Source organism: Pseudomonas sp. GW822-FHT03F04, from assembly GCF_058801405.1.
Genome location: NZ_JBXANF010000007.1, coordinates 57,672 through 115,342 on the forward strand (window position 1 = coordinate 57,672; position 57,671 = coordinate 115,342).

46 protein-coding genes, 1 other RNA gene and 5 pseudogenes (2 of these 52 cut by a window edge) are annotated in these 57,671 nt (G+C 56.6%); 21 read left to right on the plus strand and 31 right to left on the minus strand.

The window, feature by feature from the left end; genetic code table 11:
- Together AC1RMX_RS17520 and AC1RMX_RS17525 are read left to right on the plus strand one after the other, a co-directional pair.
- Positions 1 to 618, plus strand: partial view of a DUF1329 domain-containing protein gene (locus AC1RMX_RS17520; RefSeq protein ID WP_493072620.1) — the end only. 756 nt of this gene lie to the left of the window's left edge; only the last 618 of its 1,374 coding nucleotides appear in the window; its start codon lies off the left edge, out of view; its stop codon occupies positions 616 to 618.
- A gap of 103 nt (positions 619 to 721) precedes the next feature.
- Positions 722 to 934, plus strand: coding sequence for a FitA-like ribbon-helix-helix domain-containing protein (locus AC1RMX_RS17525; RefSeq protein ID WP_096818767.1), 213 nt, complete (start codon positions 722 to 724; stop codon positions 932 to 934).
- A 169-nt stretch (positions 935 to 1,103) separates the two neighbouring features.
- Here AC1RMX_RS17525 and AC1RMX_RS17530 read toward each other — a convergent pair whose 3' ends face one another.
- Both AC1RMX_RS17530 and AC1RMX_RS17535 read right to left on the minus strand, forming a co-directional pair.
- A complete protein-coding gene (locus AC1RMX_RS17530) occupies positions 1,104 to 1,967 on the minus strand; it encodes a methyl-accepting chemotaxis protein (RefSeq protein WP_371858302.1) in 864 nt (287 codons plus the stop codon).
- Positions 1,962 to 3,023: pseudogene (locus AC1RMX_RS17535) on the minus strand (methyl-accepting chemotaxis protein); the annotation flags it as partial. The pseudogene AC1RMX_RS17535 and the gene AC1RMX_RS17530, both read right to left, overlap by 6 nt.
- A gap of 253 nt (positions 3,024 to 3,276) precedes the next feature.
- Here AC1RMX_RS17535 and pmrG point away from each other — a divergent pair.
- Complete coding sequence (pmrG, locus tag AC1RMX_RS17540) at positions 3,277 to 3,948, plus strand: lipopolysaccharide core heptose(II)-phosphate phosphatase PmrG (protein ID WP_096818773.1); 672 nt, start codon at positions 3,277 to 3,279, stop codon at positions 3,946 to 3,948.
- Entirely contained in the window at positions 3,945 to 4,766 is an 822-nt protein-coding gene (locus AC1RMX_RS17545; protein WP_493072621.1) for a phosphatase PAP2 family protein, read from the plus strand. The genes pmrG and AC1RMX_RS17545 overlap by 4 nt, the downstream gene beginning before the upstream one ends.
- Before the next feature lie 64 nt (positions 4,767 to 4,830).
- On the opposite strand, the gene AC1RMX_RS17550 is transcribed toward AC1RMX_RS17545, so the two are convergent.
- A complete protein-coding gene (locus tag AC1RMX_RS17550) occupies positions 4,831 to 6,306 on the minus strand; it encodes an ArnT family glycosyltransferase (protein WP_493072622.1) in 1,476 nt (491 codons plus the stop codon).
- A 30-nt stretch (positions 6,307 to 6,336) separates the two neighbouring features.
- On the minus strand, positions 6,337 to 6,924 hold the full coding sequence (rimJ, locus tag AC1RMX_RS17555; RefSeq protein ID WP_493072623.1) for a ribosomal protein S5-alanine N-acetyltransferase: 588 nt from the start codon (positions 6,922 to 6,924) through the stop codon (positions 6,337 to 6,339).
- Between the two features lie 156 nt (positions 6,925 to 7,080).
- On the opposite strand from rimJ, the gene AC1RMX_RS17560 reads away from it, so the two are divergent.
- A complete protein-coding gene (locus AC1RMX_RS17560; protein WP_493072624.1) occupies positions 7,081 to 7,659 on the plus strand; it encodes a GNAT family N-acetyltransferase in 579 nt (192 codons plus the stop codon).
- Between the two features lie 138 nt (positions 7,660 to 7,797).
- Here the strand turns inward: AC1RMX_RS17560 and AC1RMX_RS17565 are convergent, their stop codons facing one another.
- Positions 7,798 to 8,154 (minus strand): DUF6124 family protein, encoded by a 357-nt coding sequence (locus AC1RMX_RS17565; protein WP_493072625.1) that lies wholly within the window; start codon positions 8,152 to 8,154, stop codon positions 7,798 to 7,800.
- Positions 8,155 to 8,405: 251 nt separating this feature from the next.
- On the opposite strand from AC1RMX_RS17565, the gene AC1RMX_RS17570 reads away from it, so the two are divergent.
- On the plus strand, positions 8,406 to 10,268 hold the full coding sequence (locus AC1RMX_RS17570; RefSeq protein ID WP_493072626.1) for a hypothetical protein: 1,863 nt from the start codon (positions 8,406 to 8,408) through the stop codon (positions 10,266 to 10,268).
- A 73-nt stretch (positions 10,269 to 10,341) separates the two neighbouring features.
- On the opposite strand, the pseudogene AC1RMX_RS17575 reads toward AC1RMX_RS17570, so the two are convergent.
- The 3 genes and pseudogenes from AC1RMX_RS17575 to AC1RMX_RS17585 all read right to left on the minus strand — a co-directional run.
- Positions 10,342 to 10,734: pseudogene (locus tag AC1RMX_RS17575) on the minus strand (isochorismatase family protein); the annotation flags it as partial.
- A 211-nt stretch (positions 10,735 to 10,945) separates the two neighbouring features.
- Positions 10,946 to 11,518 carry a poly(ADP-ribose) polymerase family protein gene (locus AC1RMX_RS17580; RefSeq protein ID WP_141401758.1) on the minus strand — a complete coding sequence of 191 codons (573 nt, stop codon included), beginning with the start codon at positions 11,516 to 11,518 and terminating at the stop codon, positions 10,946 to 10,948.
- An 874-nt stretch (positions 11,519 to 12,392) separates the two neighbouring features.
- A complete protein-coding gene (locus AC1RMX_RS17585) occupies positions 12,393 to 12,875 on the minus strand; it encodes an isochorismatase family protein (protein WP_493072627.1) in 483 nt (160 codons plus the stop codon).
- A 678-nt stretch (positions 12,876 to 13,553) separates the two neighbouring features.
- Here AC1RMX_RS17585 and AC1RMX_RS17590 point away from each other — a divergent pair.
- The 5 genes from AC1RMX_RS17590 (at position 13,554) to AC1RMX_RS17610 (ending at position 23,133) form a co-directional block, all read left to right on the plus strand.
- Complete coding sequence (locus AC1RMX_RS17590) at positions 13,554 to 15,473, plus strand: type I restriction-modification system subunit M (RefSeq protein WP_493072628.1); 1,920 nt, start codon at positions 13,554 to 13,556, stop codon at positions 15,471 to 15,473.
- Entirely contained in the window at positions 15,470 to 16,804 is a 1,335-nt protein-coding gene (locus AC1RMX_RS17595; RefSeq protein ID WP_493072629.1) for a restriction endonuclease subunit S, read from the plus strand. Before AC1RMX_RS17590 ends, AC1RMX_RS17595 begins: the two co-directional genes overlap by 4 nt.
- Positions 16,801 to 17,751, plus strand: coding sequence for a GIY-YIG nuclease family protein (locus AC1RMX_RS17600; RefSeq protein ID WP_493072630.1), 951 nt, complete (start codon positions 16,801 to 16,803; stop codon positions 17,749 to 17,751). The genes AC1RMX_RS17595 and AC1RMX_RS17600 overlap by 4 nt, the downstream gene beginning before the upstream one ends.
- Before the next feature lie 277 nt (positions 17,752 to 18,028).
- Positions 18,029 to 21,211: a type I restriction endonuclease subunit R gene (locus tag AC1RMX_RS17605; RefSeq protein WP_493072631.1), complete on the plus strand. Its 3,183-nt coding sequence runs from the start codon at positions 18,029 to 18,031 to the stop codon at positions 21,209 to 21,211.
- Between the two features lie 86 nt (positions 21,212 to 21,297).
- Complete coding sequence (locus AC1RMX_RS17610) at positions 21,298 to 23,133, plus strand: DUF262 domain-containing protein (protein WP_493072632.1); 1,836 nt, start codon at positions 21,298 to 21,300, stop codon at positions 23,131 to 23,133.
- A gap of 189 nt (positions 23,134 to 23,322) precedes the next feature.
- Here AC1RMX_RS17610 and AC1RMX_RS17615 read toward each other — a convergent pair whose 3' ends face one another.
- The 8 genes and pseudogenes from AC1RMX_RS17615 to AC1RMX_RS17650 all read right to left on the minus strand — a co-directional run bounded on the left by AC1RMX_RS17615 (position 23,323) and on the right by AC1RMX_RS17650 (position 30,692).
- Positions 23,323 to 24,507, minus strand: a complete 1,185-nt coding sequence (locus tag AC1RMX_RS17615) for a hypothetical protein (RefSeq protein WP_493072633.1) — start codon at positions 24,505 to 24,507, stop codon at positions 23,323 to 23,325.
- Positions 24,495 to 24,881: a hypothetical protein gene (locus AC1RMX_RS17620; RefSeq protein WP_493072634.1), complete on the minus strand. Its 387-nt coding sequence runs from the start codon at positions 24,879 to 24,881 to the stop codon at positions 24,495 to 24,497. Before AC1RMX_RS17620 ends, AC1RMX_RS17615 begins: the two co-directional genes overlap by 13 nt.
- 162 nt (positions 24,882 to 25,043) lie before the next feature.
- Positions 25,044 to 25,418 (minus strand): hypothetical protein, encoded by a 375-nt coding sequence (locus AC1RMX_RS17625; protein WP_493072635.1) that lies wholly within the window; start codon positions 25,416 to 25,418, stop codon positions 25,044 to 25,046.
- 440 nt (positions 25,419 to 25,858) lie between these two features.
- Positions 25,859 to 26,296 carry a hypothetical protein gene (locus AC1RMX_RS17630; protein ID WP_493072636.1) on the minus strand — a complete coding sequence of 146 codons (438 nt, stop codon included), beginning with the start codon at positions 26,294 to 26,296 and terminating at the stop codon, positions 25,859 to 25,861.
- A gap of 465 nt (positions 26,297 to 26,761) precedes the next feature.
- Positions 26,762 to 27,322, minus strand: coding sequence for a DUF2857 domain-containing protein (locus AC1RMX_RS17635; RefSeq protein ID WP_493072637.1), 561 nt, complete (start codon positions 27,320 to 27,322; stop codon positions 26,762 to 26,764).
- 147 nt (positions 27,323 to 27,469) lie between these two features.
- Entirely contained in the window at positions 27,470 to 27,688 is a 219-nt protein-coding gene (locus AC1RMX_RS17640; protein WP_493072638.1) for an AlpA family transcriptional regulator, read from the minus strand.
- Between the two features lie 328 nt (positions 27,689 to 28,016).
- Positions 28,017 to 28,880, minus strand: a complete 864-nt coding sequence (locus tag AC1RMX_RS17645) for an integrase domain-containing protein (RefSeq protein WP_493072639.1) — start codon at positions 28,878 to 28,880, stop codon at positions 28,017 to 28,019.
- Between the two features lie 810 nt (positions 28,881 to 29,690).
- Positions 29,691 to 30,692 (minus strand): annotated as a pseudogene (locus AC1RMX_RS17650) (IS110 family RNA-guided transposase).
- A gap of 608 nt (positions 30,693 to 31,300) precedes the next feature.
- Here AC1RMX_RS17650 and AC1RMX_RS17655 point away from each other — a divergent pair.
- On the plus strand, positions 31,301 to 31,618 hold the full coding sequence (locus tag AC1RMX_RS17655; protein WP_493072640.1) for a type II toxin-antitoxin system RelE/ParE family toxin: 318 nt from the start codon (positions 31,301 to 31,303) through the stop codon (positions 31,616 to 31,618).
- Position 31,619: 1 nt separating this feature from the next.
- Positions 31,620 to 32,021 (plus strand): annotated as a pseudogene (locus tag AC1RMX_RS17660) (addiction module antidote protein); the annotation flags it as partial.
- Positions 32,022 to 32,496: 475 nt separating this feature from the next.
- Here AC1RMX_RS17660 and AC1RMX_RS17665 read toward each other — a convergent pair.
- From AC1RMX_RS17665 to AC1RMX_RS17720, 12 genes and pseudogenes are all read right to left on the minus strand, one after another.
- Positions 32,497 to 32,655: pseudogene (locus AC1RMX_RS17665) on the minus strand (DUF4113 domain-containing protein); the annotation flags it as partial.
- Positions 32,656 to 33,367: 712 nt separating this feature from the next.
- A complete protein-coding gene (locus AC1RMX_RS17670) occupies positions 33,368 to 34,339 on the minus strand; it encodes a hypothetical protein (RefSeq protein WP_493072641.1) in 972 nt (323 codons plus the stop codon).
- A gap of 589 nt (positions 34,340 to 34,928) precedes the next feature.
- Positions 34,929 to 35,297, minus strand: a complete 369-nt coding sequence (locus AC1RMX_RS17675; RefSeq protein WP_493072642.1) for a hypothetical protein — start codon at positions 35,295 to 35,297, stop codon at positions 34,929 to 34,931.
- A 195-nt stretch (positions 35,298 to 35,492) separates the two neighbouring features.
- Positions 35,493 to 36,635 (minus strand): STY4528 family pathogenicity island replication protein, encoded by a 1,143-nt coding sequence (locus AC1RMX_RS17680; protein ID WP_493072643.1) that lies wholly within the window; start codon positions 36,633 to 36,635, stop codon positions 35,493 to 35,495.
- Positions 36,636 to 36,850: 215 nt separating this feature from the next.
- The gene (locus AC1RMX_RS17685) at positions 36,851 to 38,107 is read right to left on the minus strand and encodes an integrase domain-containing protein (RefSeq protein WP_493072644.1); all 1,257 of its coding nucleotides are present in this window, start codon (positions 38,105 to 38,107) and stop codon (positions 36,851 to 36,853) included.
- A gap of 183 nt (positions 38,108 to 38,290) precedes the next feature.
- Positions 38,291 to 38,680, minus strand: a transfer-messenger RNA (tmRNA) gene (gene ssrA / locus AC1RMX_RS17690).
- A 96-nt stretch (positions 38,681 to 38,776) separates the two neighbouring features.
- Complete coding sequence (locus tag AC1RMX_RS17695) at positions 38,777 to 39,055, minus strand: PA2433 domain-containing protein (protein ID WP_102619387.1); 279 nt, start codon at positions 39,053 to 39,055, stop codon at positions 38,777 to 38,779.
- A 129-nt stretch (positions 39,056 to 39,184) separates the two neighbouring features.
- Positions 39,185 to 42,007 (minus strand): FAD-binding and (Fe-S)-binding domain-containing protein, encoded by a 2,823-nt coding sequence (locus tag AC1RMX_RS17700; protein WP_493072645.1) that lies wholly within the window; start codon positions 42,005 to 42,007, stop codon positions 39,185 to 39,187.
- Entirely contained in the window at positions 42,004 to 42,675 is a 672-nt protein-coding gene (locus tag AC1RMX_RS17705) for a LutC/YkgG family protein (RefSeq protein ID WP_493072646.1), read from the minus strand. Before AC1RMX_RS17705 ends, AC1RMX_RS17700 begins: the two co-directional genes overlap by 4 nt.
- Positions 42,675 to 44,129 carry a LutB/LldF family L-lactate oxidation iron-sulfur protein gene (locus AC1RMX_RS17710; RefSeq protein WP_493072647.1) on the minus strand — a complete coding sequence of 485 codons (1,455 nt, stop codon included), beginning with the start codon at positions 44,127 to 44,129 and terminating at the stop codon, positions 42,675 to 42,677. The genes AC1RMX_RS17705 and AC1RMX_RS17710 overlap by 1 nt, the downstream gene beginning before the upstream one ends.
- On the minus strand, positions 44,126 to 44,950 hold the full coding sequence (locus AC1RMX_RS17715; protein ID WP_192559746.1) for a (Fe-S)-binding protein: 825 nt from the start codon (positions 44,948 to 44,950) through the stop codon (positions 44,126 to 44,128). Before AC1RMX_RS17715 ends, AC1RMX_RS17710 begins: the two co-directional genes overlap by 4 nt.
- A gap of 150 nt (positions 44,951 to 45,100) precedes the next feature.
- Positions 45,101 to 46,795 carry a lactate permease LctP family transporter gene (locus tag AC1RMX_RS17720; RefSeq protein WP_493072648.1) on the minus strand — a complete coding sequence of 565 codons (1,695 nt, stop codon included), beginning with the start codon at positions 46,793 to 46,795 and terminating at the stop codon, positions 45,101 to 45,103.
- 261 nt (positions 46,796 to 47,056) lie between these two features.
- Between AC1RMX_RS17720 and AC1RMX_RS17725 the strand changes: the two genes are divergently transcribed.
- Positions 47,057 to 47,824, plus strand: coding sequence for an FCD domain-containing protein (locus tag AC1RMX_RS17725; protein WP_096818803.1), 768 nt, complete (start codon positions 47,057 to 47,059; stop codon positions 47,822 to 47,824).
- 56 nt (positions 47,825 to 47,880) lie between these two features.
- Here AC1RMX_RS17725 and smpB read toward each other — a convergent pair whose 3' ends face one another.
- On the minus strand, positions 47,881 to 48,363 hold the full coding sequence (gene smpB / locus AC1RMX_RS17730) for an SsrA-binding protein SmpB (protein WP_007915208.1): 483 nt from the start codon (positions 48,361 to 48,363) through the stop codon (positions 47,881 to 47,883).
- A gap of 119 nt (positions 48,364 to 48,482) precedes the next feature.
- Here smpB and AC1RMX_RS17735 point away from each other — a divergent pair, with 119 nt between their 5' ends.
- The 3 genes from AC1RMX_RS17735 to AC1RMX_RS17745 are packed head-to-tail and all read left to right on the plus strand — an operon-like array spanning position 48,483 to position 50,635.
- Entirely contained in the window at positions 48,483 to 49,886 is a 1,404-nt protein-coding gene (locus AC1RMX_RS17735) for a sodium-dependent transporter (protein ID WP_096818805.1), read from the plus strand.
- A 7-nt stretch (positions 49,887 to 49,893) separates the two neighbouring features.
- Complete coding sequence (locus AC1RMX_RS17740) at positions 49,894 to 50,328, plus strand: type II toxin-antitoxin system RatA family toxin (RefSeq protein ID WP_003221509.1); 435 nt, start codon at positions 49,894 to 49,896, stop codon at positions 50,326 to 50,328.
- Positions 50,321 to 50,635 (plus strand): RnfH family protein, encoded by a 315-nt coding sequence (locus AC1RMX_RS17745; RefSeq protein ID WP_096818807.1) that lies wholly within the window; start codon positions 50,321 to 50,323, stop codon positions 50,633 to 50,635. Before AC1RMX_RS17740 ends, AC1RMX_RS17745 begins: the two co-directional genes overlap by 8 nt.
- Positions 50,636 to 50,695: 60 nt before the next feature.
- Here AC1RMX_RS17745 and AC1RMX_RS17750 read toward each other — a convergent pair whose 3' ends face one another.
- A complete protein-coding gene (locus AC1RMX_RS17750; RefSeq protein WP_096818809.1) occupies positions 50,696 to 51,223 on the minus strand; it encodes an outer membrane protein assembly factor BamE in 528 nt (175 codons plus the stop codon).
- Positions 51,224 to 51,320: 97 nt separating this feature from the next.
- Between AC1RMX_RS17750 and fur the strand changes: the two genes are divergently transcribed.
- Entirely contained in the window at positions 51,321 to 51,725 is a 405-nt protein-coding gene (fur, locus tag AC1RMX_RS17755; protein WP_064119476.1) for a ferric iron uptake transcriptional regulator, read from the plus strand.
- Positions 51,726 to 51,800: 75 nt separating this feature from the next.
- On the opposite strand, the gene recN is transcribed toward fur, so the two are convergent.
- Positions 51,801 to 53,474, minus strand: coding sequence for a DNA repair protein RecN (gene recN, locus AC1RMX_RS17760; protein ID WP_493072649.1), 1,674 nt, complete (start codon positions 53,472 to 53,474; stop codon positions 51,801 to 51,803).
- 240 nt (positions 53,475 to 53,714) lie between these two features.
- On the opposite strand from recN, the gene grpE reads away from it, so the two are divergent.
- The 3 genes from grpE to dnaJ form a co-directional block, all read left to right on the plus strand.
- Positions 53,715 to 54,284, plus strand: a complete 570-nt coding sequence (grpE, locus tag AC1RMX_RS17765; RefSeq protein WP_096818814.1) for a nucleotide exchange factor GrpE — start codon at positions 53,715 to 53,717, stop codon at positions 54,282 to 54,284.
- Between the two features lie 102 nt (positions 54,285 to 54,386).
- Positions 54,387 to 56,303: a molecular chaperone DnaK gene (gene dnaK, locus AC1RMX_RS17770; RefSeq protein ID WP_096818817.1), complete on the plus strand. Its 1,917-nt coding sequence runs from the start codon at positions 54,387 to 54,389 to the stop codon at positions 56,301 to 56,303.
- Between the two features lie 296 nt (positions 56,304 to 56,599).
- Positions 56,600 to 57,671 carry the 5' portion of a molecular chaperone DnaJ gene (gene dnaJ / locus AC1RMX_RS17775; protein ID WP_085711856.1) on the plus strand. 53 nt of this gene lie beyond the right edge of the window, so 1,072 of the gene's 1,125 nt are visible here — the first part of the coding sequence; the start codon lies at positions 56,600 to 56,602; the stop codon falls past the right edge of the window.

The following is a 57,671-nucleotide window of genomic DNA, read 5'->3' on the forward strand; positions in this document are numbered from 1 at the left end:
GACGCCCGCCAGGCCTGGATCTACGACGCCGGCCAACGCCGCGTCCGCCGTGCACCGAACCTCGCCTACGACACGCCGATTGCCTCATCCGATGGCCTGCGCACCGCAGACGACACCGACCTGTTCAACGGCTCGCCGGACCGCTTCGACTGGAAGCTCAAGGGCAAGCAGGAAATCTACATCCCCTACAACAACTACAAAGTCGGCAGCCCCGACGTGAAATACGCCCAACTGCTCACCCCCGGCCATCTCAACCCGCAATACACCCGCTACGAGCTGCACCGGGTCTGGGTGGTGGAAGGCACACTCAAACCAGGCGCACGACATATCTATTCCAAACGCGTGCTGTTCCTCGACGAAGACAGCTGGGGCGCCGCGCTGGTGGATCAATACGACGGGCGAGGGGAGCTGTGGCGCGTGTCGATGGCCTACCTGAAAAACTTCTACGACCTGCCCACCACCTGGAGCGCACTCGACGTCTTCCACGACTTGCAGGCCCGTCGGTACTACGTGCAGAACCTGGATAACGAAGAGGCCTCGACCGTCGACTTCTCGCAACCGGTGCCGGAGGATTCGTACTTCATGCCGTCGGCGTTGCGGCAGCGGGGGACGCGGTGAGTGGGCAAGACGCGATCTCCATCCCTTCGTTACAACCTGAAACCTTGCATCAAACGCTGCGTGCTAGCCTCGATGCTTCAGGGGCCAATACGTTGGAGGGATTGTGGCGAGTTTAATCATCAGGAATGTTGACTATCAGCTCTATAAAAAGCTGGAGGCCACGGCAAGATTCAATGGTCGTTCGATTGAGGAGCAGGCGTGTGTGATGTTGCGCAATGCGCTGGAGCAGAATCAATCTACCGGTGGCTTGGGAACTCGAATCCACGAACGGTTTAGACGTTTTGACGGGGTTGAATTGGAGTTGCCTTTACGCTGATACGGCACGGTTTTTTTTGCAGGACCTATCTTCATAGGCAGTTACATCGCAATCGCGGGCAAGCCCGCTCCCACAGGTAAAGAGTCGAACACAGTATCTGTGCACGCCTCAGAACCTTGTGGGAGCGGGCTTGCCCGCGATTGAATTTCGCTTCAGCGCTGACTGTAGGTCAGACGCGGAAGTGGCTCACCATCTGCTGCAACTGCCCACCCAACCGCGCCAGTTCAACGCTGGACTTGGCTGTCTCATCACTCGCCGCCGCCGTCTGTTCCGACACGTCACGGACGTTGATGATGCTGCGGCTGATTTCTTCGGCCACGGCGCTTTGCTGTTCGGCGGCTGCGGCGATCTGTTGGTTCATCGACTGGATGTTCGACACCGTGCGGGTGATGTTTTCCAGGGACGAACCGGCCTTGCGGGTCAGGGCGACGCTGCTGTCGGTCAGGGCGCGGCTGTTGTTCATCACGGCGGAAACCTGTTGCGTGCCGTTCTGCAGACCGGCCACCAGGCCTTCGATTTCTTCGGTGGATTTCTGGGTGCGCTGAGCCAGACCACGGACTTCGTCGGCGACCACGGCAAAACCACGACCGGCTTCACCGGCACGGGCGGCTTCGATGGCGGCGTTGAGGGCCAGCAGGTTGGTCTGTTCGGCCACAGCCTTGATCACGTCCATGACGCTGCCGATCTTGTCGCTTTCCTGTTGCAGCACGCTCATGGCTTCGGTGGAACGCACCACTTCGCTGGCCAGACGCTCGATCTGGGCGATGGCTTCGTTGACCACTTTGTCGCCTTCGCGGGCTTCGCCGTCAGCGGCGGCTGCGGCTTGCGAGGCTTCTTCGGCGTTGCGCGCGACTTCCTGCACGGTGGCAGTCATCTCGTGCATGGCGGTGGCCACCTGATCGGTCTCGATCTTCTGGCTGTTCACGCCGGCGCTGGTCTGTTCGGTTACGGCCGACAGTTCTTCGGCGGCGCTGGCGATCTGGGTGACGCCGTCGCGGATGCCGCTGATCAGGTCGCGCAGGGTTACGCCCATGCGCGCGATGCCTTGTTGCAGCACGCCGAGTTCATCGCGGCGGGTGACGATCACGTTGTGGCTCAGGTCGCCGCTGGCGATGCGTTCCACCACGGCCATGGTTTCCTGCAGCGGACGGGTGATCTGGCGGGTGATGATGAAGGCAGCGATGACGCCCACCAGCAAGGCCAGCAGGGTGCTGATCAGTTGCAGGGTGCGGGCCTGAGCGCTTTCCATGTCACGACGGTCTAGCTGGATCTGATACATCTGCTCGCTCAGGGTCACGATGGTGGCGCCCTGATCGGTCATTTCCTTGCGTGCCTGCACCGCATCGGTGTTGGCATTCTTGTAAGCCTGCAACGCGCTGCGGTAGTTGGTCAGCGCGGTTTCCAGCTGACGCAGGGCGTCTTGCTGGGTGTCGGCGAAATGCGCGTTCAGTTGCTTGAGGCTGGCAATGGCCACGTCCAGCTGACCGACGGCTTTCTGCTCGGTCTCGGCGTTGGTGGTGGCGGTGTAGCCGCGCACTTCGTAGCGCGCCAGGATGAAGGCTTCCTTGGCGGCGGTAATGGCCTGGAACTGCTCGAAACGCTGTTCACTCATGGCCATCTGCTGGACGCGGGTGCTGATCGATTCGATCAGGTCGTACGCGGTCTCGGCATTGACGCTCATGGTGTCGCGCGCCGTGTTGCCGGTGCGGTAGGCGTTGCGCATTTTGTTCAGGGACGTCTGGTATTCGGCGATGGTTGCCGCCTGCGCCTTGAGCAACTTGACGTTTTCCGGGCTCTTGAATTTGCCGATCAGCGCTTGCTGTTGCGCAGCGAAACCGTCGAGGGTGGTCTGCACGTTCTGCGCGGCGGTTTCGTCGCCGTTGGTCAGCATGTATTGCAGGCGCACCACGCGCAGCTTGGTCAGGCCAGAGTTGAGCTGGGTGATGTCGCTCATCCAGTTGCTGCGGTCAATCAGGCCGCCCAGGCTGGTCCAGCCCGTCAGGGCCAGAATGCAGGTCAGGGCCAGGACGAGACCGAATCCCAGCCCCAGTTTGAGGTTCACGCTGATGTTGCCGAACCAGCTATTCATCACAATTCCTCCAGAAACGTTGTGCTTCTTGATCGTCGGTTAGGCTGGAAGATTGTTGTTTTTTTGAGCCAGCAAGGGTGTTAGCAGGACTGTATCGGCCGCAAATCCTGGAGCTGAAAGGATTTTGTCCGACGGAATTTGTAACAAGGGATCCCAAGACTTTTTTCACATGACTTTCACCGGCCGCCCACGGGGGCGTCTGTACCTTCGCCGCATCAAATGACAGTGATATAGGCTGGCGAGGCGAATTTTTGTGGAATTGAGACTGAGTCTGTTCGGCGTCAAACGCTCGATCGATCTGAGTGGTTTGGCCCGCTTTCGAAACGCCGGGGTTGTTCTGGCCGTGTCGGCACTGGTGATTCCGCTGACCCTGTGGCTGCTCGCCCCGGCGGCGGTGCCTGACCTCGCCCACGGCAATGTCGCCGGCGCGCAGGCGTTGGCGACCGGCTGGGCCAAGGGCGACATGATCGTGCTGGTGCGCCATGTCGAGCGCTGCGATCACTCCCCGGCGCCGTGCCTGAGCGGCAATGACGGCATCACCGACCGTTCGCGCAGTGTCGCGGTTGCTGTCGGTGCGCAATTCGAGCGCCTGGGCCTGAACAACGCCGACATCTATAACAGCCCGATGACCCGCACCGTGCAGACCGCCGGTTACATGTTCAACCGGGCGACGGCCGGCGAAGACTGGCTGATCAGTTGCAAGGGCCGCATGTTGCAGGACGCGCTCGCGCACAAGGTCCCAGGGCGTAACCTGATTCTGGTTACCCACAGCGAGTGCATGGCGCAGCTGGAAAAAGACCTCAAGGTGCCGGCCTCGACCCTCGGTTATGGTTCTTCGCTGTTCGTTTCCGCTGCCAGCCTGGCGGCTCCAAAGATGCTCGGCTTCATCGAGGCCTCTGACTGGCGTACGGTGACCACCCGATGACTTCTCGCTTTTACGCTTACAACTTCGGCATCCCGCTGTTTTGTGCGGCGGTGGTGTTCCTGATGTTCGACATGACTCACATCGACATCGCCTTCAGCAACCTGCTGTTCGATCCGCTGACCCATACCTTCCCGCTCGACAAGATTCACTTCTTTGAAAAGCTGACCCACAAGTGGGCGCGGATCATCCCGAACTGGACCGCTGAAATCGCGCTGGTCGGCGCGATGCTGTCGGTGGTCTGGCCGTTGGTCAATCCGCAGAAGCGCCCTGGCCTTGCCGGGTTTCTGGAGCGCAGCAAAGTGGCTCCGGTGCTGCGTTTTACCGCTGACCATCGCCGGGATTTTCTGTTTGTGGTGGTGGCCTTCGCGGTGTGTACCGGGGTGATTCACTTCCTCAAGGCCCACACCAGTGTTTACTGCCCGATCGAGACGACGCTGTACGGCGGCAAAATGGCTCACATCGAGTGGTACAGCAATTTCCAGCTGTTCCATGAAGCCGGTGACGGTCGTTGCTGGCCGGGTGGGCATGCGTCCGGCGGGTTCACCATGCTGGCGCTGTATTTTGTCGCGCGTCGTTATCAGTGGCGCTTCTCCAGCGCCTTGTTGTGGGGCTCGCTGTTGCTCGGTTTCGTCTACGGCACGACGCGGGTCCTGCAGGGCTGGCACTACATGTCCCACACGTTCTGGGCCGGTATCTTCGTCTGGCTGGCGTGTTTGCTGACGGCGCTGGCGTTTTATGGACGGGCTCGTCTGGAGTTGCCGGTGTTGAGCAAGCGTGAGCGACAGGTGTTCAGTGCACAGCCTGAGGTTTCTCTCTGAAGCGTCGCCACTGAAATGAAAAACCCGCCATCACCGGCGGGTTTTTCGTTTGTGCGTCACGGCATTAATAGCCTACGAAGTAGTACGCCTGGCGCCCGACCATCATGGTCTTGAGCACTTTCAGCGGGGCGGCGGGTTCGCTATCCCCTGACATCACCGCGATGTTCGAAGGCGAGGCACTGAGGAAATCCTTCAATTGCGCATCGGTGTCCAGGCCCTTGAGGACGCTCTGGGTGTAGAACACGCTGGCACCGCCGACCCGTTCGTTGGCCTGGAACAGCGCGACCTGATGGCCGCTGGCTTGCAGCGACTGGATGTGTTCGGTCAGTGGCAGGAACGACAATTCCTTGTCTGCGTTTGGCAGGGCCCATTGCGCGGCGCCGAGATAGCTGGCGATCACAACCGTCAGTAAGCCGGCCGCGATTGTCTGACGATGACGTGCGATCCGTCCGACAAACCCGCTGTTACGGTCCTTCAGCCTCTCGAACAGTACGCCTGCATATTCGGCCGCGATCACCGCCGCCGCGGGCGTCATCGACATCAGGTACACCGTGCGCTTACTCGACGCCAGGGTCAGCATGATGAACTGCGCAACGATCCACAGGCTGAAAAACAGCAGGTAACGATTGGCCTTCAATTGTTTACGGAAGTGCCACAGCCCCAAGTACACCAGAATATTCCAGGGCAGGAACGCTTCGGGCAGTTTGGCGATGTAGTAGTAGAACGGCTCATAGTGCCCGGCCTCGACGAAGGAACCGCTGAAACGCCCGACGCTGTTGGTCAGCAAGACTTCTCTGACTGCCTGGACGCCGCCGTGCTGATAGAGCACCGCGAGCCAGATCAGCAGCGGAATCAGCCCGACGATTGTCAGCAATCCCGGCCGCAGCCAGTCGGTCAGTTTGAAGCGCTTGTCCATCAGGTTGTCGGCCAGCAGGTAAGCGAAAATCACCACACCCGGCATCGCCAGTCCGAGTACACCTTTACTCAACGTGGCGATGGCAATCCCGACGGCAAACAGCAGCGAATTGCCTAGGGTCGATGCTCGTTGCGCCTGGAAGAACGCCAGCAGCGCCGTGGTCACGCCGAGTGCGAGCAACGCATCCTCGCCGACCCCGCGCACGTTGCTCCAGTAACTGGCCATGGTCGCCAGCAGAATGCCCGCTGTCCACGCGATCGCTTTCGGCCGTTCGAAGCGCCGCAGCATGCCGTACAACAGCATCACGCTGAGCAGGCCAGCCACCGCCGATGCCAGTCGCACCGCCCACGGAGAAACACCGAACACGCGCATGGCGCCGGCGTCCAGCCACAGACTCAGCGGCGGTTTTTCCAGAAACGGTTCGCCGAACAGACGGGGCGTCACCCAGTCATCGTCCAGGTGCATCTCCATGGCGATGCCGGCGACGCGGGCCTCGGTGGAGCCTTGCAATTGATGGTTACCCAGCGCGAAGAAAAACAGCAGGGCGGCAAGCAGGAACAGTGAAGTGGCGGCACGCGACGACATAGGTTTCAGATAACCGGAAGGGGCGAGAGGCGTGAGCATACTTCGCCAATGCTTAACAAATTGTGAAACTCACGCAAGACGCCGCGACCAGCGCTGATCCGGTGCTTCGAATGCCGGATTGACCAGCGCCGTCAGCACATGATCCTGCCAGCGCCCGGCAATGTTCAGGTAAGCCTTGGCATAACCCTCGCGCTCGAAACCCAGCCGTTCCAGCAACCGTGCACTGCGTTCGTTGCCGGGAATGTAATTGGCCATGATCCGGTGCAGGTTCTGGGCCTCGAACATGTAGGCGATCGCGGATTCCAGCGCTTCCTGCATCAAGCCCTGGCCTTGATGGGCTGCATCGATGTGATAACCCAGATAACACGCCTGGAACGCACCACGAATGATCCCGCTGAAGTTGCAGGCGCCGATCATTTGTTCGCCGTCCGGGGTCAACAAAGCCATATGCACCGCCAGCCCGGCATCGAAAGCGCTGGCCTGTATTTCCAGGCGTCGGCGGATCTGTTCGGTAGAGAAGTAATCAGTGGTGCGGATCGGTGACCACGGAGCGAGATGGCGCAGGTTGCGTTGGTAGAAATCGCTTTCCAGAGGCGCCTGATCCGGGTCGAGCACCGCGAGCGTCAGGCGTTGGCAGGGCAGGGTCAACAGCGGCATCGGATGCTCCGGGTCTCGGGATTGATCAACAGAATTGCCCGGCAGGCAGGAAAACACAAATCGCGGGTGGTTTGATTCGTTCTATAAATTTGCGCCGTTCGCTGCACAGTCAGGTATGGGCTTGTCGTGCGCGAAGGCGTTTTCAAGGAGGATGCGATGGAGTTTGCGTTAAAGGCAGGGGGCGAGGCATTGCTCATCAGATCCCCGGATCCGGGGTTGTACCTTGCGTTTCAGCAAGCGCTGAACGTCAGTTACCCGGAGCATTCGGAGTTTTTGTCGTGGGCCCGTGCGCACACCACCGAGGCGCAGGCCCTGGAGTTCATGCACAAGGCTCGTGATGAGTTCGACAGCGAAACCGGAGAGCGCAGGTTTTTCATCGTTGCTGCCGACGGGGCGGCGATCATCGGTTGTATCGGCCTGAAACCGCGGGGGCGTAATCGTTACGTCGTTGGTTATTGGGCCAACACTGAACACTCGGGAAAGGGTTACCTGCGTGCCGCGCTGACTCAAGTGCTGGGCCGATTTCCCGATGCCACGTTTTACCTGACTACGTCTTCTGCCAATTTGCGCAGTCAGCGTCTGGCCGCAGCCGCTGGCTTCGCATTGATCAGGGTTCATCTTCAGGCCCGGCATTCGGAGCAACACGGGGTTCAGGACACGTATGTGTATCGCTTCGCCGCCAAATCCCGGGCAAAAAAAAGCCCGCAGGAGAGCGGGCGAACCGTAGTTTCTTGAATGAGCGAGCGGACTTTACAGCTTTGGCGGAAAGGGAGCTGTGAAGAAAAATTCATGTCCCGACTCACCCCCGGACAAGGCTGCAACAGAACAGGGCAGCGAGTATTTATCGTGGGTTTATGCTCCCGAGCTTTGATGTCAGTGACAGAGAATTGGCATCGATTCGGCGGACAAGTGCTGCGGGGCAAGCTTGCTCAAGGCGCTGTCGACCAGCATCTCCGCCAACCCGGCCAATTGATGCATCACGACTGCCCGGGCGCGCTGTGCTTCATCCGGGCGGTGGATGAAATCCTGCGCAATGGCGTTGAGCGAGGCGAGGTTCTGGCTGGCGTGGGCCAACAGAGTGAGCAAGTCGACATCAGGGCGCACGCTGAAGATCTGGTTGACCGGAACGAGCCGGGAACTGTGTCTGCTGGTGTTGTCCGTGCGAACAACAGTGTCGGAGCGATCGGAAGTCGTCGGGCTCTCGACAGGATTCGGGGTGTCTTTTTTCATGACCGGGCTCCATGTGATGGGTGATCCTTGCGCTTCGGCGGGTCTGTGCCGTTCACCTGAGTGCAGCGAAGTCCGGAGGGTAACCGTGGGGAACGGGGAGCACCAGTTCATGAAAGTCGACGCGTGTTGAGGGAAATTTCCTAGGACTCGTTATGTGGGAGGCGGGGGCCACTGGTTAGCGAGGACCATGCCACAATGCGCGTTCTAAAGCCTATGTGACACGTCCATGAGAGGCGTATCAGAGAGAAAAAATGACGCGTTCAACAAAAAAAAGACACGGGCGCTTCATTGCCGCGCTTTTGCTGTCATCCAGTATTTCCTTCTTCGTGGCGCCCCTGATTCAAGCCCAGACTCGAGCGACAGACGCGGCAGGACTGATGCGAGAAGCCCAGGGCCTGAACCGAGAAGGATTGCTGGCGGAGGCTACGGTTTCTGCCCAAGCGGCCATGGAGGCCGGTCGCAAAGGTGGTGCCCTCGATTTTACGGAACTTGATGCGGGGGCATTGCTCGTTGATTTGCTATACAAGCAGGCCCGATACGACGAATCTCGTAGTGCTGCTGAAGAGCAGATCGCGTACTGGGAGAAGCAAGCTGCTGCCAACGGGGCATCGGTCAGGCGCGACCCCCGAGTAACAGACAGGCTGGGCCGGGCAATCGAAGCGAGCATGATGGCGGGTGAAAGAGCAGACGTTGCACGATATCAAGCAAAGTTGTTCGCCATCGCAAGTCCCGATCCCGGTTTATGGACTTTGTCCCGGGATGAGCAGCGCTTGCGATACGATTTGGCTGATTTCTCAATGCCCCTCATTCTGGGGCAGTGGAAGTTGACCAGGTTCGAGCCAGCCACCAAGCGCGATTTCGCCTCCCGTTTACTTTTCACACAGGAATTGGCGAACGGCCGCCTCAACGCTGAGATCTCTTTGTCCTATGACGAAGCTCAGCGCAAGTTGAGCGCCGCCGAGCGACAGGAATCGCTGGATGCTTTCCATAAGCGGCATTTACCGAGTGCACTGGAAGTGACAATGCCCGATCTCTCTTTCGATGGCCTGGCATCCTTCAAGCGGGGAGATCAAACGGAATGTGAGGAGAAGGAGTGCATCAAAGTTTATTGGCTGACGTTGCGGGGCGACTGGCGCATGGATATCGATGTTACGTTCGGATCGGGAGACGAGACTCAAGCGGCTGAACAAATACGCCAATTGCTCGCAGCATTGCAGTGGCGTAGTGCGCCGCCGCTGTTTCGTGAGCGGCCGATGGTCCAGCAGATCCGAGATATCGAATCGTCCGCCACGCTTCCTGATGGCGCGGCCAAAGCTGCCGAATTGGCCGAGCAGGCACTCCCCGATGCGTATTTTTCTGACGAAATTGCGCGGATGCACACCTACATCGGTCTGTCCCAATATCAGCGCGGAAACCTTGACGCTGCCCGTCATTCGTTGGGTTTGGCTGTACCAGCCTGGGAAAGTGCCTTCAAGAATGAAATCCTCTATCGCAGTGCGCTGGACTACTCCGCGGACATTGCCTATAGACAGGGACGAGGTCAGGAGGCCGTCTCCCTGAACCGTAAGCTTATTGAGTGGCAGAAAAGCGATGCGACTCTGGGATGGACAGTACCGAAGGAAGAAAATGCTTTCGTCAATCGACGTCAAGGCATGCATTTACCCTTGCGCGTCGGTGACTACCGTTTGCGTCCCGACACCCAAAACCGGTTCTTTTACGAAAATCTGCAAACGGGTGCCCAACTCGGCCTCACTGTAGGCGTGCCGCAGTCATCAGACCAGGAGCTGGAGTCGACGCTGCGCGCCTTCATGTCGAAAAACCTGGGCCTGCAAGCAGAAGGTATTCACAAGACAACATTCTCTCCCAAGTCCGCCATCCATGATGACTCCCCGCCCACCGGCCACAAGTGGGAATTCGATGTGAGGGCGTTGCCGGATGGCCAGGGCTTTTCCAGCGTAAACCCTGTCATTGGCGGCCCGTACGAAACACCGACGAAAATGGCGTTCTGGATTGTGGAGCGTAACGGGCAACGATCGTTGTTGCGGGCACCTCTCACGGATAATCGTCGATCCAGAGTTGCAGCAGATCAAATTGCGCAAGCACTATCGTGGTAGGCATGAGGGCACTGAAAAACAGGGGGGGCGTGTTGGCGCTACCCCTGTTGGAGGGCTTTAAGGCTGGCAGGATCTAAAGCTCGCTGGGTTTGAGTGTGTGCTTGAAGTGATGTTTCCACAGTTGTATGCCCAGTTCTCCCGAGCGATCCAGCGAAGAACCTACCGTCAGATCCGTGAGCAACGTCGGCTGCAACCCGGCATCGAACAATGCAAATCCGGCGGCGAGGCAACAGGTCTCGGTCTGCAGACCACAGACCAGCACGCGATCCAGATTCAGGCTTTTCAGATAATCGTTCGTGTCCGGCGACGGCGCATAACCGTGTTTGATGAAAATACGATTCGCCTCGATCAGGCTGTCATTGTCCGGCGCAGGGTGCCAGCCGAGTTGTCGCTGGAAAGGCGTGCGGTTTTCGTCGTGACGTTCGACGGTGGCGACGCTGGGCAGCGTGCCAATGAGCGACCGGATGGATTGATAGGCTCGATGATTACTGTAGGGTTTGGAAATGAATGCGACAGATATTGGAATGTGATTAACAAATCAAGGGCACCAGCATGACGTAACTGGGCGTTAGGTGATTGACCCTGTGATAACGTCCAAAAAGATATAGTGTGCTGACGGTTCGATAGCCGGAATATATCCGGCTATTTAAGTGAACCTGTAAGTTGTTTGGGGGTGATTATAATTTGAAGTGTGAAGGAAGGCTGTTTCTTCGCTTTCTACCTGGCGGGGTGGTCCAGGTTGGATTGGAAGGCTCTTCTTGAGTTTCATAAGTTGGAACCGGCTCGTTGATTATGTCTTCAATTGCTTCTGATGTTCGAAATAAAGATAAAGCTGGATAGGCTGGGATTCTAAATACTATCTCGGTTGTTTGTGCGATAACTGCTGCGGGTGTCCCAACGTTTGTGCTCATTCCGCCGTACTCAAAGTGTAGCGGTGAAATCATTGCCCTGAAATTTCTAGCATAAACACGCATTAATACAGGAGCTTCTCCTTCTCCTTCGAAATCTAGTGCCAGGTTTTTTGTTTTAGCAACATAAAAACCTATTCCCCTGGCAAGTCCCATGGATGAGCCAGCATAATGCGGATCAAGCCCCCAGGCATCCATGCTTCTCATGCTGGCAGTACTTGTGCCGTGATAGCCGACAAAAACATATCCAGCGTTCACCATGGCGAGATGTGCAACTCCTACATCCCCCTGCGTTGGAGTATTCATAAGGCGTTGGTTAAGTTGTTGCGTTAGTGGGATCATTGTACTCACCAGTTTTAATGAGGCGGATGGGTATTGGTTCTACTCAGATTTATACCTGAATATTTGATCGTGTTATTTTGATTTGGTAGTTGATCTATATTTGAAGTGCTCATGGTTGTTTTAGCTCGCGCAATTGCCTAGGACAGCCTCCAACAAGTCCATCATAGACGGCTCATTGGTTTTCGAGTGGTAAAATGGCCGTGATGGCTGCTATCGCCAGGTATCGGCGACCGGTAGTCTGATCTGCGGTGCATGCCTATCGAACCTGGATTTCCTTTTTGCACCAAACGCGGCGGATAACGCTCCTTGTCCATGCGTAACTCCTTGTATGTTGTAAGGCTTGAGCGCCAAGTACACGAGACGAAGCGAGGAGGAAAGAAAGCATAGCTTTTGACCATGCTATGGAGATTAGCAGGGTATTCATGAACTGCTGGAGATCGATACCAGCCTTACGTAAAAGATTGCTTTGGGTAAGAGCCTACCGAAAGGTCACAAGCGAATGGGTTTGCACGTGTGCGCAATCGTGCAGCCAAAATCGAAAAGTTTCTAGAAGCGACTTCGGCGTTTGCGCTTATGCATTGCAGTTTCCTTTTGCCTCATAGTGATGTGGCTACCGATCTTAGACTGGAATGAGCCGGGGGTTCCTGAAGGAAATGCTGTGGGAAAAGGGGACAGATTTATTTTGAAGGAAATCAATCTCTCTCCTTTTTAATTTGGCATCGAGTGTCTTTTTCATGACAACGCTCTATGGTTTCAGGCTCCCGGCGAATTCCTTTGGTAAACCATCTGCCGGCTTGCAGCGGAGCGCGAAGACTAGCGCTCGGAAGTGTCTTGAACCAGTTCATGAAAGTCGACGCGTGCTGCGGGAAGTTACCTAGGACACCAGCAGACAGGAGCGAAGTTCACTCGACGTCAGCGTGTGCTTGAAGTGATGTTCCCATAACCGCACACCCAGCCCACCCGAACGATCCAGCGACGAGCCCACCGTCAGATCCGTGAGCAACGTCGGTTGTAAACCGGCATCGAACAGCGCAAATCCAGCGGCGAGGCAGCAGGTCTCGGTCTGCAGGCCGCAAACCAACACGCGATCCAGATTCAAGCTTTTCAGATAGTCGATCGTGTCCGGCGACGGCGCATAACCGTGTTTGATGAAAATGCGATCCGCAGCGATCAGGCTGTCATCGTCCGGCGCGGGGTGCCAGCCGAGCTGTCGCTGGAAAGGCGTGCGGCTTTCGTCGTGACGTTCGACCGTGGCGACGCTGGGCAGTGTGCCGATGAGCGACCGGATGCCTTCGACCAGCCATGGCGGCGGGGAAAAGCAGGGTTGTACGTCGATGATCAGTAGTGCCTGGCGCATGGGCTCTCCGGATATGAATCCCCAGATGCGACAAAGCCCGCACTTGGCGGGCCTTGTCGTTGAGAGTTGGTGGGCCGGGGTAATTTGAAACAACCGTCTATTCATATGAATTTTCTATGCTTTTAGCGGTTAGATTTGACCTGTGGAATACCAACTGGAATACCAGTGTTCTCATTCGGTGCAGCGAGAGCGATGGTGAGCAGGGGGTATTCTGCTCCGAGTTTTCAAGAAATTTGCCCGCGGCTCTTGATGGGCTACTGCTATGAGACCCTAATCTGGACTGCCAAGACGCCGCTCCGAGGGGCGAATTTTGCCAATCCCCTTGCATCAGTGCCGCACCGTTACTTTCAAATATTCACCAGGTGCGTGCCGGTTTTCGCTTTCGTTCTTACCAAGACTTCGAATCTCCCTGATTTTCTAGGGTCTCTCCAGGTTCAGGAAATAGCGTTGCTCATACCCTACTCGCTACAACTGCATAGCCCTGCACAGTCGCGGCGACGTGGCGAAGACATGAATGTTCCCGAAAGGAAAGCCCGCTAGCTGAATAGACAAATCAGTACCTTAGCCGGTTCCTGATACTGGTACGGAGCTATCCAACCGGTTAAGGTTTGGCATCAATCAAGACATCCCGCAGGAAGGCGCGCCAATCGCCTCGCCCACCCAGTAAGGAACAACAGCTTGAACCAGCAAAACCTTGCCGATTTCATCTGGAGCGTGGCCGATGTGCTGCGCGGCGATTTCAAACAGTCCATCTACGGCCGCATCATCCTCCCCTTTACCTTGCTGCGCCGCTTGGAGTGCGTGCTAGAGCCGACCCGTGACAAGGTGAGAAGTCAATACGAGAGTATGAAGGCCAGCGGCGTGGACATGGACTTGATTCTGCCAACCTCGGCCGGCGCCACCTTTTACAACGTCTCGCAGTTCTCCCTAGGCTCGGTAGGTTCCACCAGCACACGCGCCAACCTGGAGGATTATGTCGCCAAATTCTCCGCCAACGCCCGCCAAGTTTTCGAGCACTTCGCCTTCTCCGACTGGCTGGTTCAGCTCGACAAGGCCAACCTGCTGTACCTGGTGACGCAGAAGTTCGCCAGCATCGACCTGCACCCTGAAACCATCAGCAACCACGAGATGGGGCTGGTGTTTGAGCACCTGATTCGCAAGTTCGCCGAATCCGCCAACGACACCGCGGGAGAGTTTTTCACCCCGCGCGATGTGGTACGCCTGGCTACCACCTTGGTGTTCGCCCCGGATCATCAAGCGCTCAATGGCGAAGGAGTTGTGCGTACCGTGTACGACTGCGCCGCTGGTACTGGCGGCTTTCTGTCTTCGGCCATCGAGCAGGTGGCCGAGTGGAACCCCAATGCCCGCTTGGTGCCCTACGCCCAGGAACTCAACCCTGAGACCTACGCCATCTCCGTGGCGGACAAGTTGATCCAGGGCTTCGAGACCCGCAACATCAAACTCGGCAACACTCTGTCCAACGACCAGTTGCCCCATGAGCAATTCGACTACTGCCTGGCCAATCCACCGTTCGGTGTTAAGTGGGAGAAGGTGCAGAAGCAGGTGCAGGACGAGCATAGCCAACAGGGCTACGCCGGCCGCTTCGGACCTGGCCTACCACGGGTGGGAGATGGCTCGCTGCTGTTCCTTATGCACCTGCTGTCCAAGCGCAAACCCGTCGACCTGGGCGGCAGCCGCATTGGCATCGTGCTGTCCGGCTCCCCGCTGTTCAACGGCGGCGCGGGCTCGGGCGAATCGGAGATTCGGCGCTGGATTCTGGAGAACGACTGGCTGGAGGCGATCATCGCCCTGCCCACCGATCTGTTCTACAACACCGGTATCGGCACCTACATCTGGGTCCTGTCCAACCACAAGGACGCGTTGCGCAAGGGCAAGGTGCAGTTGGTCAATGTCAGCGCCATGCACGCGCCGATGCGCAAGAGTCTGGGCAGCAAGCGAAAATACCTGTCGGACGAGCAGATCGCCGAGATTTCCAAGCTGTACGAGGCCTTCGAGGAAGGCCCGAACTCGAAGATTTTCGCCACTACCGACTTCGGCTACCGCCGCATCACCGTCGAGCGCCCGCTGCGCCTGCGCTTCTCGGTTACCTCTGATAAGCTCGCCGCCTACCAGAACACCAAGGGTGCAGACCAGGTAGAGGCCTTTGCTGGCGCTCGGGGCGAGTTCGACAACCTGCCGGCCTTCCTCAAGGCTGCTGGCATTAAGAAGCTTGGCAAGGGCGCGCTGAAAGCCGCACTGGCCTGCTTTGGCGAGCGTGACGCCAACGCCCAGCCGGTGCTGGACGACAAGGGTAAGTTACAGGCCGATTCCGACCTGCGCGAGTTCGAGAATGTGCCGCTTAGCCAGAGCATCGACGACTACTTTGCCCGCGAAGTGCTGCCCCATGTGCTGGATGCCTGGATCGACACTGGCAAGCGGGACGAGATGGATGGCAAAGTCGGCATCGTCGGCTACGAAATCAGCTTCAACCGCTACTTCTACATCTATCAGCCGCCACGTCCGTTGGCCGAAATCGATGCAAATCTGAAGGCCGTGGAGACCGAGATCGCCGCGCTGTTGGGCGAGGTAACGGCATGAGCCACTACAAGCCTTATCCGGTCTACAAGGACTCCGGGGTAGAGTGGCTGAGGTCGGTGCCGGAGCATTGGGAGGTACTTCCGTGCCGTGCTTTTGTTGATGAGCAGACCTGCAAAAATGAGGGGGGAGTCGTTCAGAACTACCTCTCGCTTATGGCCAATGTCGGTGTCATCCCTTATGAAGAGAAGGGCGATGTTGGCAACAAGAAACCGGATGACCTAAGTAAATGCAAACTAGTTTCAAGGGGTGACCTTGTAATTAACAGCATGAACTATGGGATTGGCTCATACGGACTGTCTGACTACAGCGGTGTATGCAGTCCGGTGTATATCGTGCTCAAACCTCGTGGGAGTGTTGTCCATGAACGATTTGCGCTGCGAGTTTTTGAAAATAAAGAATTTCAGCGACATGCACAGTCTTTTGGGACAGGAATCCTTGAGCACAGGGCGGCTATTGGATGGGACGACCTGAAAGGCATCTATGTAGGCATTCCTCCGGCTGAAGAGCAGGTGTCAATTCTTTCTGTTCTCGACCGCGAAGCCGCCCGTATCGACGCGCTGATCAAAAAGAAAACCCGCTTTATCCAACTACTGCGCGAAAAGCGCCAGGCTCTAATCACTCATGCTGTCACCAAGGGTCTCGAACCCAACGTGAGGATGAAAGACTCCGGCGTGGATTGGTTGGGGGAAGTGCCGGAGCACTGGGATATCAGGCCTCTGCGGCGCCTGATCAAAAGACTGGAGCAGGGTTGGAGCCCAAATGCATCTAGTGAGCCTTGTGAGCCCAACGAGTGGGGGGTACTTAAACTCAGTGCGATCAAACAAGGTGAGTTTCTGGCGGAGCAGAACAAATCGCTTTTGAGTGATACAGAGCCGGACATCTCGCTTGAGGTGCGTAAAGGTGACTTGCTCGTAACAAGAGCAAATACCCCAACGCTTGTAGGCGATGCCTGCGTAGTTCGCGACCTAGGCGGTCGGAGGTTGATGCTCTCAGACCTTGTGTATCGTTTGTCCCTAGTTGATGAGGCTGATCCTGACTATCTCTGCCATGTTCTGGTTAGTGGGTATGGCAGATCACAGGTTCAGGCTGATGCGCGAGGGACCAGTATGACTATGGCCAAAATCTCACAAGAGCATATACGAAGCTGGCTGACTCCCATGCCCCCATTGTCTGAGCAAAGAGAGATTTCAGTGGCGATAGGCGAAGCCAACGTACGTATTGATAGATTAGGCAGCAAAACCGAGCGTAGCATCGCCCTCCTCAAAGAACGCCGCTCTGCCCTGATCACCGCCGCCGTCACTGGCCAAATCGATTTGCGGGAGGCGCTATGAGCCAGGGTCGCAGCCTGCGTCTGTTTCTGGTGGACGGCACGCCCAATGGCCTGCTCACCGCCGAGATCATGAACTGGACCGGCCATGTGCTGACTGGCCCCCGCTCCAAGTTGGCCGAACTGGTGCAGCGCCCCGAATGCGCGCGCACAGGCGTGTACTTTCTTGTCGGGCCCGATCCGGACGACAGCCTGCGTACCCGGGTGTATATCGGCGAGTCTGATGATGTGGCCCAGCGTCTGAAGCAACATAACCGTCCGCAAGATCAGGGTGGCAAGGACTTCTGGGAGCGTGTTTGTCTGATTACCAGCAAGGACCAAAACCTGACCAAGGCCCATGCCAAGTATCTGGAGAGCCAACTAATCCAGATCGCCAGTCAAACCGGTCGCTGTGTAGTAGGCAATGGCACAGCGCATAGCTACACCAACTTGCCTGAGTCGGACCGTGCGGACATGGCGTTTTTCCTCGAGCAGATCCGCATCGTGCTGCCAGTGCTGGGCTTCGACTTCCTGCGCGAGCTGATCAAACCCTCCAAGCTCGTTATGGCACCAGTCGAGCAACCGGTTAGCCAGTCGCCGCGTTTTGCATTACAGCTTCCAAAGAGCAAGGAGCGTGCGCAAGCGCAAGAGGTTGATGGTGAGTTCTTTGTACTGAAGGGGTCCCGAGCTCGAGCTCAGTGGGTAGGAACGGCGGATCACAACTACCGGAACCTGTACCAGCAGTTGGTGAGTGACGGTGTCATGATCAGTGATGGAAGTGAGTATCTAATGTTCAAGGACGACTATGCCTTCAGTAGCCCAAGTGCCGCGGCAGCCGTTGTGTATGGTCGTGCAGCCAGTGGCCGAATCTCTTGGCTGGTAGAGGGTAGTGGTGAAACTTATGCCGCCTGGCAGGACAGTCAACTGAGTGGTATCGGTGTGAAGCCGGAAAATGAGTTGCTCAGTAAATAAGATTGAGCAACCGCAGCGGTGGAGTCTGAGCAACGAGAACATCGGCAAGATAGGCCTATCGATGCGCGATGCCGCCTATCGTGCCCAAGGACAGGGTGCTTCAACCCGCTGCTGCTCTATCTGAACAAGAACGGCGTTCCACCAGCGTGCCGACTTGATTAGCTATACCTACGACGGTGGCATGTGAATGTGCCCCAGCTGTATCAGTGAATACGCCCGATAGACATTATTTGATGGGCCGTTCCCAGGGATGGCCGAGAAGTTAAAGGACGAAACGATGAGTCATATCCACCACGAGTGCGAACTTGAACGCTACATCGTCGGGCAGCTTGAAGGCGCCGGCTGGCTGGTGGGTAAGTCGGCTGATTATGACCAAGGGCGGGCGCTAATCCCTGAAGACGTGGTGGGCTGGCTGGACGATAGTCAGCCAGTGGCCATGGCCAAGATCGTTGCCATTAATGGTGTTGGCGCGCGTGATGTGGTGCTGGACCGGCTGGTCAAGCAACTGGAGAACAAGGTTGATGGCGGCACGGTGAAGGTGTTGCGTTACGGCTTTGCTGTGGCCGGTGGCGGCACCCTGGCTATGAGCCAGTCTCTGCCCGAGGATGAGCGCAACGACACTGTGACCGCCCGCTATGCGGCGAACCGTCTGCGCGTAGTGCCGCAACTGCGTTATTCGTTGGACAAGGCTGACGAAATCGATCTGGCCTTCTTCATCAACGGTATCCCGGTGGCCACGGTGGAGTTGAAGACCGACTTCACCCAGTCAGTCCAGGCCGCCATGCAGCAGTACTGCATGGACCGCCGTCCTGAGCGCAAGAGCGGTGGCCTAGAGCCGCTGCTCACCTTCAAGCGTGGCGCGGTGGTGCATTTCGCCATGAGCGATAGCGACATACGCATGACCACCAAGCTGGCCGGGGATTCGACCTTCTTCCTGCCGTTCAACCGGGGCAACGATGGCGCCGCCGGCAACCCGCCAGGCGACAATGGTAGCTACCCGGTGAGCTACTTCTGGGAGCGCGTGCTGCAGAAGGACAACTGGCTGCATATCTTCCACCGCTTCGTGCTGCAGGAGCGTAAGGAAGCCCAGGACGTCAACGGTAAAACCTACTTCAAGGAAGGCCTGATCTTCCCGCGCTTCCATCAGTGGGAGGGCGTGACCAAGATGATCGACGCGGTGCGGGTAGAAGGTGCAGGGCAGCCGTACCTGATCCAGCACAGCGCCGGCTCGGGCAAGACCAATACCATCGCGTGGACCGCGCATTCGCTGATTCGTGTGCGCCGTCCGGACGGTGAGCCGTATTTCCACAGTGTGATCGTGGTGACCGACCGTCAGGTGCTTGACCAGCAGTTGCAGGATGCCATCCAGCAGATCGAGCACCAGGCCGGCGTCGTATGCGCCATCGACCGCCAACAGTCGAATCTGCCCAAGAGCCAGCAGTTGGCCAAGGCGATGCTCGATGGTGTGCCGATTATCGTCTGTACCCTACAGACGTTTCCCTATGCGCAGAAGGCCATCCTCGGCGAGCAGAGTCTGCGCGATCGCCGTTTCGCCATCATCATCGACGAGGCGCACAGCTCCACCGGGGGCAGCACGGCGGATGATCTGCGTTATGTACTGACTGGGCAGAGCGAGGTGGAGTGGGAAAAACTCTCCAAAGCGGAGCGGTTGTCCGTGTGGCAGAGCTCGCGCTCGCGCCCGGGTAATGCTAGCTACTTCGCCTTCACCGCCACGCCCAAACATTCGACGCTGAGCCTGTTCGGCCGTCCGCGTAATCCTGCGCAGCCTGTCAGCACCGACAACCCGCCGGCACCGTTCCACCTCTACACCATGCAGCAGGCGATCGATGAAGGCTTTATTCTCGATGTGTTGAAGAACTACACCAGCTACGAGGTGGCGTTCAAAATTGGCAGCGAGATGGTCGATGACAAGCGCGTGGACGAGAAGAGCGCCGGGCGCAAACTGGCCAAGTGGCTGTCGCTCAACCCGGTGAATGTGGGGCAGAAGGTCGAGCTTATCGTCGAGCACTTCCGCAAGAACGTCGCGCACCTGCTCGGTCGCCAGGCCAAGGCCATAGTGGTTACCAGTTCGCGTGCTGCAGCGGTGAGGTACCACCTGGCGCTGGAGGACTACTGCAAGCGTAAGGGCTATGACAACGTGCTGGCGATGGTGGCCTTCTCAGGTGAGGTGCCTAATACGGATGTTGAAGCGGCCAGCCTGCCCCAAAATCACCAATTCAGTGAAACCAACCTGAACCCCGGCCTGCATGGCCGCGATATGCGCAAGGTGTTCGACACTCCGGACTACCGGGTGATGATCGTCGCCAACAAGTATCAGACCGGCTTCGACCAGCCCAAGCTGGTTGCCATGTACCTGGACAAAAAAATATCCGGTGTGGAGGCCGTGCAGACCCTCTCGCGTCTGAACCGTACCTTCCCCGGGAAGGACAAGACGTTCGTCATCGACTTCGCTAACAAGGCCGACGAGATACTGGCGTCGTTCAAGACCTTCTATCGTGATGCCCAGATGGCGGACATTCAGGATCCGAACATTGTCTACGACATCAAGCAGCGCCTGGATGGAATGTTCATCTATGAGCAGGTTGAGGTGGAGGTCTTTGGTGATGCCATCGTCGATCCGAAGGTGACGCACCAGAAGCTGTTCTCGCTTACACAGTCAGCCACTGACCGCTTCAATGGAAAGTTGAAGATGCTCAACGATGCCATCGATCAGTGGGAAAAAGCCTGGGAGAAGGCCCATAGCGAGGGTAGCGACAAGGACATGGAATACGCCGATGTGCGGCGTTCGGAATATTGCAAGACACGCGACGAGCTGATGATCTTCAGTGAGAGTCTGACCAAGTTCGTGCGCAGCTATGAGTACATCGCCCAGTTGATCGACTTCGGCGACCCCAGCCTGGAGGCCTTCGCCAGCTATGCGCGCCTGCTGCGTAAGCGGCTTAAAGGCATCACCGCCGAACAGGTGGATTTGGGGGACCTCAAACTCAGCCACTACAAGATCAAGAAGGGCAGCAACCTCAGTGGCGTTGCCGTGCTGGGTGAAACGCCTGGCCTCTATGGTATGACCGATAACGGCCTGCGCGACGCCCGCGACCGCGAGAAAAAATACCTCGCCGAGTTGATTGAGAAGCTCAACAACTCCTTCGGCAAGGACATTACCGACACTGACCAGGTGGCCTTCGCGGTGCACGTTTCCGAGAAGCTGCGCGCTGACAGCGTGGTGATGGCCCAAGTGCAGAACAACACGATGGAACAGACCATGAAGGCGGACCTGCCTTCGAAAGCCATCTCTGCCATCGCTGCCGCCATGAGCAGCCACACTAGTATGGCGACCAAGCTACTCAGCGACGAGTCAACGCGTGAGGTGTTCCTGACGGTGGTGTACGAGCTGCTGAAGAAGGATTCGGGAGCAGATTTGCTTGAGACTACACGGAAATGAGCGATGCTGATTTTTCCAATAGCCAAGTGTTGAATCGCCACCTCGGCTGAAGCCCTATTACGACAAAGAACGAGACAGGAACAAACATGGCTCGCATCGAAAACCACAAATACAGCATCGAAGAGGCCTTTAGAGAGTGCTTCTACATCGTTCCGGACTATCAGCGCGAGTACGTCTGGACGGACAAGGAAGTGCATCAACTGCTAGAGGACATCGGTGAGCAGATCGATGCAGGGACAACTCGGGAATACTTCATCGGTACCGTTCTGGTGTCACCGACTGATCAGAAGAACCATTATGAGGTCATCGACGGCCAGCAGCGGCTGACGACGTTCTTCTTGCTGCTGTGTGCGCTCAAGCATCTGTTCCAAGGGGAGCCGCAGCGGCAAATGATCTCTGGGTTGATCTCGACCAGTTATGTGGACAGCGATGGCGAGGTTCGCACCAACCTGAAATTGGAGCCGCGTTATGAGAACGCAGGAGAAGTCATGGCCACGCTGGTGGAGTTGGATGCCGACCCACAGGCTGTGCGTGCGGGCATCCAGGCTGCGGGCATTGCAAGCTTCGGCTCGCTTGAGAATCTGATCAATGCCTATAGCACCCTGTACCGCTATCTGAAGGATAACTACGACGATGCCGCCAAGCTGAAGAAATATTGGGGCTATCTGGCCAACAATGTGGTGTTTATTCAGATATCCACGGACGTCAGCAGCGCCCTAAAGATTTTCGAGACCATCAACGAGCGAGGCGTGGGGCTGAACCCGATGGACTTGCTGAAGAACCTGTTGTTCACACAGGTCAAGCAAGCACAGTTCACCCAGCTCAAGGACGAGTGGAAAAAGATCACCAAACCGTTGGAGAGGGGCAAGGAGAAGCCGCTGCGTTTCCTGCGTTATTTCCTGATGGCTAACTACGTCATCAAGAACGAGCGCGGCGACGCGGTGGTGCGGGAAGATGAGATCTACGACTGGTTTGTGGCTAAGGACAACGCAGCCTTGTGTGATTACGCGAATAAGCCCTTCGAGTTCGTCCGTAAGGTTATCCGCAATGTCGAGCACTACCTAGCCTTTGCTAACGGGCAGGGAAATGACAGCAAGCCCAGCCTGGCTATGGACAGTCTCAAGCGGCTAACCGGCGGTGCGTTCAGCTTGCATTACGTTTTGCTGTTGGCGGCGGCAAGCTTTCCCAAGTCGTTGTTTGACCATTTTGTTGCGCAACTGGAGAGCTTCCTTTTTTACTACATCTTCACTAAGACTCCCACCAAGGATCTGGAGCGCAGCTTCTCTCATTGGGCCGACGAACTGCGCGCGATTGCGGGTAAAGCTGATGCGGCAAAGCAGAAGGCTCAGCTCAATGTCTTCATCGCCGAGCGTTTCGAGACCAATATGGTAGGTAAATCCCAGGAATTGGCGGATGCTCTCAAACGCTTCAACTTTTACTCGATGCAGCAGTACCGGACTCGTTACTTGCTGGCGCGGCTGACGCAGCACGTCGAGATGGCCTTCAGTGGACTGAAGGTGCCGGGCAGCCTAGCGCCTTTCACTAATTTGGAAATCGAGCACATCCTGCCCAGCAGGCCAAAGGATGATCTGCGCGCTAAGTGGGCCACCGAGAGTTCGGGGATGGCCTACGACGACTACAAGAACCGGTTGGGCAACCTGACCCTGCTTGAGAAGCCGATCAATATCGTCGCGGGCAATGATTTTTACACGGACAAGCAGGTCGAATACAGCAAGAGCGGCAATTACCTAACCCGTAGCCTGGTTACGTTGACCGACGTCGGGCATAACACCTCCATCTCGCGTATCAATGCCAAGTTAGAGGCTTACTCCGAGTGGAATGCTGCGGCCATCGAAAAACGGCATGCAATGCTGATCTCTCTGGCGCAGGACGTTTGGAAGACGACGCCGATTGACTTTTAGATCTTTCGGCCCCTTACGAGAGCACCCGGAGGCAGAGTTGCCTGCTTTCGTACCGTTAAGAGCGACCGCCGAGCACCCAGCTGACGATGCCGTAACCATCGACCTGCCTCTTGGTGAGCACGTCATGACCTTGAAATGGCCTGCCTCTGATCCTGAAGGCTGCGCCCGTTGCCCGCGGCTTAAAGGGGATTACTCAGTGGCTTTGGCGAAACCGAACATTTTCTTGCCCTGATCTACAAAGTAGTCATGGGTAAACGAGATGATTTCGAGAGCGTCTTCGTAGACGATGTGCAGTTGATTGCTGTAATGCTCGGATCGAGGAAACACTCGCCAATGAATGGGTGTGCCATTGAAGACTTCCGAAAACCCGTCGCTACGAAGCACCATGATCCTGTCTTCCATTTCAAGTACGGTGCCGAATGGTGCTGTGCCTGTGGCAATGATCTCGGATTCAGGATTGAAGCCGACGTGGCCGACCTGCTCGAATTTTTCGACCGGATCCTCAGCCTTGCCTACAGATTCATAATTGGCCACAGTAATATGGCCAGCGGAGAAACGGTACATTTTCTCGCGGCTGCCCCACACGATGTCGTTCGCACTTCCAGGGTTGCTACCGAAAATCTCTGACGGGTCGATGATCTTGTTGAAAACCCGCTTTTTCTTTTTCGATTCCGAATCCTTGTATTCTCGAAAGCTGGCGAGGAACGCGAGTTGCGAACTCCAACCCATGATGCTCTGGAACGCCCAGTCACAGGCATTGCAAGGGCGGGTTGCGACCTGGCGCGGAGAGCCTATCCGCTTACGCTCATCAGGATTGCGTGCGAGTAAAAAGTCAAATAAACCGTCCTTGCCTGTTGCCGTGGCGATGGCGCTGAATCGATCAGAGGCTTTTACCTGAAACACTGAGGCATCATGATGCTTGTCCAGTCGGCTTTTGACCTTGCTCAGACTCGCGCTTCGAGGAAATGAGAACAGCCCATCTTCACCGCCAGCGTAAATTTCGTTGTGGTAGATCTCGGTGTCGGTAGGCAAAAAGTCGAACGGGCTGTCGTGGTGTTGCCAATGCCCCGATAGGTCACTCGTTTCAGTTTCCAATTGAAGGTCGGCAAGCTGGTTCAATTGCCCCTTGATGGGCGACTCGATCTGAGGGTCCCGCAGGATCTTCCTGACCTTTGGGTTGTAAAATAGATCGCTGTCAGAAAACGCAACGCGCAGAGCAGTCTGTACATGCGGATGTTTGGTCGCGACTCGGTCAACGAATCCCGACCAGTCGACGCGCTGAATAGACCCGTCGTCGCCAAAAATAATCAGCTCACCCGAATAGATTTGCGAATCCCAGTAGCTACCAGGAATCCGAAGCTTCACAGAGCGCATTTTTTGCCTCGCAGGATCCTGGCGAACTGGGGTTTGGAAATGATGCCGTTGGTTTGCCAACCTTTGAGTACCACTTCAGGCGGCTTGTCATACGGAGCAACCCAATGAGCTATAGGGTAGCCATGCCAGTTTTGCAGGGTATCGCCAACGAACTTGGCAAAGTGCACCGGACAGCTGTGCGGAGGAGGGGCCATACCGACCGGTCGAAGGCTAGATTGCCCCGGACAGAATCCCCAATAGCAATCCTTGCCAAACCAGGAAGCGTCGGTTGCCATCGTAAAACACTTGATCTCTTCAGGAACTGTGATCGTCCATTGCGACTTCTGGGCAGAGAACGAGCTATTACGATGCTGAGGATTTGGGGTGTAGTTCACTCTTCCTCCTGAAAAATGGCGCTCCGGGAAATGGCAAAATGCCTTCGTGGCAGTGAGACGTCAAGGACTATCTGCAGGCTGGCAGATCGTTGAAACTGCTGTTTTTCGGGCTGGCAGATGTGCTTTGAAACGACTCGCCATGAAGCGGTATAACCTAGGTGATCAGTTATCATCCTCGGTTTGAGTTTTTTTGCTATTGGTATAAAGGAAGTGATTCGCCATGCCTCGATCTACCCACACTCGGGTAGCCCTGTCTACGATGCGGTAAGTCTGCTCAATGTCTAGCTGATTTCGTGTGGAGTGGGTAAAGGTAGGCATGCTCCACCGTTCTGTATCAATAGGGACCTCGAATTCGAATAGATGGACATGGGGGCCTTCACCTCGATAATCCTTGATTGCCGCACTGGCCAGCTTTCTGATGTCCCGTGCTTGAGTCCGCATGACGGCATTCAGCACCACGATATGGTGGGCGTTGAGCAGTATGAGCAGCTCATCAATTTCAACTTCAGCATCATCGCTGATAAAAACCTGGTGCAATCTGTTTCTCCGCTGATACGACCTTGCTCATGTCGCACCGGTACTGTGCCTGCGCGCTGCTCTATCGCCATCCACGATATCTATATCCTGACGAAACGTCATCTGGAGGGACTTTTTACACCGGGGCTGACGGTTGAAAGGCACTACCTCCAGTGGGAAGACGTGCTTCTGCGTTCCAACCGTGGACTCGGTGTGAGATCCTCGGATCTGGAGGCGCTCATATGGCCGAAGATGACGTCAGCCTCGAACATAGTGCATGGCTATTGGTACGCCCGCCGACCAAGGCTGCCTGAATTTTGGCGAGCACGAAAGGCGGATAGGGGACTCTTGTTGTCATCGAGTAATGACTAACTGTGCAGTTCTCTCATTACTAACGGATGAAAAAAACCACCTGTCGAATGACAGATGGTTTGACTATCTCAGTAATCGCTGAGAAAAGATTACAAGACTTTCATCGCCCCGATCAAAATGCCGATCGTAACGGCGAGCATGGAAGCCATACGAATGGACAACTTAAGATCAGATTGTGCGATCTCTGCAGTCAACCGATGATCAATTTTTGATATCTCGGAAGTCAGCCGATGATCAGTTTTAGCCAGCTCAGTAGTCAGTCGCTGTTCTAGATTGGTGAGATCACTTTTCGTAGCAAGTAGTGTGAGCATGTCAGATTCCAATGCTTGGATAACCGCTTCGGCTTTGAGCTCAGGTACGTCGATTGCGCGCAGTGCCTGATACATCGCCAGTTCCATTTTCATTAAGGCCTCCTGAAACAAAAAAAGGCCTTCCCCACGACGGGAAAGGCCCGTCGTGGGTGGGAAAGTCATGCTTCCATCGACATTCAAGTCGACTGTCCGCGCTGCCGGAAGCGATGCGGTCATTGGGGGGATCCTGCGTAGAGCCGCAGCGCCGTCTTGAAGATCCTGGCGGCTGGTGCTGAATGAATCAGCAAGGTGCATCGCCAAAATGCTCCCGGGTACGTTTGCTGTCAATCCGGAAAAGAGTTATTGAGTGTTTCCGTATTTTTTGGAAATCACCGTCTGGCTGCCTAGCGTTACTACCTTCAGATTCGGGATGCAACCGAACTCCCAGCAAAGCTACTTGCTAGACCCTCGGTGTTAAGGGCGGTCGCTCGATCTGAGATTTGGCGGTTTACAATTGAGTAAATGGCCATTGGAACTTAGTGCTACCAACGCTCAATTCCGCTTCATATTGTCCGCCATGAGTAGAAGTGACAAATGGCTGCTTGATGCTTGAGTTTGAAAAGCCAATCCCGCCGTTCTACTGGAGAAGCGCCGGGTGCGTTTGAGCGAGGCGGGGGAGGGATCTCAGGTTATCTCGCGAAATCAGATTAGCCCCTCAGCTATCCATGCTCGCAGGGTTGACCAGATGACTGATGCCGGCAGTAAAAGATCCTCAGCTAAGTCCAGCGTCACTTCCAACATGGCGCTCTCATCACCGGTCGACACCCCTGCCGTTCTTAGATGGGGTTGCAGCCGGTGCCATAGAAGTATGTCTTGTTCCTCGGTAAGTACGGGGCGGCGACCTTTGCGTTTTGGTAGTCCGAGTACGTCTCGACGCAGAGCAATTTCTTGGTGTGTTAAACCATGAAAACGGGCCACCATTTCTGTGCTCGCCCCTAAGCGAAGCATGCGATCAATCATGGCGGTTTCGTGTTCCACTTCACCCGCCTGTTTCAGAATTCTTTGCAGCACGTTGCGGTTTATATGAATCGTGCACCAAAGCACCTGGGTGTGGAGTAGTGCACTGAGCAACACTGGCTCCTTGAGCGCCGCCAGGTCTTCAGTTGCAAAGCCCATCGCCTTGCACCGCCGCAATTGACCACTGCGCAAGTCTTGCAGAGCTTGGGCAATGACAGCTTGATTGATTGGGTGCGGAGTTGTCATAGCACCTCCTGAGAGAGGTATGCCGTCGTTGGATCGAAGACTGGTCGGATGTCTCTGAGTGGTTGTTGCAACGGGATCAGTTGGAACAACTTTGCTGAGCTGCCGCGTTGAGAGATCAAAGCTACCGTCACGTTCCTGCCCCATTTGTCATTGACGTCTGTTCAAGTGTTCCGAAGTCCACTGGTCAATTTCTGCGGCATCCCAGCCGACTGCGCGGATACCGAGCTGCAGTGAGGCAGGGAATTTTCCTTCGCTCATCAGCTTGTAAATGAAGGTGCGTTTCAACCCGGTTTTTTCCTCAACGTCCGCGCGCCGGAGAATTCGTAGTTCCGGATTGGCTGATGGCTGTTCGTCGTTGTGGGGCATGAGCCAATCTCCTGACGCTCACTCACGGGAAGGTATTCGATGTGTCGTGCTCATATGACACGCAGTCGGCAAGCACAGAAAGATTCAATGCGTTATTACGCATACCCGTATTGTCTGATAATGCGCTTGGTCAGGTTGGCGCTGAACAAGTGCGCGATGGTGCGCGGGCATCCAGCCAGCCAGAGAGTGGTGGATGTGGTCGTAATGGTCGATCGAGCATTCGAAGTGACGTTCGTCAGCCTTGGACTACATGACTACCCAGTACGCTATGTTCCGGTGAGTGGAGGAATTGATGCTTTCGCAGCTTATTGACGTCGCGCGGACTGAGTTATCGGCCCAGGTACGTTGCGGTAATTTGTGTTCTCTCATGCCCAAGTTCACGACTGATTATTTGCCGAGCAACAGTGTCTTGAGAGCGTTGTACTGGGGTCAGTTCTTTGGAGGAGATTCCTCCTGCTGCCGGTGCCTTCCAGCCTGTCAAAGCTTCATAGCGGCTTTGTGCATATTGATGACGTAACCCATGCATGTGGCTCAGGCCTGCCGCTTTGCACTGTCCGTCGTATGTATTGCGCTGCTGAATGTATGTCTTGTGTGCCGGGATCAATGAGCCGACCCCCGCTAGATTATGTGCGGCATTGAGTACTTCTCGTTGTTGCGAAGTAGTGATCGGCACTGTTCGATCGCGACCACCCTTCGTCCATGAGCCCTTAAGGAGAATGTGATCGCCTTGATCCGCATACTTTGGTTGAAATTTGATGGCTTCCTCTCGGCGCAGTCCAAATGCAGATTGAAGCTGGAGACTCATGTGTACATTGGCGTCGCTGATCTTTCCAAGGCCTATTCCCAAATCCGTGGCTTTGCTGACGTTGGTGACAAAGCGTCGGTCGGCCACACCCAGTTGCGTGTTGTCCGCTGGGAGTATTCCGACCTTGCCGACTTTTTCAGCCCACCATCGAAGGTGCGCAAGTCTATTTTTGATGGTGCCAGGCGAGAGGCTTTCAGCGTGCCAACGATCCAGCAGCGCCTGGACATGTTTGCCCTTGAGAGACGAGGCTTTCAGCTGCCGAAAGCCGGCCTCCCGCAGTTGGCGGGCGATCAGCCCCAGCGACCGAATGCGGTCAGCCTGAGTGTTGTGACTGCCGTCGCGATTGCGTCGGCAAAGTTGCCGCAGGGTGTAGATCAAATCGTCCATATCCCATTCACGCTCATAGGGTTAGTTCGTGTTATTGCGCTGTCCTGAAAATCATTGGTAAGTGTTGGTGCCAACTCGCTACGCGAGATCCCCGAAGGGCAGGGGCATGGTGTTCAGGTAACACCTGTGTCTCGACTGAGACGTCCGTCTTGCTTCCTGCAGGAAGTTCATAAGGAGATGGAGCGGGATGAATGAGCTTTTCGCGTTGATGAGTACTCCAGGGGAATGGATGGGATTGTTAATGGAGGCAGCGCGGTGCGTTGCGCATGACACAGCTGTTTTCGACGGCAGCATTAGCTGCACATAGCGGAATGAATCAGATAGACAAAAACGGCTCAGCCCCGTGGGTAGGGGTCAGTATGCTTTGGGAGCCTTGCATACCTGGATCACTCCATCCTGGTGGATACGCGCTTGCAGGAGTCTTGCGCTGTTGATTGGACGGCGCTCGAATATGCCGTCCTTGGTTTTTGCAAAGCTAGTGTGTGGGGGCATCATCATGTATGCCGCATGCTTTAGGATTCAGGATTTACCCGTGATGTTTGGGGCGTTGGCGGGGCCGTCACTGCGGCTGCAGTGACGGCCAATTTCGTTGCAGGGGGCTTCTGCCGAGGCATGTCTGTGTCACTGACGCGGCCTTCGGCCTTGTCGGCTGCCTGTGCAGAAGCGGCATGGTTCCCATGCCACGTCTGCACAGGTAGCTTGCGAGCAACGATGGGCGATAAAGTTGTTGGGCAGAAGTTGATTTCGCGGAGAGTGTCAGATTTTTTGTGTGCGGGCCGGTAACGGCCTGCCGTCAGGCAGGCCTTCATTTCACCAGTTTGGCCTGATGAATCGATCTCCGTATAAAACCGCGAACTGATTCATGGCGCTTTTCCAGTCATGAGCAGCGCTGCCCCAGTTAGCGGTGACGTTTTGCAGTGCCAGCCAGATCAGCTTGGTCGCCGCTTCGTCAGTCGGGAAGTGACCCCTTGTCTTGATGATCTTGCGTAACTGCGCATTGATGCTTTCGATGGCGTTGGTGGTGTAGATCACTTTGCGGATTGCGGGCGGGAACACGAAAAATGGAATGACGCGTTCCCAAGCGCGTCGCTAGGCTGCCGCTATCGTCGGATATTCCTTGCCATGGCCCAACTCCACAGCCAGCAGGCTAGCGGTAATCGGCCCGACACGGCATGCTCAGCAAACGACTACCCAGATCATCATCGGCCAGCTGGCCTGCCAACTCTTTGTCCAGCCCTTTAATTTGGTCATCCAGATAAACAAAGTGATCGTGCAGACGCTTCAGCAACACCATCAGACGAACGGGAAACTCGTGCTCGGCCAGAACAATCAACGCTTCATGATGGCCAAACCTTTGGGCAGGCTGGCTCCAAGTTCCAGTAAAAAGCCGTGCGTCTGATTAGTCGTTTTGGTGCGGCCATGCACCAACGACTCACGCATCCGGTGCAGCACAGCTAGCGTTTGTTGGGACTCGGTTTTAGGGGGAACGAAGCGCATAGATGGGCGGGAAGCCGCCTCACAGATGGCTTCAGCATCGACAAGATCATTTTTGTTGCCCTTGACGAAGTGCTTAACGAGCTGGGGAGGAATCAGTTTGGCCGTATGACCCATTACCACCAGCTGACGAGTAACAAAGTGCGAACCGGCACAGGCTTCCGTCACCACGACGCCACTAGGTAAATTACTGAAAAATTGCATCATCTGAGTTCGAGAGAGCTTCTTGTGGAATACCTCGCAGCCCGATTGATCTTGGTCGTGAAGGCGGAAACTGTTCTTGCCGAGATCGATACCGATCAGTTCTGAGTCGCTCATGGTGATGGCCTACGAAAACAAAACACCCTGCGAAAGCGTTGCCCTCGCAGGGTGTTGGGGGGGGCATCTCATTAGCCCGCTTTCGCAGACTTTTTTGCACGCGTCTGGTGACTCACTGGGGAAGAGTCCTACGGGGGGCCGGCCACCGATGATTCGTCGATATGAAAGTCCGAAAAATTTTTATGGCAGCAATTTTTTTGGGAACCCTCCCCCCACAACTGACTGCTGACGACGAGCGTGAAGGGCTCCAGATGTGATCGGCAGAGGTGAAAAATAGGGCTGATCGGCCACACAAGTTGAAGTTGTGCCAGTTGTACTGGAAAAAAATGCGATGTTTGTCTGTACCTAGATCGTCACTGGTTGGGGACTGGTGGATGCTTTTGGCGGGGATTTCAGCGGAAACTTTAACGGAGCGCGGGCTCGGCTTTGGTTCCAATGAGCTGCGGCTCATCAGCGACAGAAGATTGCCAGCCTGACAGGCGAAGTACTGTACGATTTTTTCTATTTTCTCTATCGTCCCCAGCCAGAGCGTTTGTGATGGGATTGCGCCTTGATCTGCACTGGACCTCATACTGACAAGGAGTAGCCATCTGGCTACAAATGAGACTATGATCAATAAGAAGAAAAAATTTGATATCCAGAAAACGCCAGATTTTGACGATTGGCTTGATGGTGTGAAGGATGCTAAAGGAAAAGCGGCCATCCTGAGCCGTCTGGATCGCGCCGGAGATGGAAACTTCGGAGATTGCGAACCTGTAGGCGAAGGTATGAGCGAAATGCGTGTTTTTGTTGGACCTGGGTACAGGATTTACTTTGTGCGCTCGGGACAAGCTGAGTTCTTGATGCTTAGTGCAAGCGACAAAACGGATCAAAAGCGAGGTATCAAGCGAGCTAAAGCAATCCTCGATGCCCTGAGAGGAAATTGACATGACCGATACGAAATTTAACCCTGAGGATATGCCAATCCTCAGTCTTAACGCTTCTGGCACGACTCGTTATGAAGCTTCGCGCTTTCTCGACAGTCCTGAAGCTATGGCGGCTTACTTGGCCGAAAGCATGAAAGCGGATGATACGGAAGGTCTCATCCACGCTTTGGCTGAAGTCGCAAAAGCCAAAGGCGTAAACAAAGTCGCAAAAGATGCTGGGGTGAATCGTGAAAGCCTCTATAAAGTTCTGAAAGCAGGCGCGAAAACGCGATTCGAAACCATCAAAAAGTTGATGACCGCGATAGGCGTGGAACTCACGGTACAACCGATTACAGCACTAGCACTGGTTTCAAATGCCGCTCCCAAGGCTGGAAAACCAGCCGCTGCCGCCAAACCAGCTGCAGCGAAGGCTGCGGCGGCCAAGGCTGCTGGAAAACCTGCTGTGAAAAAACCAGCTGCAGGGAAGGCTGCGGTGGCCAAGGCTGCTGGAAAACCTGCTGTGAAAAAACCAGCTGCAGCGAAGGCTGCGGTGGTCAAGGCTGCTGGAAAACCTGCTGTGAAAAAACCAACTGCAGCGAAGGCTACAGTGGCCAAGGCTGCTGGAAAACCTGCTGTGAAAAAACCAGCTGCAGGGAAGGCTGCGGTGGCCAGGACTGCTGGAAGTCCTGCTGTGAAAAAACCAGCTGCAGCGAAGGTAGCGGCGGCCAAACCTGCTGCAAAACCCGCTGTGAAGAAACCAGCCGCACCCAAGGCGGTGGTACCGGTAGCTGCGGCAAGACCTGCCGCGCCTAAGTCTGCGAAACCTGCGGTACCTGCATCTTCGGCAACACCTCAGGTAGTACCTGCGAAAGCTCTAGGCGAGGGGCGAGATAGTCTCGCTAGAGTGTAAAAAGGTTTTGATGTTGGAGCTGCATTATCCGCCGGCAGGCGACCGTCCATACTTGGTCGAGCCGGGTGGTGTAGATCTGGCTCATCATTTCGCGCCAAATTGCCCCCTCAGGACTGGTTGGCACACTGGCGGATCCCAGTGTGCCTTTAAGGAAGGAATTCGCTGGATGACGTTCAGAAGCATTTCAACCAGTTGAAGAAAGCCGAAACGGAGACTCGGCCACGAATCGTGACATCTCTGCTCAGGCTCGCAGCCGCGGTACAGTTCAGTACTCGCGCTGGAGCCTTAAGCAGCGCAAGCCAAATGAAAAATGGTATGTAGTAGTGATCCAGCAGGATCGCGAGTGGAGTCATCCAGACGGGCTGGACAAAGGACTTTACGCATTGGTGGTCATCGTAGCGGATCGAGAAAACGAGAGCGCAAAGCTCTACACTCGGATTCATGCTTTGATTCACCAGCAGGTCGAAGCAAGAGAGTAACTGAGGGCTGCGACGCGTTTGCGAAACAGAGGTAGCTATGCGGGAGCTTGTAGCAGAGGCCGGAGCTCCCTGCTCTTTTTCGCGGTGGCTTCGGGGCCTCCTATTTGCATTCGACCTGACCAGTTATTTGCATTAATTCTGATCACCAATTGTATCGAATTTTCCCGGCACGAGTTGTAATCATGATAGGCTGAGAGCGGCTAGAAACGGCCTGGCGGTGACCAGTTATCGGATTCGACCCAATGCGGCCGGTCGCTTCGTGCGACACCCTGCCCACAGCAAAACAACGCTAGGCAAGGCACCGGCGCTGAACTTTTTTCTTGGCCCGGCACTATGCATAATTGAGCTGTCGGGCCAGTTAGCTTTAATACATCTGCCTTCTCATCTTTTGCTTAGTAGCATTTTGACTTCATTCTCAAAATCCTCCTGCTCAGCCTCGTTGGCGCCATATTGAAAATCACTAGAGTTTAGCTTGCTCAAAAAGTCAAAAATCGAATCAATTTCTTGCAGCAATCTAGATATAACCTTTATACCTTCAATTATGTGCGAAGGAGCGGAAGGCCACTTGACGACATAGCCTCGAGTTTCGTTGTCAAAATCCCCTACTTTTTCTAGGTTAACTAATTTATGTACAATATCTTCACGGCGCTTACCTGATCCAACCTGAAATAGAAGTGCATCAGCATCCATGCCGACTCTTTCCGGTTCCATAGCACACTGATGAATGGCGCTATTCCAGTCAAATTGTCCGTTACGGTAGCCTAGCTCCTTGCATAATGCCTCAACCAAAAGCCCTCTGACAGTACGACAGTGCCCTATATAGACATCCTCGTCTATAAAATAGTCAGGATCAGCTAAGAGCATTGAGTGTATGCTACACAGCAATACTTCTATGAATGCTTCAATCTCGCCAGAAAGAGCTAGAAGAGCCGCCGCCTTCTCATTTTTTCCGTTTCTATAGTCATAACCTGCCGCATATGAAAAATCGGATTTTAATTTTGGTAGCCGGGTATGCATCCAATTCAATGCATCTTCTGCTTCCGAACAATTTTTCACCACTGCACTGTTTAAAAGCCCCTCATTCCTAATGCGTCGTATCCTTTTCCAGCCATTAAATACATTATTTCTCTTGACGGAAATCTCTGAATCTTCCCTGTACTTTAGCTTTTCATCAAGCTGTCCATGAAAAGCTTGAATAACTAATGAAAAATCAAAAACCTGAAACTTTGAATCTTGGTTTCGCTTAGTCAACAATTGAGCGAAATCAGAAAAGTCTTGTTCATTCACTGCTTTGATATATTTTTTTGTGACCGGATCGACTAACAGAGATCGCACTAACAATTGATTTTTCATTCTGATTTTCCACAGATCGTCGCGATTTCTATATCTCTTATTGTTTTCTTTGTCAAAAGATTGTTGTGTTCGCCGAAGATGGACATGAATGTTGGCTAATTCAGGAGGTCAACTCAAAAACCCAAGAACTGCTTTCGATCTATGAAAATCTTGCCCGAACGCCTGCAATGGGTCGTTAACAGTCATTCGCGAACGCCTGCTATTGGCCGATTTCTGCCCGTCGTCACCCGTAGAAACCAATCATGCCCAGCATCGGCACACGGCACTGATAAACATGAGCTATGTTTTGAACACCACGATTAGAGGGGAGCCGCGTCGGTCGCTCGCATGGACCTATCCTACTCCTTTCGCGTGGCCACCGATCATCAGGCCCATCAAATAAGCGCAGACACGATCAGCCAGTAATTTTAGATGTTCCCGACTTTAACCGGGTGTCCCTCTTCCTTTAGTCAGAAGCGAGGGCGAGTACGTTCGCTTGCGCAGCGCTACACGCTTGCGCAGCGCTACACGCTTGCAGCCTTCTGGCTCACAAGAAAAAACCACCTGACACACGGCAGGTGGTTCTCGGTACTACCGACAAGGTAGATCGTTAATGAATCATCACCATCAAGACGAAGACCACTGCCACCACTGGGAACATCATCGTGCCAATGTTGAGAGTGACGTCAGATGCGACGCGGGATAGCTCTGTCCGAAAGTGTTCTACGTCTGGATCGGGTTTAACGATAGGAGATGACTGCAACGCAGTTTCCATGGCTTGGATTACGGCGTCGATTTTTGGCTCAGGCACGTCGATCGATTTCAGTGCTTGATACAGTGCCAGTCGAATGTTCATTAAGGCCTCCGAATAAACAAGAAAGGCCTTGCCCGGACGGGAAAGGCCCGTCGTGGGGGGGAGTAACATGCTTCCATCGACATTGATGTCGACTGTCCGCGCTGCCGGAAGCGATGCGGTCATTGGGAGGATCCTGCGGGAACCCGCAGCGCCGTCTCGCAGATCCTGGCGGCTTTTGGGTGCTGATCACTTCAGCGAGACGAGGTGTGAAGTTGCTCCCTCCGGTGCTCGCTGTAAATCCGAAACCGGTTATTCGGGATTTCCTAATGTTCCTCCGTGTGCTGATAACCAGTTGCGCAGAGATTACTGACGCGTGCTTTAGGCAGGAAGCGGCTGGCGGGCCAAGCTTTTCATGATCTGTGCAGCCAGGTCGTCTGCAATTCTTGGCCCCATCATTATCTTGCGCATCTCGGCAAAGTGCGGCCGGCCCTGCTGAGTTGTCTTCGATTTTTTGGCGGGCTTTTGTCTGATCTCAACGGCAACCGAGGCCACTTGAGGGGGCGTAATGGGGGCGGCAGTTTTCTGCTCCTTTACACGACCTGCCCACGGTCGAAATTCGCCGGCTAATGCTCGATTTATCAACCCGAAAAAATAGGCGACTACGTTACGCACCGTCCCGCGTTGACTGCGCGCCTGAAGTTCGTCCAGCACTTGCTGGCGATGTTGTGGTGGCAGTTGAGTCAGGGCTGCCAGCACGTCTTGTTGCTGATCTGCTTTGGCGTTTGCCAGGCATTGCGGCAGCGTCACTGGCCCTTGAGTCAAATGGTGTTCCTCACGTGCACGTGTGCGGTACGTACGTATTTTTTTATATTTGTTTTTATACGTATTGTCGCCGGTGCTGAGGTGTTTCTGGTCGGTCTGCTGCGTGACGGAGGTTCTTGTTGCGGGATGGCTCGGAACAGGTTTTCTGGTGGAGGGTGGGCGTTTTCGCGAGGGTGGCGGCTCATCGTCCTCGTCACGTTTTGCCGGAGTGAGTGCCGGATTGTCTATGGACGTCTGCTCCCGCGTAGCTTCGATGTGCTTCGCGATGCAATCGAGATGGGTGTGCTTATGGCCGATACAGTTATCGAGAAGCGCTGGCAGGGTGGTGTCTAAAGCGCAGGCTTCGCGGAAGCTCAGGGCAGTCTCGTTGATCTGGTAGAGCTCGTTCAGAACGTTGCCCGTCATGAGGTCGCTGTTCTGGCCGACCAAGCTTATCCAACCTGTTAGGCGCAGAACGGTTAGCGCTCGGGAGGCTGTTTCGTAGGAGGCTCGCTTTGCCAGCGGGGCGCACGCGAGGTATGAGCGCAATTGACCCATTCCTGCCAGGGTGTACAGACCTCCGGCAGATCGTAGCGAGTGCATCACGTGCCAGCAATTGCGATCCAGAGGTGTCAGGCGATTATCGACCATGAGCGATAGGACCGAAGAGCGCGGAGCGTCTTGGGCCAGCATGGTAAGGGAAGAGTGTTGGTTGGTCATGAGGTGTCTCCGAGGTCTGGGCCACGTCGGCCTGTTACTCGACATCTCATCTAGGACTGTTCCGTTTATCAGCCAACAATGCGATCTCTGCTACGGACACATTGTTTGGCCTTTGGAGCGATGGATACCAGCCGAGTGATCTGGAATGCTGTGTTAATCCCAGGTGATATGACACGAATGCCTCTGGGATGAATACGATAGGAGCGCTATTGCGTCTATCTCATCGAGACTACGTTAAATCCCCTGGCACTCTGAGCGGCTGAAACCGACAAGCTCCCGGTGGCCGCTTGCTGGATATGTTCACTCCACCAAGCCATCATCGGGCGTCTTCGCTCTATGTAGTCCGCCCGGTTGTAGGCGCTACGGACTTCGTCTTTGTCCACGTGCGCAAGCGCGACCTCGATCAGCTCCGCATCCCACCCGTGTTCATTCAGGATGGTGCTGGCCATGGAGCGCATGCCATGACTCACCAATCGACCTTCAAATCCCATTCGCTTCAACGCCATGTTTGCCGTCTGGCTGTTGCAATGAGTTCGCGGATTACGGTCGGAGGGAAACACGTACTCCCTGTATCCGCTGTAGGGTTTGATGGCTTGCAGGAGTACCAAAGCTTGCTCCGTGAGCGGGATGATGTGAGTGCGGCGTTTCTTCATACGCTCCGCTGGGATCGTCCAGATCTTCTTACTGAAGTCGATATCAGTCCATCGGGTGGTCGCCGCTTCTGCAGGCCGAGTCATCGTGTGTAGCTGCCATTCGATGAGGCATCGGGTGGTTCTTTTGATGCTGGCGTTGGCGATTGCCACCATGAGTTCATTGAGCTCATCGGGGGGTAAAGCCGCCATGTTTTTCTTCTTTGGCTTTTTGAAGACCGATCGAATTCCGCTTAGGGGGTTGGCATGAATGAGTCCGTAGTTCACCCCGTAAGTCATGATTTCGTTGAGGCGTTGAGTCAGACGCTTGACCGTTTCCAAACTGCCTTTGGTTTCAAGTGGCCTAAGTAACTTGATGACCTGAGGCGCGCTGATTTCAGAAATCGGGGTGGCGTGTAAATCTGGGAAGATATGCAACGTGAGGGAGCGCCAAATGTCTTCAGCGTAGGCGGTTGTCACAGAGTCTTTCTTCAGTTCAAACCAGGCTATCGCGACGTTTTTAAAGGTGTGCTCCGTTGCGGCTTTTTTCGCTTGGCGATCTGCATCGCGTTGCTCTTTCGGGTCCAGACCCTGGGCAACGAGCTCCCTGGCTTCAACCGTGCGTTTTCGCGCATTAGCCAGGCTGAGCTCCGGGAATGTTCCCAGTCCCATGTTGATCCGTTTCTTGGTCACGGGATGGATGTAATTGAAATTCCAAAGCCTCGAACCGTTGGTTCGGACTCGTAACTGAAGGCCGTCGCCGTCGGTCAATGTGTAGTCTTTGTCCTTGGGCTTGGCGGCCTTGATTTTCAGGTCTGAAAGGCGTGTGGCTCGGGCTCCCATGGGTACTCCAACGCTGTTTGTGTATTCCAAAATTTACCAGTCACTGGCTTGGAATACGCCTTGGAATACATTTCAAAATGGATCTGCCTGAAGCGCTGTGAAGCTCAATGGCCCTGAAAGCCCCGTATTTACTGGATTTCAGGCACAAAAAAAGACGTCCGTGGACGTCTTTAGATGATGAAGTGGTGGAGCCGGGGGGATTTGAACCCCCGTCCGCCAGTACTCCGCTGTCGGTACTACATGCGTAGCCGTGTCTATTAAGTTAACCCTCAGCGACCCGACGGGCAGGGTGCTTTGGGCGAGTTGTGTAAGTTTTAGCCGCTTCGTCCACAACGTACTGCACGGCGATTCTGTTCTATATGACAATCATTTTGGGTTTACAGACATCCCCTGATGATTGCTGGACCCGAAGGTACCAGGAGTGCATGTCAGCTGCAATTAAGCAGCGAGAGCAGCACCGTATTGGTCGTCATTGGCAACTATAAGTAGTTGCAACAGTGGATTTACGACTTCTGTTACCAAGTCGGCATGCACCTAAAGTTTCGCAACCGGCGTCGAATCCTAAACGGCCCCGAGCCTGATGCTCTGTACATCTCGAAGAGCAGCAAGCCTGTGCAGTGTACGCCAATCGACCGTCAAGGCCAACCCGAAGGTTGGCCGGGGCTTCGATCAATTGTTGGTGCCGGTGGATTTGCGCAGTTCCAGAATGGTTTGCTGGGTTTCTGCAACGCAATCGTCGATCTTGCCCTGGGCCTTGAGCGCCTGTGCCTTCTGCACACTGGCCTCGGCACGCTGACTCAATTCGGGCGACGATGACAGCTGCCCCTTGGCATTGTTGATGGTCTGGATATTGGTATCGCAAAGGCTGGCAGGCTTGTCAGCGGCAAACGAAGCAGACGCCATCATCGAGGCAGTAACGAACAGACCTAACAGTACAGAACGTTTCATATGAATCTCCTTGAACTGAGGATCCAGACTTCGCTGGCCGTCAGGACGGGCAACCGAATGGAGGAAAAGCCCCGATTGTTCGGGGCCTGTTCTGTGGACTGCGGTCGTTCGCGAGGGTTCTATTTTTCTTCAGATGGCGGTTTCACTGATTTTGGCCCGGGTCACTCGATCCACCAGATACACCAGACCGTGGTAGTCGATTCCACCATGTTGCGTCAGACCGATCTCACAGGTGCGGCTGGTGGAAATACCTTCGCTGCAATGTTGCACCGCATCCTTGAGAGTGCGTAGCGAGTGGCCGTTGAGCTCCGGTGTGGTGAAGCCCTTGTCACCGGCAAAACCGCAGCAATGAATGCCTTCCGGGATCACCACGTTCTTGCTGCATTTGCGGGCCAGGTCGATCAGTGCCTGGCTTTCCCCCAGATGTTGCGTGCTGCACGTCACATGAACGGCAATCGGTGCTTCCTGCGGGGTGAACTCCAGTCGATCGATCAGGTGCGTACGGATAAAACGCACAGGGTCATACAGATCAAGGCGAACATTTCCCACATCCTGCACCAGTCGCAATGTGCAGGGGCTGGTGTCGCAATAGATCGGATCGAGCCCACCTCGGCTGGCGTGGAGCAAGGCGCCGATCAACTCCTGACGCTTGTGCTCGGCCTGTTCGGCATAGCCTTTGGAAGCGAACGGCTGGCCGCAGCAGAGGTTGTCCAGATTGTCCGGGAGCACCACCTGATAACCGGCCTTTTCCAGCAGGCCACGGGTTTTGTCGTACAGCGACATCTGCTCTTTGTCACCCGCTGCGGGGCCCATCACCCGCGACACGCAGGCCGCCAGATACACCACACGCGGACGTTCGTCCGACACCGTTGTACTGAGGCGAATGGTTTTTTCCGGTTGCGGCATCGCGTTGGTCCACTGCGGCACCTGGCCTTTGGACAAGCGTGTCAGCGTCGCTGAAAGCTTCGCCAGACGCGGCGCTCCCAGCAGCATTCGTGCACCGTTGGCCACGTGCAGGGTGAAGCGCGCTCCTTGCAGGGTGGTGGCGAAATTTCCTTCGATCCAGTTGGTGGTTTTCTGATGTGTGGCGTGACGGCCTCGAAGCTTTTTCACCAGCTCACCGGTGTTGATGCCTACAGGGCAGCGTTGCGCACACAAACCGGTCGCGGCGCAGGTGTCGATGCCTTGGTACTCGTAGGCTTTTTCCAGTTCCGTGGTGTCGATCCCTGCACGTTTTCGCGCCTGAATATCACGCCAGATCACGATGCGCTGACGTGGACTCAGGGTCAGGCCCTTCGATGGACAAACCGGCTCGCAGAAACCGCACTCGATGCACTTATCCACAATCTCATCGGCCGCCGGCAGCGGCTTCAGATGCTTGAGGTGGATCTGCGGATCTTCGCTGAGCACCACGTCCGGGTTGAGAATGCCCTGAGGGTCGAGCAGTCGCTTGAGCTGCCACATCAATTGATAGGCGTCGCTGCCCCATTCCAGTTCGACAAACGGTGCCATGTTGCGCCCGGTGCCGTGTTCCGCCTTCAGCGAACCGCCGAACTCCACGGCCACCAGTTGCGCCACGTCGTCCATGAACGCCTGATAGCGTGCGACTTCTTCCGGGCTGTTGAAGCCTTGGGTGAAGACGAAGTGCAGATTACCTTCCAGCGCGTGTCCGAAAAGGATCGCTTCGTCGTAGTGATGTTTGTCGAACAGCTCGATCAGGCGATTCACGCCGATGGCCAGTTGCTCCACCGGGAAGGTCACGTCTTCGATGATCACCGTGGTGCCGGTCTTGCGCACGGCGCCGACGGCGGGGAAGGTGTCCTTGCGGATCGCCCAGAGGCGGGCGTTCTCGACCGGGTCTTCGGTGAAGTCGACCTGCTTTTCCACCGGGAAATCACCGAGCGACGCCATGATCTGCGCCAGTTGTTCCTGCAACAACGTGGAAGAAGCGGCGCGGGATTCGATCAGCAGAGCGCAGGCATTGTTCGACAGCTGCTGTACGAAATCCGGCATGCCGGGTTTGTCCTGCACCGAGCGCAGACTGCGGCGGTCGAGCAATTCCACGGCTGATACCGGTTGGCTTTTCAGTACGGTGACGGCGTTGCAGCAGGTTTCCACGTCGGGGAAAACGATCAGTGCCGAGGCTTTGTTCGGGTGGTCGATCACTGTGTCGTACGTTACCGCACTGATGAAGCCGAGTGTGCCTTCGGAGCCGACCAGCAAGTGTCTCAGGATATCCACAGGCTCATCGAAATCCACCAGGGCATTAAGCGACAGGCCGGTGGTATTTTTCAGACGGTATTTGTGGCGGATTCGTGCGGCCAGTTCGGCATTGGCGCGGGTCTCGCGGCCCAGTGTCGCCAAGCGTTCCAGCAATTCACCGTGGCTCGTTCGAAACGCCGCGACACTGGCAGCATCCTCGGTGTCAAGACGTGTGCCATCGGCCAACACCAGACGTATCCCAGCCAGTGTGTGGTAGGTGTTTTGTGCGGTGCCGCAGCACATGCCGCTGGCGTTGTTGGCAACGATGCCGCCGATCTTGCAGGCGTTGATCGAGGCCGGATCCGGACCGATCTTGCGCCCGAATGGCGCGAGCCATGCGTTGGCCTGGGCGCCGATCACGCCCGGTTGCAGGCGGATCTGCGTGCCTTGCCCTCGGATCTCACGGGCATTCCAGTTATCCCCCAGCACGATCAGCACTGAATCGCTGATCGCCTGGCCGGACAGGCTGGTGCCGGCGGCGCGGAAGGTCACCGGGACCAGATCACGCTGGGCCAGTTTCAGCAGCGCCACCACTTCATCTTCGGATTCGACGCGGATCACCAGTTGCGGAATCAGTCGGTAGAAGCTGGCATCGGTGCCGAAGGCCAGAGTCGACAATGGATCGTCGAAACGCCGCTCGGCAGGAATCAGTTGCTGCGCATCGCGCAGGAAAGTCGCCGGTAAGGTCATTGGTCCTCCAGGATCAACACCACCAGGTCTTTCGGGCCGTGGGCGCCGTAGGCCAGCACTTGTTCGATGTCGGCGGTTTTCGACGGGCCGGACACCAGCAACGCATTGGTCGGCATGCCTTGCGCCCACTCGAATTCCTGCTGTACCTGATAGAAGTTGTCGCGAATCTGGCTGGCCTTGAGCAGGGCGAAATGCACGGGCGGCACCAGACTCATCAGCCGTGGCTCTTCGCGGGTCGGCCACAGAATCAGGCTGCCGGTAGCAGCGATGGCGCCGAGGGTGCCGGTGAGGCTGGCCGGGGTGTCGTTGAACAGCTCGGCTTTCCAGTCTTCCATTGGCCGGTCGTAGGATTTCAGAGTCGGCAGATCAGGATTGTTCGCCCAGTGCTGTGTGATGCGCTGCCCGTGAGGCGTAGTCGGTGCGATCAGCAGGCTCGGCAACTGGCGGTCGCGCAGCAATTGCGCCAGCAGCGCCGGCCACGCATCAGCGGACGTCAGATGGATTTCGGTGTGCACCGCTTCCATCAGTTTGCGCAACTGCGGGATGCGTTGTTCGGCGCTGTAGGTGTAAGGCTGGGTCACCAGATCGACATCGAAGTTGTCGGCAATCGGTGTGGTGCCCGTCAGACTGTTCCGTAACTTGCCGAGGATATTTTGCTTGGCGCTCATCAACGGTCTCCTTGTTTGGCCAGATGCTCGCGAGCCATGTCATGCAGTGAGCGGGCGGCGGGTTTCGGAGCGCTGTGGTTCTGCGTCCACGGGCCGACGTTGTTCGGCGCCAGGGCACGCAGGCGCGTGGCGAAAAACGCAAACAGCCGATACAAAGTCGGCGAGCTGTTGAGCTTCGCCCAGGCGTTCCAGATAAAGCGTTCCTTGCGTGAATACTTGCTGCCCTGGCCGCGCATCACTTGGTGAGGACTGTCGGGGGCTTTGACGTTCTCTTCGCGCAGGCGGCGCAGCAGTGCGGGGATAGGGATTTTTACCGGACACACTTCACCGCAGGCGCCGCACAACGAAGACGCGCTCGGGTGATCCGGGACTTTCGCCAGGCCGACCATGTGCGGAGTGATGATTTTGCCGATCGGGCCGGGGTAAACCTCGCCGTAGGTGTGGCCGCCGACGCGGGTGTAGACCGGGCAATGATTCATGCAGGCACCGCAGCGGATGCAGTTCAACGTCTGACGCAGTTCGCTGTCGGCGAAGGCCTGGCTGCGGCCGTTGTCGAGCAGCACCAGATGCACTTCCTGCGGGCCGTCGAGTTCGTGTTCCTTGCGCGGGCCGGAGATCATGTTGACGTAGGTGGTGATCGGAATGCCCAGCGCCGAGCGGGTCAGCAATGACAGCAGCGGCACCACGTCGCGCAGGTTTTCCACGACTTTTTCGATGCCGGTAACGGCGATGTGCACCGGTGGCACGGTGGTGGTCATACGCCCGTTGCCTTCGTTTTCCACCAGCAGAAGGGTGCCGGTTTCGGCCACGGCGAAGTTGACGCCGGAGACGCCGATGTCCGCTTCGAAGAATTTCTGCCGCAGGACCCTGCGACCGATCTGAATGAGTTGGTCAACGTCCTTGGTGTATTCCACGCCAAGTTTGTCGTGGAACAAGGACGCGACCTGACCGGCATTCTTGTGGATTGCCGGCATGATTATGTGTGAAGGCTTCTCGTGGTCGAGCTGGACGATGTACTCCCCCATGTCGGACTCCAGACATTCAATGCCTTGAGCCTCGAGGAAATGGTTCATCTCCATCTCTTCGCTGACCATCGATTTGCCCTTGATCACTTGCCGCGCCTCGTGAGCGCGGATGATCGAAAGGACGATGCCATTGGCTTCGTCCACCGTTTCCGCCCAGTGCACTGTCACACCGTTGCGGGTCAGGTTCTGTTCCAGTTGCTCGAGCAGGTCGGGCAACTTGGAGAGCGCGCGGGCACGGATCGCATTGCCCAGTTCACGCAGGTGTTCTCTTTCGTGGGCATCGCTGAAAGCCGCTGCCCGCTTTGTCATCAGTGAATCCATCGCGGTGCGGAAGTTGTTCCGCAACTGCGAATCGCCCAGGGCGTTTTGTGCCCGGGTGCGGAAGTCTTCTTCTACGGCAACCGTAGGAATAATCGTGGAAGTGCTCATCGCGCACCTCCGGTTCGTTGCCAGAGGAAGCTCGCCAGGTGTTGCCCGCGCAGCGCTTCCTTCTGTTTTTCCAGCGAGCCGTTGATGTTCATCAAGCAGCCACAGTCGGCACTGAGTACCTGATGCGCGCCGGATTCCTTCAACGCTCGGGTCTTGTCAGCCACCATCGCGCCGGAAATGTCTGGCATACGGACGCTGAATGTCCCACCGAAGCCACAGCATTCGCTTTCGTGATCGTGATTGACCCGTTCCACGTTGCTCAACTGCGCCAACAACTCGCGGCCGTGCAGGTGGGTATTCATTTCCCGTCGCGCCGAACACGAGGTGTGCAGCGCCACTTTGACCGGCTCGCCGCTGTCCTTGAGCTGCACCTTGCAGACGAACAGCAGGAACTCGGCCAATTCATAGGTGCGGGCCGCGAGGGCCTGAACCTGTTTCAACGTTTCCGGCTCGTCCTTGAACAAGTCGGCGTAATGTTCGCGCAGCATTCCCGCGCAGGAACCCGACGGCACCACCACCGGATAATCGCCGGCAAACAGCGCCAGTTGCGAGCGCGCCACCGTCCGTGCCTGCTCGGTGTAACCCGAGGTGTAGGCCGGTTGTCCGCAGCAGCTCTGCCCTTGCGGGTAGTCGACCCGAATGCCCTCGCGTTCCAGCAAATGGATCGCGTCCATCCCGGCTTCGGGATAAAACAGGTCGACCACGCAGGTGCCGAACAGGTAGACCCGCGACGGTTTCTCGCTCGGGTATTGCCGGGGCTCGGGCAGTGGCGGTGCAACGCGAGTGGCGTTGGGCACAGCGTTGTAAAAAAGCTCGCTCATCAGGCGTGTCTCCGGGTGGGCCCGGTTATCCGTCTGTTGAGGCTGCCGAATATAGAGTGCATTGCTTTCAGCAGCCTTACAGACCGGGTTGTGAATTGCTGACGCCGGAATCACGAACCGGCGTCGGTTATTTCCATGTCGCTTGTGGTCTTAATGCACCAGCATGCCGGTGAACCAGTAGGCCTGGGCCAGGGTGATCAGGCCGACAATCGTTGCAAAGAATAGGCTGTGCTTGAGGGTGAAGCGGAACAGATCGGATTCCTTGCCCACCAGCCCGGTCGCGGCGCAGGCCACGGCAATCGACTGTGGCGAAATCATCTTGCCGGTCACGCCGCCGCTGGTATTGGCCGCCACCAGCAAGGTGTCGTTGACCCCGATCTGGTGCGCGGTGGTCGCTTGCAGCGAACTGAACAGCGCGTTGGACGAGGTATCGGAACCTGTAAGGAACACCCCCAGCCAACCCAGGAACGGCGAGAAGAACGGGAATGCCGCGCCGGTCGCTGCCAGCACCAGGGCCATGGTCGAAGACATGCCGGAATAGTTGGTCACGAAGGCGAACGCCAGCACCATGCCGATCGACAGAATTGGCCAGCGCAGTTCGTAGAAAGTCTCTTTCAGAGTGGTAAGACCAATTTTGAAATTGATCTTCAGGATGATCATCGAGATCAGAGCCGAGAAGAAAATCGCCGTGCCGGTAGCGGAAATAGGGTCAAGTTTGAACACGGCCGGAATAGCTGTCGGCGTCGCGACGATCGGTGCAGTCTTGATCACCAGTTGATCCAGGTGCGGGATCGCGAAGTTGAACACCCAGGCGTACATCGAGCCACCAGCGGCGAACATCGCCTTGAACGGCTTGAGCGTCCAGATGGTGACCAGCACGGTGAGGATCAGGAACGGTGACCAGGCCTTGAAGATTTCCCCGAGGCTGTAGGGCGAAGCGATGGTGGTGCGTTTCTGGCCGAAACCGCCGACGCTGGCAGTGACTGCCACGCTCGAGGTGGCGCCGGCGATCTGTGCGCCCGCAGTGCGTTTGGGCTGCCAGATTTTCAGGAACAGGGTCAGCGAGATCAGGCTGGCCAGGGCCGAGGTGATGTCCGGCAGTTCCGGGCCGATGAAGTTCGAGGTGAAGTACTGGGTCACGGCGAAGCTCAGGCCGGCAACCAGCGCGGCTGGCCAGGTTTCGCGAACGCCGCGCAGGCCGTCCATCATGAACACCAGCCAGAACGGCACGAACAGCGACAGCAGTGGCAGTTGGCGGCCGGTCATGGCGCCAATCTTGAACGCATCGATACCGGTGACCTGCCCGGCGACGATGATCGGAATCCCCAAGGCACCGAACGCGACCGGCGCGGTGTTGGCAATCAGGCACAGGCCAGCGGCGTACAGCGGGTTGAAGCCCAGTCCTACGAGCAGCGCAGCGGTAATCGCAACCGGCGCGCCGAAACCGGCTGCGCCTTCGAGGAAGGCACCGAAGCAGAAACCGATCAGCAGCACCTGCAAGCGCTGGTCATCGGTGATCGACAGGACCGAACTGCGGATGACTTCGAACTGACCGCTCTTGACCGTCAGTTTGTACAAGAACACCGCCGCGACAATGATCCAGGCAATCGGCCACAGACCATAGGCGAAGCCATATCCGGCGGCGGCGAACGCCATGTCGACCGGCATCTGGAACGCAAAGATCGCCACAAGAATCGCCAGGGCCAGCGTGATGCTGCCGGCGACATGACCTTTGAGGCGGAACACCGCCAGGGCGAGGAAGAAGAACACGATGGGGATGACGGCCGCGAGTGCGGACACGCCGAGACTGCCGAGCGGGCTGTAGAGCTGTTGCCAGGTTTGCATATGGGGTGGCCCCTAATTGTTGTTGGTCAGGCACTGTCAGCGTTCTTGGTTAATTGGTAAGACCAATTTACAATCGCTGTTGGCTAGGGTAAAAGCCTTGATGTCGGTGTGTCAATTTGCCGCCCTAAAACTTTTGTCGAATGACCGGTGCAGGCTCGATCTGATCCGGTCCGGGGCGTTTCATCTGGCAGGTGTCGGCAAGGCGCCGATAGGCCAGAATAGAGAGCCCGGCGAGTGGTCGGGATCGTGGAGAATTGAGTGATGGGGTTTGATCAGATACGTCAGCGCCGTTTGTCTGACGATATTGTCGAGCGGCTTGAGGGGATGATCCTCGAGGGGACATTGAAGTCCGGCGAGCGCCTGCCGGCCGAGCGCACATTGGCCGAGCAGTTCGGTGTGTCCCGGCCTTCGTTGCGCGAGGCAATCCAGAAGCTGGCGGCCAAGGGGCTGCTGGTCAGCAAGCAGGGCGGCGGCAATTACGTGGTGGAAAGCCTGGGCTCGACCTTCAGCGACCCATTGCTGCAACTGCTGGAAAGTAATCCCGAGGCCCAGCGCGATCTGCTGGAGTTTCGCCACACGCTGGAGGCATCGTGTGCCTATTACGCGGCATTGCGCGCCACCGATGTGGATCGCGAGCGGCTGACCGCGGCGTTCGAAGAGCTACAGGATTGCTACTCGCGCCATGACGAAGTGAGTCGGGCGGAGGAGGGGGCGGCGGACGCGAAATTTCATCTGGCAATCGCCGAGGCCAGTCATAACGCGGTGTTGCTGCACACCATTCGCGGGTTGTTCGACCTGCTCAAGCGCAATGTGGTGACCAATATCGGCGGCATGTACAAGCAGCGCACGGAAACCCGCGACATGCTGATCACTCAGCACCGGGAACTGTACCAGGCGATTATCGAAGGGCGTGCGGAGCAGGCGCGAGAGGTTTCCAGCCGACACATTCTGTATGTACAGGAAGTGCTGGAGGAGGTGCGCCAGGAAGTTCAGCGCGTGGCTCGGGCCGAGCGGCGCAAAGGGATGTAGGTTCAGGCATGACCATTCCCGCGCTGAGCGCGGGAACAGTCATTCAGGCAGAAGAATCAGTCTTCCTTGCCCTTGTTGCGCACCGCACGCTGCAACTCGCGACCGGCATCGCGTTCGCGCTCGGTATCACGCTTGTCGTATTCCTTCTTGCCCTTGCCCAGAGCGATCTCGCACTTGACCATGTGCTTGCTCCAGTACCAGGACAGGCATACGCAGGCATAACCCTTCTGCTGCACGGCGGCGGCCAGCTTCTCCAGCTCGCGCCGGTTGAGCAGCAGCTTCCGGGTGCGGACCGGGTCAGCGATGACGTGGGTGCTGGCGGTCATCAGAGGCGTGATGTGGCTGCCAAGCAGCCAGGCTTCGCCATCCTTGAGCAGGACGTAACTGTCGACCAGTTGCAGCTTGCTTGCCCGCAGACTTTTTACTTCCCAGCCGGCCAGGACCAGACCAGCCTCGAACTTGTGCTCGATGAAGTAATCGTGTCGCGCCTTTTTGTTCTGCGCGATGGTCCCTGTTGGGTGTTTCTTCTGTTTAGCCATAGGGGCGGCATTATATGGAGATAAACGGCTGTCGGCTACGGTGATGCTGCGTGCTTGAGCAGGTTGAGTGAATCCCGGACAATGCGGCCTCTTTTTCTAACGCTTGGGCGTGATAAACGATGTCGACAGACAAGGTTTCTGTCCACGGCAGTTGGGCTAGCCGCTGGGTTTTCATATTCGCCGCGACCGGTTCGGCCGTGGGATTGGGCAGCATCTGGAAGTTCCCCTACATGGTCGGGGTCTACGGTGGCGGCGCCTTTGTGCTGATGTTCCTGGCGTGCATCGCGCTGATCGGCATTCCGGTGATGCTCGCGGAAACCCTGATCGGCCGGCGTGCGCGGCTGAGTCCGGCCAACGCCCTCAAGGTGCTGGCAATCGAAGCCGGGCATTCGGGCAAGTGGTCGTGGGGCGCGTTCGCCGGGATGATCACGGCGTTGCTGATCCTGTCTTTCTACAGTGTGGTCGGCGGCTGGTCGCTGGATTACATCATTGATATGGGGCGCGGGGATTTCCAGGGGGCGACGGCCGATCAGGTCGGTGCCTATTTCGGCAATGTCATCGCCGACCCTTGGCGCATCACGCTGTGGCACACGGTTTTCATGCTGTTGTCTGCCGTGGTGATCGCCAAAGGCGTGGTCGCCGGGCTTGAACGCAGCCTGCGGATCATGATGCCGCTGTTGTTTGTGATGGTCCTCGTCCTGCTGGGCTATAGCATGACCACCGGGCACTTCATGGAGGGCGTGCATTTCATGTTCGACTTCCACCCGGAGAAAGTCCTCGATGGCTTGCTGCCGGCCATGGGGCACGCGTTCTTCTCCCTGAGCGTGGGCGTGGGCTCGATCATGATCTACGGCGCCTACATGACAAAGGAAGCCTCGCTGTCCGGCACCGTTGTGGGTGTGGCGCTGCTCGATACCTTCGTTTCGCTGGTGGCCGGTCTGGCCTTGTTTCCGATTGTGTTCGCTGGCGGTTTGAACCCGAGTGAAGGCCCGGGGCTGATGTTCGTCAGCCTGCCATTCGCTTTCGGTAATGTGCTATTCGGCCAGTTGATGGGCGTGGTGTTCTTCGTTCTGGTAGCCATTGCTGCCTGGAGTTCGGCGATTTCCCTGCTGGAGCCGATGGTCGCCTATCTGGTCGAGCGGACTAAAATCAGTCGTGCCTGGGTGACATTCTGGTTGGCGTTCACCTGCTGGTTCGTCGGCCTGGGCACGGTGTTCTCCTTCAATATCTGGAAGGAAGCGAAATTTTTCGTGAACGAAGGCGGAATGTTCCATCTCTACCAATGGGGTGCCGCAGGCGGTCTGGACTTCTTTGGTGTGATCGACTTCTTCACCTCACGGATCATGCTGCCGCTCGGCGGGCTGTGCTTTGTACTGTTTGCCGGATGGGTGATGGGGCGTGACGCGGTGCGCGACGAATTGTCGATTCGCAGCCCGGCGCTGTTCGCCTTGTCTCTGTTCTTGATGCGCTATGTGGCGCCCATCGGCATTCTTGTAGTGTTTGCCACCCAGCTCTGGAAGTGACGCTTACATGACGACACATATTCAACGATCAGCGCTGCTGCCTTACCCGGCGCAATTTCTCTATGACCTGGTCAATGACGTGGCGCGTTATCCGGAGTTTCTGCCGTGGTGCTCGTCAGCAGAGGTCCTGGAAAGCTCGCCTGAACACATGCGCGCCAGCGTCGGTGTGGCCAAGGGCGGCCTCAGTCAGCACTTCGTTACACGCAATACCCTGGTGCCGGGGCAATCGATCGAGATGAACCTCGAGGAAGGTCCGTTCAATCAGTTGCACGGTGTCTGGGTGTTCAAGGCGTTGAACGAGAAAGCCTGCAAGATCAGCCTCGATCTGTCCTTCGATTATGCCGGCCCGTTGGTGCGCGCCACGCTCGGGCCGCTGTTCAATCAGGCTGCCAACACGCTGGTGGATGCATTCTGCCAGCGCGCCAAGCAGATGCATGGTTGAGCCGGTGATCGAAATAGAAGTGGTGTACGCGGCGGTTGATCGTCAGGTGTTGCGCACGATCAGCGTGGCAGAGGGGGCGACGGTGCGTACTGCGCTGTTGGCCAGTGGCATTGATTCCGAGTTTCCGGAACTGGATCTGGCCGGTTGCCCGGTCGGGATTTTCGGCAAAGTGGTTGCCGATCCGGATGTGCGGGTTGTTCAGGCGGGGGATCGCCTCGAAATCTACCGACCACTGCTGGCTGATCCGAAAGAGGTGCGCCGATTGCGGGCCGCCAAGGCTGCCGAGGCCAAAGCCAGAAATCAGTGATGCGCCAATCTGCAGGCAATAAAAAACCCGGAATTTCCGGGTTTTTTATTGCGTCGCAAATTATTGCGGCGAGGTGTCCAGCGGCTCTGGTGTCGGAACCGGAACGGTTTCCACACCATCGACGTCCTTCTGGATCTGATCCAGCAAGGAACCTGGCTTGACCGGTTTTTCCGGTTTTGGCTTCTCGGCGTTTTCAGCAGGAGCGGTCACGTTAGTGCCACTTTCCTTGCCGAGAATGGCTTCGTCACGGCTCACGCCCGGCATGAAGTCACCGGACAGGCTGACAAGGCGGTCGTTTGAGTCGAAAATGACACTCATGCGTTCCTGCTGGCGTTCACCGCCACCAGGTTGCAGGCTGTACAGATAATCCCAGCGATTGGCATGGAACGTGTCGACAAGCAGAGGGTTGCCCATGATAAACCGTACTTGCGGCCGGGTCATTCCCGGGCGTAACTGGTCTATCATGTCCTGCGTGACGACATTGCCCTGCTGGATGTCGATTTTGTAAACCCCGGGGAATGAACAACCGGCGAGTGCGAGCAGTCCCACAAAGGTGAAACTGGTTAGCAAGAGCTTGGTGTTTTGCATCGGTGGGCGACTTCCACTATCTTGGCTGGGACAACGTAAACGCCGATCATACCCGCATTAAGAGAAGCTGCGAAGCAGCATCGCGAGAAAGCTGACCATGGTTGAAAATAGCGAACTACGCAAAGCCGGCCTCAAAGTGACCCTGCCACGGGTCAAGATCCTGCAAATGCTCGACTCTACCGAGCAGCGTCACATGAGTGCCGAGGACGTCTACAAGGCGTTGATGGAAGCTGGCGAGGACGTCGGTCTGGCCACGGTTTACCGTGTTCTGACCCAGTTCGAAGCGGCTGGCCTCGTGGTCCGTCATAACTTCGATGGCGGTCACGCGGTATTCGAATTGGCCGACGGTGGCCACCACGACCATATGGTCAACGTGGAAACCGGTGAGGTTGTCGAATTCGTCAGCATCGAAATCGAAAAGCTCCAGAAGGCAATTGCCGAGGAGCACGGTGTGGAGTTGGTAGATCACAACCTGGTGCTGTACGTCCGCAAGAAAAAGTAAGCATGTCGCGCGAATTTCAGGTTCGCGAAACGAACGAAGGCGACCCAAGGGTCGCCTTCGTGCTTTCTGTCGTGCTTAAGCCTTTGCGGTAACGACCATCTTCTTGGCGTGCGCCAGAGACTCTTTGGTCAGATCAATGCCGCCGAGCATCCTCGCGACTTCTTCTATACGGTCATTTTTGCTCAGCTTCGAGACGGCGGTGTGCGTCGCCTGCTCGCCTCGCACCTTGTGCACGAATAAATGCTGATGACCCTGGGCGGCCACTTGCGGCAAGTGCGTAACGGTCAGTACTTGTCCGCGTTCGCCCAGGCGCCGCAATAGCTGGCCGACAATCTCGGCCGTCGGACCACCGATGCCCACGTCCACTTCGTCGAATACCAGGGTCGGCACGCGCGAGGTCTGGGCGGTGATGACCTGAATCGCCAGGCTGATCCGTGAGAGTTCGCCGCCGGATGCCACTTTGGCCAAGGCCTTCAAGGGTTGGCCGGGGTTGGCGCTGACCAGCAGTTCGACCTGTTCTAGGCCATTGGGCAGGAGTTCGCCGCTGGCGTTGGGACGCAGTTCGATGGTGAAGCGTCCGCCAGGCATGCCGAGGCGTTGAATCTCCTGTTCGACCGCGCTGGCCAGACTGCCTGCAGCCTGATGGCGCAGATCACTCAGTTCGCGGGCCTTTTCCTGGTAGTGGCGGGCATACGAGGCCAGCTCTTCGCCCAGGCGCTCGATGGATTCGTCGTTGGCGTTGAGGGTTTCGATTTCATCCAGCAGCTTTTGCTGCATCTCGGCGACTTCGGTCGGCTGGATCCGGTGCTTGCGTGCCAGGGTGTAAATGGCGTCCAGACGCTCTTCCAGATACTGCAGGCGCGCCGGATCGGCGTCGAAGTTGTCGAGGAAGCGGTTGAGTTCGCCGACAGCCTCTTCGACCTGGATCTGCGCACTGGTCAGCAAGCTGCTGGCTTCGCCCAGAGCGCCGATCGAGTTGTTCACGCTCGACAGGCGATTGAGGCTGGCGGTCAGTGCATTCAGCACATTGCCGGAATCACTTTCACTGCACTGCTCGACCACTTGCCGGCAGATGCCCAGCAGGGTTTCGGCGTTGGTCAGGTTCTTGTGTTCCTGCTCCAGATCTTCCAGTTCGTTCTCGCCGAGACCGAGGTTCTCCAGTTCTTCGAGCTGATAGCTGAGCAGTTGATGACGGGCGCGCTGTTCGTCACCGGAGTTGGACAGGCGCTCCAGCTCCAGGCGGGTCTGGCGCCAGCGCTGGGCGGCCAGTTGTACCTGGCGGGCCAGATCGGTGGCGCCGGCGTATTCGTCGAGCAGGCGACGGTGGGTATCCGTCTTGAGCAGGGATTGGTGTTCGTGCTGGCTGTGGATGTCGATCAGCAGCTCGCCGAGGGCCTTGAGGTCGCCGAGCGGGCAGGGCGTGCCGTTGATATAGCCACGGGAGCGGCCTTCCGAGGTGATGACCCGGCGAAGGATGCACGGGCCGTCGATTTCCAGGTCGCGCTCGGCCAGCCAGGCGCTGGCTTCGGGAATGTCGGCCAGGTCGAAGGTCGCCAGGATATCGGCCTTGTCGGCGCCCGGGCGAACCACGCCGCTGTCGGCGCGATCGCCAAGGGTCAGGCCCAGCGCGTCGAGCATGATCGACTTGCCGGCGCCGGTTTCCCCGGTAATCACGCTCATCCCGCGATCGAGTTCGAGATCGAGATGTTCAACGATGGCGTAGTTGTGTACGGACAGGTGCACCAGCATAAAGGCCGCTCCCAGGCTTTAGGTCTGGTTATTTATACAGTGTTTTGTTTCGGCCTGACAATGCCCTCGCTTAGCTCGATTGGCTTGATCCGATCAAATGCTTATCGCGCCCGGGAATGACAATGCAGCACTTTTTTGTAGGGTTAATCATTGTCAGCCCTTGAAGCCTGATTTTGCGGCCCCATATACCGGGGCAGAAGCGCGAGTCGAGCTCGCGGACGTTATTGAAAGGAGAATTCTATGGCTGACGAACAGACAGTAGATACGCAAAAAGCAGAAGCCAATCAGGCGCCCGAGACTGCGGGTGATGACCTGGCGACCCGTGTACAAGTGCTCGAAGAGCAATTGGCCGCCGCGCAGGATCAATCTCTGCGCGTAGCTGCCGATCTGCAGAACGTCCGCCGCCGTGCCGAGCAGGACGTCGAAAAGGCTCACAAGTTTGCGCTGGAAAAATTCGCCGGCGATTTGTTGCCGATCGTCGACAGCCTGGAGCGCGGCCTCGAGCTGTCGAACCCGGACGACGAAAGCATCCGTCCGATGCGCGAAGGCATCGAGCTGACCCTGAAAATGTTTCACGACACCCTCGCGCGTTATCAGCTTGTAGCTGTCAGCCCGCAGGAAGGCGAGCCGTTCAACGCAGTGGAACATCAGGCAATGGCCATGCAGGAAAGTGCTGATCTGGAGCCGAACAGCATTCTGAAGGTGTTCCAGAAGGGCTACCAGCTCAACGGTCGTCTGCTGCGCCCGGCAATGGTCGTGGTCAGCAAGGCGCCAGCACCCGTTTCGCCTTCGATTGACGAGAAGGCTTGAAATTAGCCGCAAGGCCCCCATTTAGAAGTCAAGCGTTTAAGTGCTACCGCAGTTGGCCACAACCGCTGCGGCAACCAAATCCAAAGTTTCGGGAGAGTTAACATGGGCAAAATTATCGGTATCGACCTGGGGACTACCAACTCCTGCGTCTCCATTCTTGAAAACGGCCAGGCCAAAGTTATCGAGAACGCCGAAGGCGCGCGTACCACGCCGTCGATCATCGCTTACGCCAACGATGGCGAAATCCTGGTCGGCCAGTCCGCCAAGCGTCAGGCAGTGACCAACCCGCACAACACCCTGTACGCGGTAAAGCGTCTGATCGGTCGTCGCTTCGAAGAAGAAGTCGTACAGAAAGACATTCAGATGGTTCCTTACAAAATCGCCAAGGCTGACAACGGCGACGCGTGGGTTGAAGTGAACGGCCAGAAAATGGCGCCGCCACAAATCTCGGCTGAAATTCTGAAGAAGATGAAGAAGACCGCCGAAGACTACCTCGGCGAAGCTGTGACTGAAGCGGTGATCACCGTTCCGGCCTACTTCAACGACAGCCAGCGCCAGGCGACCAAAGACGCCGGCCGCATCGCCGGTCTGGACGTAAAACGTATCATCAACGAACCAACCGCAGCCGCTCTGGCTTACGGCATGGACAAGGCCAAGGGCGATCACACCGTGATCGTTTACGACCTGGGTGGCGGTACTTTCGACGTATCCGTGATCGAGATCGCTGAAGTTGACGGCGAGCACCAGTTCGAAGTATTGGCCACCAACGGTGACACTTTCCTGGGCGGTGAAGACTTCGACATTCGTCTGATCGACTACCTCGTTGACGAATTCAAGAAAGAAAGCGGCATGAACCTTAAGGGTGACCCGCTGGCCATGCAGCGCCTGAAAGAAGCCGCTGAAAAAGCCAAGATCGAGCTGTCGTCCGCTCAGTCGACCGACGTGAACCTGCCGTACATCACTGCAGACGCCACCGGTCCTAAGCACCTGAACGTGAAAATCTCGCGTGCCAAGCTCGAAGCACTGGTTGAAGACCTGGTTCAGCGCACCATCGAGCCTTGCCGCATCGCCATGAAAGACGCCGGTATCGACGTTGGCGCGATCAACGACGTGATCCTGGTCGGCGGTCAGACCCGTATGCCGCTGGTACAGAAGCTGGTGACCGATTTCTTCGGTAAAGAAGCTCGTAAAGACGTCAACCCGGACGAAGCCGTTGCCATGGGTGCTGCGATCCAGGGCGCCGTTCTGGCCGGTGACGTGAAAGACGTTCTGCTGCTCGACGTCAGCCCGCTGACCCTGGGTATCGAAACCATGGGTGGCGTGATGACTGCGCTGATCGAGAAAAACACCACGATTCCTACCAAGAAATCGCAAGTGTTCTCGACTGCCGACGACAACCAGGGCGCCGTGACCATTCACGTGCTGCAAGGCGAGCGCAAGCAAGCCGCACAGAACAAGTCCCTGGGCAAGTTCGACCTGGCCGAGATTCCACCAGCGCCACGTGGTGTGCCACAGATCGAAGTGACCTTCGACATCGACGCCAACGGCATCCTGCACGTCGGCGCGAAAGACAAGGCGACCGGCAAAGAGCAGAAGATCACCATCAAGGCCAACTCCGGTCTGTCGGATGAAGAAATCCAGAAGATGGTCCGCGACGCCGAGCTGAACGCTGAGGAAGACCGCAAGTTCGAAGAACTGGCCGGTGCCCGTAACCAGGGTGACGCGCTGGTTCACTCGACTCGCAAAATGGTCACCGACGCTGGCGACAAAGTGACTGCAGAAGAGAAAACTGCAATCGAAGCGGCCGTGGTTGCCCTGGAAGCTGCCGTCAAAGGCGACGACAAGGCTGCCATTGAAGCGAAGATTGAAGAGCTGTCGAAAGTCTCCGCGCCGGTTGCCCAGAAGATGTACGCCGAACAGGCTCAGCCTGCCGAAGGCGCGGCTCCGCACGCAGAGAAAGCTGAAAAGGCTGACGATGTTGTCGATGCCGAGTTCGAAGAAGTCAAAGACCACAAGTAAGTTGTTGGTCGGCCGGTTGACTGCCTTTGGGCACTGACTGGTAGGATGTCGCCGCGCGGGAGCTTGCTCCCGCGTTGGCGTATCTGGAATACGCGAATTTTTACAGCATGCGACAAGCTTCGTGTGTTGGTGGCATGGCCGGAAATGCTCCTGCTTTTCGAGCTGAAAGTGCCGCATGAATCAAAGACCAGGATCGTTGAATTGACGTGAGTTGGGTCCGGGCCTGTATTGGGGCTCAACGAGTTTGGCGAAGCTCAGGAGGGGTTTGCCGAACGTCCTTAAGAGTGCAAAGACTTATGGCAAAGCGTGACTATTACGAAGTGTTGGGTGTTGAGCGCGGCTCAAGCGAAGCAGACCTGAAAAAGGCCTATCGCCGTCTGGCGATGAAGCATCACCCGGACCGTAATCCCGATGACAAAGCGTCGGAAGAACTGTTCAAGGAGGCCAACGAGGCCTACGAGGTATTGTCCGATTCCAGCAAGCGTGCGGCGTACGATCAGTACGGCCATGCCGGCGTCGACCCGAGCATGGGCGGCGGCGGTGCAGGCTTTGGCGGTCAGAACTTCTCTGACATCTTCGGCGATGTCTTCAGTGACTTCTTCGGTGGCGGTCGCGGCGGTTCCCGTGGCGGCGCCCAGCGCGGTAGCGATTTGCGCTACACCCTGGAGCTGAACCTGGAAGAAGCGGTGCGCGGTACAACCGTGAATATCCGCGTTCCGACGCTGGTCAACTGCAAGCCGTGCGATGGTTCGGGCGCCAAGAAAGGTTCGTCGCCATCGACGTGCCCGACGTGCGGCGGCATCGGCCAGGTGCGCATGCAGCAAGGTTTCTTCTCCGTACAGCAGACCTGCCCGCGCTGCCATGGCCAGGGCAAGATCATTTCCGACCCGTGCGACTCCTGCCACGGTGACGGTCGCGTCGAAGAGTACAAAACCCTCTCCGTCAAAGTGCCGGCCGGTGTCGACACCGGTGACCGCATTCGTCTGTCCGGCGAAGGCGAGGCGGGTACTCAGGGTGGGCCGACTGGCGACCTGTACGTGGTGATCAACGTGCGCGAGCACGCGATCTTCCAGCGTGACGGCAAGCACCTGTTCTGCGAAGTGCCGATCAGCTTTGTCGATGCGGCGCTGGGTGGCGAGCTGGAAATCCCGACCCTCGACGGTCGCGTCAAGCTGAAGATCCCTGAGGGGACTCAGACCGGCAAGCAATTCCGTGTGCGTGGCAAAGGTGTGGCGCCGGTGCGTGGTGGCGGTGCAGGTGATCTGATGTGCCGTGTAGCGGTCGAGACCCCGGTCAACCTGAATCGTCGTCAGCGTGAGTTGCTCGAAGAATTCCGCAGTTCCCTGGCGGACGACAACAGCCACTCGC

Excerpts from the sequence above, each read along its gene's own strand:
- AC1RMX_RS17705 (WP_493072646.1), bottom strand. The coding sequence starts at position 42,675 with ATGAGCGCCAAGCAAAATATCCTCGGCAAGTTACGGAACAGTCTGACG.
- AC1RMX_RS17695 (WP_102619387.1), bottom strand. The coding sequence starts at position 39,055 with ATGAAACGTTCTGTACTGTTAGGTCTGTTCGTTACTGCCTCGATGATG.
- AC1RMX_RS17655 (WP_493072640.1), top strand. The coding sequence starts at position 31,301 with ATGATCAATAAGAAGAAAAAATTTGATATCCAGAAAACGCCAGATTTT.
- AC1RMX_RS17720 (WP_493072648.1), bottom strand. The coding sequence starts at position 46,795 with ATGCAAACCTGGCAACAGCTCTACAGCCCGCTCGGCAGTCTCGGCGTG.
- AC1RMX_RS17605 (WP_493072631.1), top strand. The coding sequence starts at position 18,029 with ATGAGTCATATCCACCACGAGTGCGAACTTGAACGCTACATCGTCGGG.
- AC1RMX_RS17680 (WP_493072643.1), bottom strand. The coding sequence starts at position 36,635 with ATGACCAACCAACACTCTTCCCTTACCATGCTGGCCCAAGACGCTCCG.
- AC1RMX_RS17725 (WP_096818803.1), top strand. The coding sequence starts at position 47,057 with ATGGGGTTTGATCAGATACGTCAGCGCCGTTTGTCTGACGATATTGTC.
- AC1RMX_RS17565 (WP_493072625.1), bottom strand. The coding sequence starts at position 8,154 with ATGAAAAAAGACACCCCGAATCCTGTCGAGAGCCCGACGACTTCCGAT.
- AC1RMX_RS17710 (WP_493072647.1), bottom strand. The coding sequence starts at position 44,129 with ATGAGCACTTCCACGATTATTCCTACGGTTGCCGTAGAAGAAGACTTC.
- AC1RMX_RS17750 (WP_096818809.1), bottom strand. The coding sequence starts at position 51,223 with ATGCAAAACACCAAGCTCTTGCTAACCAGTTTCACCTTTGTGGGACTG.
- AC1RMX_RS17675 (WP_493072642.1), bottom strand. The coding sequence starts at position 35,297 with ATGACCGCATCGCTTCCGGCAGCGCGGACAGTCGACATCAATGTCGAT.
- recN (WP_493072649.1), bottom strand. The coding sequence starts at position 53,474 with ATGCTGGTGCACCTGTCCGTACACAACTACGCCATCGTTGAACATCTC.
- AC1RMX_RS17550 (WP_493072622.1), bottom strand. The coding sequence starts at position 6,306 with ATGCTCACGCCTCTCGCCCCTTCCGGTTATCTGAAACCTATGTCGTCG.
- AC1RMX_RS17595 (WP_493072629.1), top strand. The coding sequence starts at position 15,470 with ATGAGCCACTACAAGCCTTATCCGGTCTACAAGGACTCCGGGGTAGAG.
- AC1RMX_RS17745 (WP_096818807.1), top strand. The coding sequence starts at position 50,321 with ATGGTTGAGCCGGTGATCGAAATAGAAGTGGTGTACGCGGCGGTTGAT.
- AC1RMX_RS17735 (WP_096818805.1), top strand. The coding sequence starts at position 48,483 with ATGTCGACAGACAAGGTTTCTGTCCACGGCAGTTGGGCTAGCCGCTGG.
- grpE (WP_096818814.1), top strand. The coding sequence starts at position 53,715 with ATGGCTGACGAACAGACAGTAGATACGCAAAAAGCAGAAGCCAATCAG.
- AC1RMX_RS17530 (WP_371858302.1), bottom strand. The coding sequence starts at position 1,967 with ATGGGCGTAACCCTGCGCGACCTGATCAGCGGCATCCGCGACGGCGTC.
- AC1RMX_RS17685 (WP_493072644.1), bottom strand. The coding sequence starts at position 38,107 with ATGGGAGCCCGAGCCACACGCCTTTCAGACCTGAAAATCAAGGCCGCC.
- smpB (WP_007915208.1), bottom strand. The coding sequence starts at position 48,363 with ATGGCTAAACAGAAGAAACACCCAACAGGGACCATCGCGCAGAACAAA.
- AC1RMX_RS17615 (WP_493072633.1), bottom strand. The coding sequence starts at position 24,507 with ATGCGCTCTGTGAAGCTTCGGATTCCTGGTAGCTACTGGGATTCGCAA.
- AC1RMX_RS17560 (WP_493072624.1), top strand. The coding sequence starts at position 7,081 with ATGGAGTTTGCGTTAAAGGCAGGGGGCGAGGCATTGCTCATCAGATCC.
- AC1RMX_RS17580 (WP_141401758.1), bottom strand. The coding sequence starts at position 11,518 with ATGATCCCACTAACGCAACAACTTAACCAACGCCTTATGAATACTCCA.
- AC1RMX_RS17570 (WP_493072626.1), top strand. The coding sequence starts at position 8,406 with ATGACGCGTTCAACAAAAAAAAGACACGGGCGCTTCATTGCCGCGCTT.
- AC1RMX_RS17630 (WP_493072636.1), bottom strand. The coding sequence starts at position 26,296 with ATGACCGCATCGCTTCCGGCAGCGCGGACAGTCGACTTGAATGTCGAT.
- rimJ (WP_493072623.1), bottom strand. The coding sequence starts at position 6,924 with ATGCCGCTGTTGACCCTGCCCTGCCAACGCCTGACGCTCGCGGTGCTC.
- AC1RMX_RS17600 (WP_493072630.1), top strand. The coding sequence starts at position 16,801 with ATGAGCCAGGGTCGCAGCCTGCGTCTGTTTCTGGTGGACGGCACGCCC.
- AC1RMX_RS17545 (WP_493072621.1), top strand. The coding sequence starts at position 3,945 with ATGACTTCTCGCTTTTACGCTTACAACTTCGGCATCCCGCTGTTTTGT.
- dnaK (WP_096818817.1), top strand. The coding sequence starts at position 54,387 with ATGGGCAAAATTATCGGTATCGACCTGGGGACTACCAACTCCTGCGTC.
- AC1RMX_RS17640 (WP_493072638.1), bottom strand. The coding sequence starts at position 27,688 with ATGCCCCACAACGACGAACAGCCATCAGCCAATCCGGAACTACGAATT.
- AC1RMX_RS17635 (WP_493072637.1), bottom strand. The coding sequence starts at position 27,322 with ATGACAACTCCGCACCCAATCAATCAAGCTGTCATTGCCCAAGCTCTG.
- fur (WP_064119476.1), top strand. The coding sequence starts at position 51,321 with ATGGTTGAAAATAGCGAACTACGCAAAGCCGGCCTCAAAGTGACCCTG.
- AC1RMX_RS17700 (WP_493072645.1), bottom strand. The coding sequence starts at position 42,007 with ATGACCTTACCGGCGACTTTCCTGCGCGATGCGCAGCAACTGATTCCT.
- AC1RMX_RS17610 (WP_493072632.1), top strand. The coding sequence starts at position 21,298 with ATGGCTCGCATCGAAAACCACAAATACAGCATCGAAGAGGCCTTTAGA.
- AC1RMX_RS17715 (WP_192559746.1), bottom strand. The coding sequence starts at position 44,950 with ATGAGCGAGCTTTTTTACAACGCTGTGCCCAACGCCACTCGCGTTGCA.
- AC1RMX_RS17740 (WP_003221509.1), top strand. The coding sequence starts at position 49,894 with ATGACGACACATATTCAACGATCAGCGCTGCTGCCTTACCCGGCGCAA.
- AC1RMX_RS17670 (WP_493072641.1), bottom strand. The coding sequence starts at position 34,339 with ATGAAAAATCAATTGTTAGTGCGATCTCTGTTAGTCGATCCGGTCACA.
- AC1RMX_RS17645 (WP_493072639.1), bottom strand. The coding sequence starts at position 28,880 with ATGGACGATTTGATCTACACCCTGCGGCAACTTTGCCGACGCAATCGC.
- AC1RMX_RS17585 (WP_493072627.1), bottom strand. The coding sequence starts at position 12,875 with ATGCGCCAGGCACTACTGATCATCGACGTACAACCCTGCTTTTCCCCG.